Annotated in this window: 55 protein-coding genes and 4 tRNA genes (1 of these 59 running past the window's edge); 35 read left to right on the top strand and 24 right to left on the bottom strand. The window is 32.7% G+C overall.

Going from position 1 to position 57,671, the window contains the following annotated elements; genetic code table 11:
• Positions 1-627, top strand: partial view of a mechanosensitive ion channel gene (locus N4A31_07245; GenBank protein ID MCT4636010.1) — the 3' portion only. 264 nt of this gene lie to the left of the window's left edge; only the last 627 of its 891 coding nucleotides appear in the window; the start codon falls outside the window, past its left edge; its stop codon occupies positions 625-627.
• 40 nt (positions 628-667) lie between these two features.
• On the opposite strand, the gene infB is transcribed toward N4A31_07245, so the two are convergent.
• From infB to N4A31_07195, 10 genes are all read right to left on the bottom strand, one after another.
• Positions 668-3,124, bottom strand: coding sequence for a translation initiation factor IF-2 (gene infB / locus N4A31_07240; protein MCT4636009.1), 2,457 nt, complete (start codon positions 3,122-3,124; stop codon positions 668-670).
• Between the two features lie 19 nt (positions 3,125-3,143).
• Positions 3,144-4,661, bottom strand: a complete 1,518-nt coding sequence (nusA, locus tag N4A31_07235) for a transcription termination factor NusA (protein MCT4636008.1) — start codon at positions 4,659-4,661, stop codon at positions 3,144-3,146.
• A gap of 25 nt (positions 4,662-4,686) precedes the next feature.
• Entirely contained in the window at positions 4,687-5,157 is a 471-nt protein-coding gene (locus N4A31_07230; protein ID MCT4636007.1) for a ribosome maturation factor RimP, read from the bottom strand.
• A 309-nt stretch (positions 5,158-5,466) separates the two neighbouring features.
• Positions 5,467-5,802 carry a cation:proton antiporter subunit C gene (locus N4A31_07225; GenBank protein MCT4636006.1) on the bottom strand — a complete coding sequence of 112 codons (336 nt, stop codon included), beginning with the start codon at positions 5,800-5,802 and terminating at the stop codon, positions 5,467-5,469.
• A complete protein-coding gene (locus N4A31_07220) occupies positions 5,777-6,745 on the bottom strand; it encodes a Na(+)/H(+) antiporter subunit B (protein ID MCT4636005.1) in 969 nt (322 codons plus the stop codon). Before N4A31_07220 ends, N4A31_07225 begins: the two co-directional genes overlap by 26 nt.
• Positions 6,738-7,049: a monovalent cation/H(+) antiporter subunit G gene (gene mnhG / locus N4A31_07215; protein ID MCT4636004.1), complete on the bottom strand. Its 312-nt coding sequence runs from the start codon at positions 7,047-7,049 to the stop codon at positions 6,738-6,740. The genes N4A31_07220 and mnhG overlap by 8 nt, the downstream gene beginning before the upstream one ends.
• Positions 7,046-7,294 (bottom strand): monovalent cation/H+ antiporter complex subunit F, encoded by a 249-nt coding sequence (locus tag N4A31_07210; protein MCT4636003.1) that lies wholly within the window; start codon positions 7,292-7,294, stop codon positions 7,046-7,048. Before N4A31_07210 ends, mnhG begins: the two co-directional genes overlap by 4 nt.
• Positions 7,291-7,719, bottom strand: coding sequence for a Na+/H+ antiporter subunit E (locus N4A31_07205; GenBank protein MCT4636002.1), 429 nt, complete (start codon positions 7,717-7,719; stop codon positions 7,291-7,293). Before N4A31_07205 ends, N4A31_07210 begins: the two co-directional genes overlap by 4 nt.
• On the bottom strand, positions 7,716-8,639 hold the full coding sequence (locus N4A31_07200) for an RluA family pseudouridine synthase (GenBank protein ID MCT4636001.1): 924 nt from the start codon (positions 8,637-8,639) through the stop codon (positions 7,716-7,718). Before N4A31_07200 ends, N4A31_07205 begins: the two co-directional genes overlap by 4 nt.
• A 12-nt stretch (positions 8,640-8,651) precedes the next feature.
• Positions 8,652-9,326 carry a hypothetical protein gene (locus N4A31_07195; protein MCT4636000.1) on the bottom strand — a complete coding sequence of 225 codons (675 nt, stop codon included), beginning with the start codon at positions 9,324-9,326 and terminating at the stop codon, positions 8,652-8,654.
• 499 nt (positions 9,327-9,825) lie between these two features.
• On the opposite strand from N4A31_07195, the gene N4A31_07190 reads away from it, so the two are divergent.
• The 21 genes from N4A31_07190 (at position 9,826) to ndk (ending at position 29,455) form a co-directional block, all read left to right on the top strand.
• Entirely contained in the window at positions 9,826-10,014 is a 189-nt protein-coding gene (locus N4A31_07190; protein MCT4635999.1) for a hypothetical protein, read from the top strand.
• 12 nt (positions 10,015-10,026) lie between these two features.
• Positions 10,027-10,152 carry a hypothetical protein gene (locus N4A31_07185; GenBank protein ID MCT4635998.1) on the top strand — a complete coding sequence of 42 codons (126 nt, stop codon included), beginning with the start codon at positions 10,027-10,029 and terminating at the stop codon, positions 10,150-10,152.
• Between the two features lie 251 nt (positions 10,153-10,403).
• Complete coding sequence (locus tag N4A31_07180; protein ID MCT4635997.1) at positions 10,404-11,696, top strand: S41 family peptidase; 1,293 nt, start codon at positions 10,404-10,406, stop codon at positions 11,694-11,696.
• Complete coding sequence (locus tag N4A31_07175) at positions 11,690-12,571, top strand: divergent polysaccharide deacetylase family protein (GenBank protein MCT4635996.1); 882 nt, start codon at positions 11,690-11,692, stop codon at positions 12,569-12,571. The genes N4A31_07180 and N4A31_07175 overlap by 7 nt, the downstream gene beginning before the upstream one ends.
• Positions 12,572-12,588: 17 nt before the next feature.
• On the top strand, positions 12,589-13,095 hold the full coding sequence (locus tag N4A31_07170; protein MCT4635995.1) for an RNA pyrophosphohydrolase: 507 nt from the start codon (positions 12,589-12,591) through the stop codon (positions 13,093-13,095).
• 8 nt (positions 13,096-13,103) lie between these two features.
• Positions 13,104-13,580, top strand: coding sequence for a DUF721 domain-containing protein (locus N4A31_07165; GenBank protein MCT4635994.1), 477 nt, complete (start codon positions 13,104-13,106; stop codon positions 13,578-13,580).
• A 76-nt stretch (positions 13,581-13,656) separates the two neighbouring features.
• Positions 13,657-13,733: transfer RNA gene (locus tag N4A31_07160), tRNA-Arg, on the top strand.
• Between the two features lie 112 nt (positions 13,734-13,845).
• On the top strand, positions 13,846-14,460 hold the full coding sequence (locus tag N4A31_07155) for an NADH-quinone oxidoreductase subunit J (protein ID MCT4635993.1): 615 nt from the start codon (positions 13,846-13,848) through the stop codon (positions 14,458-14,460).
• Positions 14,460-14,777 (top strand): NADH-quinone oxidoreductase subunit NuoK, encoded by a 318-nt coding sequence (gene nuoK, locus N4A31_07150; protein MCT4635992.1) that lies wholly within the window; start codon positions 14,460-14,462, stop codon positions 14,775-14,777. The genes N4A31_07155 and nuoK overlap by 1 nt, the downstream gene beginning before the upstream one ends.
• Before the next feature lie 3 nt (positions 14,778-14,780).
• On the top strand, positions 14,781-16,664 hold the full coding sequence (gene nuoL, locus N4A31_07145) for an NADH-quinone oxidoreductase subunit L (protein ID MCT4635991.1): 1,884 nt from the start codon (positions 14,781-14,783) through the stop codon (positions 16,662-16,664).
• Positions 16,665-16,766: 102 nt separating this feature from the next.
• On the top strand, positions 16,767-18,761 hold the full coding sequence (locus tag N4A31_07140) for a hypothetical protein (GenBank protein MCT4635990.1): 1,995 nt from the start codon (positions 16,767-16,769) through the stop codon (positions 18,759-18,761).
• Positions 18,762-18,843: 82 nt separating this feature from the next.
• Entirely contained in the window at positions 18,844-19,581 is a 738-nt protein-coding gene (gene truA / locus N4A31_07135) for a tRNA pseudouridine(38-40) synthase TruA (protein MCT4635989.1), read from the top strand.
• Positions 19,582-19,788: 207 nt separating this feature from the next.
• A complete protein-coding gene (locus N4A31_07130; protein ID MCT4635988.1) occupies positions 19,789-21,585 on the top strand; it encodes a hypothetical protein in 1,797 nt (598 codons plus the stop codon).
• 129 nt (positions 21,586-21,714) lie between these two features.
• Complete coding sequence (gene metG / locus N4A31_07125) at positions 21,715-23,223, top strand: methionine--tRNA ligase (protein MCT4635987.1); 1,509 nt, start codon at positions 21,715-21,717, stop codon at positions 23,221-23,223.
• A 97-nt stretch (positions 23,224-23,320) separates the two neighbouring features.
• Positions 23,321-23,719 (top strand): hypothetical protein, encoded by a 399-nt coding sequence (locus N4A31_07120; protein MCT4635986.1) that lies wholly within the window; start codon positions 23,321-23,323, stop codon positions 23,717-23,719.
• 204 nt (positions 23,720-23,923) lie between these two features.
• Positions 23,924-24,409 carry a transcription elongation factor GreA gene (gene greA, locus N4A31_07115; protein ID MCT4635985.1) on the top strand — a complete coding sequence of 162 codons (486 nt, stop codon included), beginning with the start codon at positions 23,924-23,926 and terminating at the stop codon, positions 24,407-24,409.
• Positions 24,410-24,423: 14 nt separating this feature from the next.
• Complete coding sequence (locus N4A31_07110) at positions 24,424-24,942, top strand: DUF3576 domain-containing protein (protein MCT4635984.1); 519 nt, start codon at positions 24,424-24,426, stop codon at positions 24,940-24,942.
• 11 nt (positions 24,943-24,953) lie between these two features.
• Positions 24,954-27,455, top strand: a complete 2,502-nt coding sequence (gene leuS, locus N4A31_07105) for a leucine--tRNA ligase (GenBank protein MCT4635983.1) — start codon at positions 24,954-24,956, stop codon at positions 27,453-27,455.
• Positions 27,456-27,458: 3 nt separating this feature from the next.
• Positions 27,459-27,944: a hypothetical protein gene (locus N4A31_07100; GenBank protein ID MCT4635982.1), complete on the top strand. Its 486-nt coding sequence runs from the start codon at positions 27,459-27,461 to the stop codon at positions 27,942-27,944.
• Positions 27,945-28,937: a hypothetical protein gene (locus tag N4A31_07095; GenBank protein MCT4635981.1), complete on the top strand. Its 993-nt coding sequence runs from the start codon at positions 27,945-27,947 to the stop codon at positions 28,935-28,937. It abuts the gene before it with no gap.
• A 101-nt stretch (positions 28,938-29,038) separates the two neighbouring features.
• Positions 29,039-29,455: a nucleoside-diphosphate kinase gene (ndk, locus tag N4A31_07090; GenBank protein MCT4635980.1), complete on the top strand. Its 417-nt coding sequence runs from the start codon at positions 29,039-29,041 to the stop codon at positions 29,453-29,455.
• Positions 29,456-29,586: 131 nt separating this feature from the next.
• Here the strand turns inward: ndk and N4A31_07085 are convergent, their stop codons facing one another.
• The 3 genes from N4A31_07085 to N4A31_07075 all read right to left on the bottom strand — a co-directional run bounded on the left by N4A31_07085 (position 29,587) and on the right by N4A31_07075 (position 34,658).
• Positions 29,587-31,320, bottom strand: a complete 1,734-nt coding sequence (locus N4A31_07085) for a 30S ribosomal protein S1 (protein MCT4635979.1) — start codon at positions 31,318-31,320, stop codon at positions 29,587-29,589.
• 178 nt (positions 31,321-31,498) lie between these two features.
• Positions 31,499-33,025 (bottom strand): YifB family Mg chelatase-like AAA ATPase, encoded by a 1,527-nt coding sequence (locus N4A31_07080; protein ID MCT4635978.1) that lies wholly within the window; start codon positions 33,023-33,025, stop codon positions 31,499-31,501.
• 106 nt (positions 33,026-33,131) lie between these two features.
• Positions 33,132-34,658 carry a hypothetical protein gene (locus tag N4A31_07075; protein ID MCT4635977.1) on the bottom strand — a complete coding sequence of 509 codons (1,527 nt, stop codon included), beginning with the start codon at positions 34,656-34,658 and terminating at the stop codon, positions 33,132-33,134.
• Positions 34,659-34,834: 176 nt separating this feature from the next.
• On the opposite strand from N4A31_07075, the gene hemF reads away from it, so the two are divergent.
• Entirely contained in the window at positions 34,835-35,641 is an 807-nt protein-coding gene (gene hemF / locus N4A31_07070; GenBank protein MCT4635976.1) for an oxygen-dependent coproporphyrinogen oxidase, read from the top strand.
• Between the two features lie 2 nt (positions 35,642-35,643).
• Here the strand turns inward: hemF and N4A31_07065 are convergent, their stop codons facing one another.
• The 6 genes from N4A31_07065 to N4A31_07040 all read right to left on the bottom strand — a co-directional run bounded on the left by N4A31_07065 (position 35,644) and on the right by N4A31_07040 (position 39,231).
• On the bottom strand, positions 35,644-37,551 hold the full coding sequence (locus N4A31_07065) for a ComEC family competence protein (GenBank protein ID MCT4635975.1): 1,908 nt from the start codon (positions 37,549-37,551) through the stop codon (positions 35,644-35,646).
• A gap of 40 nt (positions 37,552-37,591) precedes the next feature.
• Positions 37,592-37,668, bottom strand: a tRNA-Met gene (locus N4A31_07060).
• Between the two features lie 356 nt (positions 37,669-38,024).
• Complete coding sequence (locus N4A31_07055; GenBank protein ID MCT4635974.1) at positions 38,025-38,279, bottom strand: hypothetical protein; 255 nt, start codon at positions 38,277-38,279, stop codon at positions 38,025-38,027.
• A gap of 62 nt (positions 38,280-38,341) precedes the next feature.
• Complete coding sequence (locus N4A31_07050) at positions 38,342-38,635, bottom strand: type II toxin-antitoxin system RelE/ParE family toxin (GenBank protein ID MCT4635973.1); 294 nt, start codon at positions 38,633-38,635, stop codon at positions 38,342-38,344.
• Positions 38,625-38,873 (bottom strand): type II toxin-antitoxin system Phd/YefM family antitoxin, encoded by a 249-nt coding sequence (locus tag N4A31_07045; protein ID MCT4635972.1) that lies wholly within the window; start codon positions 38,871-38,873, stop codon positions 38,625-38,627. Before N4A31_07045 ends, N4A31_07050 begins: the two co-directional genes overlap by 11 nt.
• 268 nt (positions 38,874-39,141) lie before the next feature.
• Positions 39,142-39,231 (bottom strand) — tRNA-Ser (locus tag N4A31_07040).
• A gap of 163 nt (positions 39,232-39,394) precedes the next feature.
• Between N4A31_07040 and radA the strand changes: the two genes are divergently transcribed.
• From radA to dacB, 6 genes are read left to right on the top strand one after another with little or no spacing between them, the layout of a single operon-like run.
• On the top strand, positions 39,395-40,756 hold the full coding sequence (gene radA, locus N4A31_07035; GenBank protein MCT4635971.1) for a DNA repair protein RadA: 1,362 nt from the start codon (positions 39,395-39,397) through the stop codon (positions 40,754-40,756).
• Between the two features lie 3 nt (positions 40,757-40,759).
• The gene (locus tag N4A31_07030; protein MCT4635970.1) at positions 40,760-42,673 is read left to right on the top strand and encodes an LTA synthase family protein; all 1,914 of its coding nucleotides are present in this window, start codon (positions 40,760-40,762) and stop codon (positions 42,671-42,673) included.
• On the top strand, positions 42,648-43,523 hold the full coding sequence (gene ubiA, locus N4A31_07025) for a 4-hydroxybenzoate octaprenyltransferase (GenBank protein ID MCT4635969.1): 876 nt from the start codon (positions 42,648-42,650) through the stop codon (positions 43,521-43,523). Before N4A31_07030 ends, ubiA begins: the two co-directional genes overlap by 26 nt.
• On the top strand, positions 43,517-44,836 hold the full coding sequence (locus tag N4A31_07020; GenBank protein MCT4635968.1) for a M48 family metalloprotease: 1,320 nt from the start codon (positions 43,517-43,519) through the stop codon (positions 44,834-44,836). The genes ubiA and N4A31_07020 overlap by 7 nt, the downstream gene beginning before the upstream one ends.
• 23 nt (positions 44,837-44,859) lie before the next feature.
• Positions 44,860-45,453: a YqgE/AlgH family protein gene (locus N4A31_07015; GenBank protein MCT4635967.1), complete on the top strand. Its 594-nt coding sequence runs from the start codon at positions 44,860-44,862 to the stop codon at positions 45,451-45,453.
• Positions 45,450-46,829, top strand: coding sequence for a D-alanyl-D-alanine carboxypeptidase/D-alanyl-D-alanine-endopeptidase (gene dacB / locus N4A31_07010; protein MCT4635966.1), 1,380 nt, complete (start codon positions 45,450-45,452; stop codon positions 46,827-46,829). The genes N4A31_07015 and dacB overlap by 4 nt, the downstream gene beginning before the upstream one ends.
• 1 nt (position 46,830) lies before the next feature.
• Here the strand turns inward: dacB and N4A31_07005 are convergent, their stop codons facing one another.
• A complete protein-coding gene (locus tag N4A31_07005; protein ID MCT4635965.1) occupies positions 46,831-47,700 on the bottom strand; it encodes a F0F1 ATP synthase subunit delta in 870 nt (289 codons plus the stop codon).
• Positions 47,701-47,943: 243 nt separating this feature from the next.
• Here N4A31_07005 and N4A31_07000 point away from each other — a divergent pair.
• Positions 47,944-48,020: transfer RNA gene (locus N4A31_07000), tRNA-Ile, on the top strand.
• 12 nt (positions 48,021-48,032) lie between these two features.
• Here the strand turns inward: N4A31_07000 and N4A31_06995 are convergent.
• The 3 genes from N4A31_06995 to N4A31_06985 all read right to left on the bottom strand — a co-directional run bounded on the left by N4A31_06995 (position 48,033) and on the right by N4A31_06985 (position 51,004).
• Positions 48,033-48,515: a TlpA family protein disulfide reductase gene (locus tag N4A31_06995; protein ID MCT4635964.1), complete on the bottom strand. Its 483-nt coding sequence runs from the start codon at positions 48,513-48,515 to the stop codon at positions 48,033-48,035.
• Positions 48,502-50,466 carry a heme lyase CcmF/NrfE family subunit gene (locus N4A31_06990; GenBank protein ID MCT4635963.1) on the bottom strand — a complete coding sequence of 655 codons (1,965 nt, stop codon included), beginning with the start codon at positions 50,464-50,466 and terminating at the stop codon, positions 48,502-48,504. Before N4A31_06990 ends, N4A31_06995 begins: the two co-directional genes overlap by 14 nt.
• 67 nt (positions 50,467-50,533) lie before the next feature.
• On the bottom strand, positions 50,534-51,004 hold the full coding sequence (locus tag N4A31_06985) for a hypothetical protein (protein ID MCT4635962.1): 471 nt from the start codon (positions 51,002-51,004) through the stop codon (positions 50,534-50,536).
• Between the two features lie 713 nt (positions 51,005-51,717).
• Between N4A31_06985 and N4A31_06980 the strand changes: the two genes are divergently transcribed.
• From N4A31_06980 to N4A31_06970, 3 genes are read left to right on the top strand one after another with little or no spacing between them, the layout of a single operon-like run.
• A complete protein-coding gene (locus N4A31_06980) occupies positions 51,718-52,863 on the top strand; it encodes a hypothetical protein (protein MCT4635961.1) in 1,146 nt (381 codons plus the stop codon).
• Positions 52,864-52,873: 10 nt separating this feature from the next.
• A complete protein-coding gene (locus tag N4A31_06975; GenBank protein ID MCT4635960.1) occupies positions 52,874-53,935 on the top strand; it encodes an AI-2E family transporter in 1,062 nt (353 codons plus the stop codon).
• 2 nt (positions 53,936-53,937) lie between these two features.
• On the top strand, positions 53,938-54,588 hold the full coding sequence (locus N4A31_06970; protein ID MCT4635959.1) for a DnaA/Hda family protein: 651 nt from the start codon (positions 53,938-53,940) through the stop codon (positions 54,586-54,588).
• A gap of 3 nt (positions 54,589-54,591) precedes the next feature.
• Here the strand turns inward: N4A31_06970 and N4A31_06965 are convergent, their stop codons facing one another.
• The gene (locus N4A31_06965; protein ID MCT4635958.1) at positions 54,592-56,493 is read right to left on the bottom strand and encodes a SurA N-terminal domain-containing protein; all 1,902 of its coding nucleotides are present in this window, start codon (positions 56,491-56,493) and stop codon (positions 54,592-54,594) included.
• Between the two features lie 164 nt (positions 56,494-56,657).
• On the opposite strand from N4A31_06965, the gene tpiA reads away from it, so the two are divergent.
• Together tpiA and secG are read left to right on the top strand one after the other, a co-directional pair.
• Positions 56,658-57,422 carry a triose-phosphate isomerase gene (tpiA, locus tag N4A31_06960; GenBank protein MCT4635957.1) on the top strand — a complete coding sequence of 255 codons (765 nt, stop codon included), beginning with the start codon at positions 56,658-56,660 and terminating at the stop codon, positions 57,420-57,422.
• Positions 57,423-57,437: 15 nt separating this feature from the next.
• On the top strand, positions 57,438-57,671 hold a 234-nt coding region (gene secG, locus N4A31_06955; protein MCT4635956.1), incomplete at its 3' end, for a preprotein translocase subunit SecG.

The raw sequence follows: 57,671 nt of genomic DNA, 5'->3' as shown, positions 1-57,671 counted from the left end.
AGTACGGCATATTCATTAGCTAGGGTATCTTACTATATTATGATAATGCTTGTTCTAATATTTATATTAGATATTGCTAATGTGCCAGTAACAGTATTTGCTGTAATTGGAACAACGTTTGCTTTAGGTTTTGGGTTAGGAGCGCAGCATATAGTTGGTAATTTCTTTAGTGGGTTACTGATAATGGCGGAGAATTCCATTAGAATAGGTGATATTATAGAAGTAAAAGATAAAATAGGGGAGGTTACAGATCTTGGTACAAGATGTATTACAATCAAAACTAGCGATGATATAGAGATGATAATACCAAATAGTAGTCTTATTCAAGAAGTTATAATTAACCACAGTAATCATAGCTATAAATTAAGGCACTCGTTGTCCTTTAAAATAGAAAGTGGGATTAAAATTGCTAAAATAGATAAGTTAATTCTTGACGTTCTTAATAATTATCCTGCTATACAAACAGATCCTTTGCCAAGGGTGTTATATAAGTCTATATGTCAGAAATACTATGAAATAGAGGTGGAGTTTTATTTTAATCCAGCTGTATATAGCAAGCATATGTATATTACTGACGCTATTAATAGAGCTCTTTCAGAGGTGCTAAAGAAATATAATGTATCTTAGATAATTATAGTAGGCGCCTAAATTGTTAGGCGCCACTTATTTATAGAGTTCTTACTTCTTCAACTAGTTTAAATACTTCTACTTTGTCGCCTTCTCTTATATCTTCATAATTTTCGAAAGCAATACCACATTCAAAGTTTTCTCGAACTTCTTTTACATCATCTTTGAAGCGACGAAGAGTCTTTAGTTTTCCCTCGTGAATAACGATATCATCTCTTAATAGACGCACTCCTGCTCCACGGGAGATGTAACCATCTAATACATAAGATCCAGCAATTTTACCAGCTTTAGTAATATTATATACTTTACGAATTTCTGCATGTCCTATATATTCTTCACGAATAATTGGTGATAACATTCCAGATAGAATAGCTTTAATATCATCAATCAAATTATAAATTATTGAGTAGTATCGGATGTCAATTCCTTCGCTTATAGCTTGTTGGTTAGCTTGTTGGTTAGCGCGTACATTAAATCCAATAATAATAGCTTTTGAAGCGTTGGCTAAAGCTATATCAGATTCATTAATTCCACCCACCGCAGCGTGAAGGATTTTAACTTTTACTTCTTCTCCATTAAATTTATTTAAGCTACCAGATATTGCTTCAATTGACCCCTGTACATCAGCTTTAATGATAATAGGTAAATCTTTAATGGCAGTTTTTCCTGATCGTAGGAACAATTCTTCAAGAGATCCTCGTTTATTTAAAGAGTTTTTTAATATTAGTTTCTGTTGATGTCTATATTCAGTAATCTCTCTGGCTTGTTTCTCTTGTTCTACAACATTAAATTTATCTCCTGCGTCGGCTGCATTATCTAATCCCAATACTTCAACAGGCATGGATGGTGTTGCTTCTTTAATAGAACGCCCTTTGTCATCATTAATAAGTCTAATTTTACCATAGCTTCCACCAGCTACTATAATGTCACCAATTCTTAATGTACCACGTTGTACTAGAAGGGTGGTTATTACACCTTTAGTCTTATTGACTTTAGATTCAATTACCATACCTGAAGCCTCTGCTTGGTAATTAGCAGTAAGATTTAACATTTCTGCTTGGAGAAGAATCATCTCTTCAAGTTTATCTAAATTTAGTTTTTGTTTTGCAGATACTTCAACCACTATGGTATCACCACCCAAATCTTCAGAAATTAAATTGTGTTGAAGAAGCTCTTGTTTAACTCTTGATGGATCTGCTCCAGGTTTGTCAATTTTATTAATTGCCACAATAATAGGAACTTCGGCCGCTTTAGCATGGTTAATTGCTTCAATGGTTTGTGCCATTATGCCATCATCTGCAGCCACAACTAGGATTACAATATCAGTTGCTTTAGCTCCTCTGGAGCGCATAGCAGTAAATGCTTCATGTCCTGGTGTATCAATGAAGGTTATATGAGATTTATTTGCAAGAGTTATTTGGTAAGCTCCGATATGTTGGGTGATTCCACCTGCTTCCCCTAAAGCAATATCCGATGAACGCAATGAGTCTAGCAAAGAAGTTTTTCCGTGATCTACATGTCCCATAATAGTTACTACAGGGGAGCGATGTTCTAGCTGATGTTGCTCATCTTTGAATTTAAGAATATTTTCGACATCTCCTTCAGTTACTCTCTTCATTGTATGACCAAAGGTGGCTATCAATAATTCTGCTGTGTCAGCATCAATAATCTGATTTCCTGTTACTAGCATGCCAAGTTTCATAAGCTCTTTAGTAACATCTGCGACACGTTCAGACATCCTATTTGCTAATTCCTGGACAGTGATCGCTTCTGGCAAGATAACTTCTTTGGTAATTTTTTCTGTTGGCTTAGCTCCTGACATGTGATCACGTTTGTTTTTTTCTCTTTGGCGCTTTATTGAAGCCATGCTTCTGTGGCGAGTTAAGTCTATGTCATCATCTTCTGCACCTATAGCATTAAGTTTACTTGCTAATTTTTTGGAGTCGTCATATTTTGATTTAACAGAAGTTTTTGCTTTTATATCAAGTTTTGTGGTTTTTGATTCAGTATCTTCATGGTGTTTATGGACTGTTTTTTTATGTCCATGTTTATGAGAATCATGAGTTGATTCCTTCTTCGGTATGTCAATAGGGGAAACAATCTCTAGAGGATCTGGTTTAGCGGGATTAAGATTTTCAGTTTTATTTTGCTTGCTTTCTTGTTCTTGTGCTTCCTGTAGTTTCAGTAATTCCTCTTGACGTAGTTTTTCTTTTTCTAGTCTTAAAGCTTCTGAATGAGAAGCATTCTTAATGGCTTGGATACGAGATGTAATTAATTCATCTGGTTCATTAGATTTTGATTGATTACTGTCCGTATCTTTAATAGTTGAATCTTTTGTTCCAAAGCGTTTTTTCTTAACTTCAACGGTGACTGTTTTGGATCTTTGGTTGAAATTATGTTTAATTTGACTACTGTCAAAAGATTTTTTGAGCTTCAAAACAGATTTCTGTACTCCAAGCTTAGGTTCTTTTTTTGTGTTGTCTTGTTCTTCACTCATACATTAACCCTATTCTGTTTTAAATCTCATTAGTTTGTTCATTTAAGCATTTTTTAGCATGATCAATTAAATCGTTTATTTTATCATTGCTAAAATTACTATCCGGCAATATTTGTATAAACTCTTTTAGCTTCAGGTCAGCTAGGTCTTCAATTGTTTTAATTCCTTGCTCAGCTAATTTAATAACTTTTTCATGCGGTAATTCTAGAATATCTATTAGTTCTTGATCTATGCCTAAAGCTTTAACTTTTTTAGCGAATTCCTTATTTTGTTTATCTAAATATTTATTTGCTCTTTCTTTTAGAGCCTCAGATAAACCATCATCAAAACCTTCTATTGATGCAAGTTCACTATCACTAATTAGTGTTAAATCTTCAATAGAGGTAAATCCTTCTGATGCAAGTAATTGAGCTAACATCTCTTCAACATCAAGAGCTTTTATAAATAGTTCTGTTGTATTATTAAACTCTTCAATTCTACGTTTTGACTCTTCATCTTCAGTTAAAATATCAATATGCCATCCGGTTAACTTAGATGCTAATCGAACATTTTGCCCTCTTCTACCAATTGCCAAGCTTAGTTGTTCGGTTGGTACTACAACCTCTATTCTACGAGTATCTTCATCAATAACCACTTTGCTAACTTCAGCGGGAGTTAATGCATTTACTAAGAAAGTTGCAGGATTTGCAGACCAAGCGATAATGTCTATTTTTTCACCTTGGAGTTCATGAATTACAGCTTGCACTCTGCTTCCTCTAATACCAACGCAAGAACCAATAGGATCAATTGATGAGTCACTACAATATACTGCAATTTTAGCTCTAGATCCAGGCTCGCGCGCAACTGATTTGATCTCAATAACACCATCGTAAATCTCTGGCACTTCTTGAGCAAAAAGTTTGGCTAAGAATTGATCATGAGTTCTAGATAAAAATATTTGTGGGCCTTTTACTACTCTACGTACGTCCTCTACATAAACACGAATTTTATCATTTGGTCTAAAAATTTCGCCTTGAATAATAGATTCTTTCTTTAAAATTGCCTCATCACGTCCAATGTCAATAATTACATCACCAAATTCTAAACGCTTTACGACACCATTCATGATATCACCAATACGATGTTTAAATGCATCAAATTGACGATCGCGCTCTGCATCACGAACTTTCTGTATAATAATTTGTTTTGCAGATTGTGCCGCTACTCTTCCCAAGTCTATAGGAGGTAGTAATTCAGATATAAACCCACCAATTTCTATTTCTGGATTGGTTAATTTAGCATCTTCTAGAGATATTTCTGTATAACTATTTTCTACGAAATCAACAACCTCAAATATTCTAAACAAGTTTACTTTACCAGTTTTTTGATCAATTTCTGCTTTAATATTATGCTTATGTCCATATTTGCGTTTTCCTGCAACTTCTATAGCATGTTCCATAGCTTCAATAACAGAATCTCTATTTATTCCTTTCTCTCTTGCTACTGCATCTGCTACTTGTATAATTTCGCTATTTCCAAAACCCGTTGAACTCTGCATAATTAGATCCTTTTGTAGTGTTGTTTTATTTTTTGTTATTTTTCATTACGTAATGTAAATTTGCAGATTGAACTTGATCAAGGTCAATCTGAACAATTTTATTATCACAGTTTATTTTAATTGTATTGTTTTCTTTATTAAAGTCTGCAAGTTTTCCTGTAAATCTTTTTTGTCCATTAATTAATACTTGAGAAGTGAGTTTAATATTTTTCCCAACAAACTTTGAGTAATGCTCAGCTTTGATTAAAGGACGCTCTATTCCGGGAGAGCTTATTTCTAAACTATATTGTTCGTTTAATTCTGCCACCTGTAAAATACGATTGATTAGCTTCGTTGCTTTTGTACAGTCTTCGATAGTCACTCCATTGTCATCATTAAGAGTGTCGATCATTATTTGCATTGTATCTTTATCTAATTGTTTAACTCTTACTAACTCATAACCTAAGTCATTTAGAGGCGGTTCTATAAGACTAATAATTTTTGCTTCAATTGCCATATACAATATATTTATATAAATTACCTAATAAAAAAAGGCGGGTTATTATGTTACAACCCACCTCCTAACAAAAAAATCTTCTATAGAGTAGTTTATACCAAAACTTAGCTAAGTTAGCAAGAAGTTTTTTAGTTATAGTCTGCCTCACCAAATGATTATATATAGAAAGTTGGATTTATTATCTTGTTTGAAGCTTAGTATCAATTCGAGCATTCATTCTAATGTGTTTATTGCCCTATAGTTAAATAATTATTGGTTGTATAGGTTGGTTGCTATTGCATGATGCTAAGTTTTTAATTAAATCTTTTCTTAAAGAGAGGGGGGTAAAGGTGGTTGTTCTTCTTTGTTTATTCTAGTAATTAATGCAACCCCTAATGCAAGAATAGCTACCCCAACAACAATAGCGGTTAGCATTAAGACATGTGGTAAGGGGTTAGAGTATATCCCAGAACATTCAGGTTCAGAGCAAATTGGAGGCTGGGCTCCATATATTTTTCCTAACCCTATATAGAACCATAATACTGAGGTTTGAAATAGACTTAATCCAAGTAGTCTTTTTATTAAATTTTGACTTGCTAATACTACGTATAATCCTAAGCAAAATAATAAAATAGAGAAGCTATAATTTAGGCTGATTAGATGCATGATTACTTAACGCTAAACAAAAATATATTAATAACATAGTCGCAGAAACAGTGATTCCAACGCCTAACTCAATGATAACAATGCCAATTTTTTGGGATAATTCTTTGTTGCTTGAAAAAGCATTATAGTTTAAAAACTCTAATCCACTTAATATCCCATATAATCCTGTGATAAAATATATACCTACTCCAGAAACAGCAATGTTTTTTAATTTTTTTAGAGATATTATTCTTAATAGTGCTTTGTCGCCAAAGGCCATCGCATATAAAATAAATGCCATAGCTATAATGGCTCCAGCTTGGAACCCTCCTCCGGGAGAGATTTCTCCATGGACCTGAAGGTATAAAGCAAAGATAATAATAACGGGGAATATAAATCTAGTTAGTTTTGTTATCAATAAATCAGTATTTTCTTGAGTTGGCGAAGATTGTTCAGTTATTAAGAGAACTGATAGCCCACCGATTAATACTACCAGAGTTTCAAGTAAGGTATCATACGCGCGGTAGCTAGCAAGAATTGCTGCTACAATGGATGGAATATTTATTTCAGAAGGAGTGTTTTCTATGTAATAATTAGCGGTTTTTTGTTGTGAGATTGCGAATGGACTACCAAATTTAGGTAAATCAAGGCTAGCATAAATAAGTAAGGCTGCAAATAAGAGCAAGACAACAAATAACAATGGATTAAATGATTCAGTAAATTCGTAAGGTGCAGTATAAATAGCTCTAATGGCGTAAATAGAAAAGATAGAGACGAGAACTCCTATTGCTGCTTCGGTCATAGCAACATCTGGAGCGTCTAAAACTAAATACATGATTACTGTAAATAGACTAAAAGTGCTACTGAGTAGAGTGACAACTAGCGAATTATTTGACTTAATGAAATAAACTACTATTACAAAGCTTATAACAATAATGAAGGATATTATTTCAGGTTCAAACATCTTGATCATCTTTTTTCAATTCTGGTTTTAATCCTTGCCGCAAAGCAATCTGGTTCAGAATATAGCTAGCAGTTGGGTTAACTATTAGCAGGATTATAGCAAGCAAAGATATTTTCCCAGCCAGAACTAAATTATTGCTTTGTAGTGCTAAACCTAACATTACCAGAGGGCAGCCAATTACGTCTCCCACAGTAGCAGAGTGCATTTTTGTAAAGTAATCAGGTAGTCTATGGCAGCCAATTACTGCTGAAAGAATCATCAATAGTCCTAATGAGATTAGAATGTAGCTTAAAATATCAATCATTTTTGTTGCCTTTCTTTTAGTTTACTAATGCCTAGGTTGACAGCAAAACCAAGAAGTCCGTAAATGTAAGCAATATCAACAAAGCTTTCTCTTCCAGTAAATAGACTTAAAAAACATAGTAACACAATTACATAATTAGTTAAACAACACAAGGACATAATTTTTTCAGGCAACGTTTTACCAATAAATATTCCGGTTAACATAAGCAATATAAATATAAGAAGTGCAACGAGAGTGAAAGTCATACTTTGTCCTCCGGAATAACGTAAATATCTTGAATTGCTTCATCGCTTATAGCATGTATTGATATTTTATTATTATGTATATTCATAGACATAGTTCCAGGGGTGAGGGTGATGCAATTTGTTTGCATTACTTGGGTGATGGTGTTTTTTGATTGCGCGGGTAGTAGCGCATGAACTGGTTTTACTTCTCTGGGGTTTCTCCAAATAGTTTTGAGCACCATATAGGTAGAGATAGACATTGCTTTTATTAAGTGTCCTGCAAATATAAACCACCTCCAATTAAATCTTAAAAATAGAGGAGATATGGTGAATAATTTTTTATCAATAAATATTGTGATCATCACAGATAAGCAAGCTGCAATAACAAAAAAAGCAGATATTTTACCCGATAGTATTATCCATATCAATAATAGAAAAATAATCATATTAGAAAGGTCTCCTTGAGTGATTTTTTAAAATAACTTGGAATTTCTGCGCTAAGTTTTAATATATTTCCGTTGTGAGGAATAGAAATTTCTGCGGCATGTAAGTGTAGTTTTGTACTCTTTGTACTTAAGTTAGAGTCATATTTATTGTCTCCCAGGATAGGATATCCTAGCTCCAATGCGTGTAATCGTAGTTGGTGAGTTTTTCCAGTTATGGGGCGAAACTCTACGTAGCTCGATTTTGATTTTTTTGCTATAACTTTGTAATTTGTAATTGCGTTTTCTTCTTCTGGTGTTTTATTGAATTCTTTCTTTATAGTACTGGATATTTGGCCGTTATTTACTTTTATGCATCCAGTTAAAATAGCTAGGTATTTTTTTTCTATTAAATGATGTTTAAAAGCGTGAGCTAGTTCTTTTGCTGTTTTATTATTTAAAGCGATTAATAAAACTCCACTAGTTTCTTTATCTAGTCGATGTACTAATTTATGAATGGGTTTTCCTGAGCGCCAAGTATCGTCTTGTTCAAGCATTTTTGGCATGATGTCGTCAATAGATGTTTTAATTTTACTTCCGCCTTGGACAGCGAGTCCAGCTGGTTTGTTAATTGCAATTAAATCAGCGTCGCGATAAATAATATTGTCTGTTATTATCTTTATTTGCTCAGGCGATATTTGTTTTTTAGGTTTGTAATTAGAATAGTTATCCTTAATTAGGTTGCTAGATACTTGTAAGTAGTCACCTAAATTAAGGCGATACTTGGCAACTGCTTTTTGTTGATTTACTAGAATTAATTTTTTTCTAAGAGATTTTTCTATTATACCTTGAGTAAGGTACGGGTGTTTTTTATGGATAACTCTATCTAATCTTGAGCCATCTTCATCTTGTGTAACTGGAATAACTTTATATTTCTGAGTCATGATTTAATCTAATTATACATTATAGTCTTGATTGTTTTTTATATTATTTACTAATGAGGGAATTTGGTTTAATGCATAAGATAAAGCTATTTTTAATTGATTTACTATTTTTTCTTGTACCAAAGGTACTATCTTTTCTTGGAATCTATAATAACGCGTATAAAGATATGAGTTTGCTACGGAAGAAATAACCTTTTTATCATCGCCTTTGCCATTTATAATTTTAGTTCTGATGTCAACCATGCTAAGGTTAGTATGCGCTATTCTAGCATCAATAATCATTTGCATTAATTCTGTGTTAAAATATTTTATAAGTTGGCCTAATTCATCTATTGTAAAATATTCATTATATTGCATCATAAGATAGCTTTTTATGTAAATTTTTTCTTTTAGCATTTGTTCCACAACTATGTTTTGTAATAAGAGAGAAAGTTTCTTTTTTTGATCTAGAGTGAGGCCTTGCAAATCTGGTCCATCAAGGTTGCTAAGAAGATAGGTAACATCTCTTTCGCGCTCTGCTTTGTATAACTCATCCCATTTTAGAACCTCTAATAATCTTTCAGACTCGCTTAGAGGGCCTTTGTTTAATTTTTCATTGGCATAAATATTGTTACTAAAAATTAAACACAATAAGAAGGGCAATATTATACAAACTTGATATGTTTCTTTTTCCTTTATACTGAACATTAAATTATTCTTTTTAAGTAAAGTAGTTATATTAAAGATAGTGTTATAAGTAATTAAATGCAATAATTAACTATTATGTTAGCTACTAATATAGATATAAATAAGTGAATAGAGGGGCTATTGTCAAAACTTCAGAAAAATTGAAAATTACTTTGTCATTGGCGAAGGAGTTTATTGAAAAGCAGTTTCCATAAAAAAACTATCAATTAGGCCTGTAACAAAAGATGGGTTAGACAATGTAACTTTTAGTTTTGGTGAGGATATGTTAGATTAGTTTGCCTACTGCAGAAGCTTATGCCTTAAAAGTTTCGAAGGAGCAAAATAGTTGACAATTCTTGCACAACAATTGTCAATTCGTATTCCTGAGCCCATAGCGCTGGGGAGCCTTCACAGAATTATCTTTAGGATTGGTCAATTTATAAGTGGATTGAAGGAAGAAGTGTAAATCTAGTAGTCATTAGAGGATTCATTTTTGTAGAAAGTAGCTTTAGATTTAGCTATGCTTCTAAAGGAAGTGCATAAGATTGATATTGAAGGGGAGTTTTTACCAGGAGTTCATAATTTTTATAGAGGTGTTCATCCACCGTTTTATGGTGCGGCAACAAAATTAGCGATTAGTGAACTAGAGGGCTTAATTGATCCAGATAGAGCAATATCGGTATGGGAAAAGGCAATGAGTTTAAAATAGGGTAATGATTCGGTGTGGATTCATGGTAATTTTGCTAGTGGGAATATAATTATAAAAGAAAAACATTTGGCTGCTATAATAAATTTCGGAGGAATGGCTATTATTGGTGATCAGGTTTGTGATTTAGTAATAGCATAGACTTTTTAAAAGGAGAGAATAGGAATATATTTAAGAATTATATTGAGTTGGATGGTGAAACTTGAGCTAGGGCATGTGGATGAGCTCTATAGAAAACCCTAATTACAATTGAGTCAGTAAAAGATGAATCTAGTGAAGCTGTGATGGAGCAGGTGCACATTATTCATGAGATTATTGATGAACATGAGCTTGAAAAACAATCATTATCAAGCTAGACTGTATTTTTAATAATTAACTAGAAGAATAAAATAATGAAATTGAAAAAGAAATACCTAATAATTATACCAATATTACTAATTCCATTTAGCTGGTTATTTGCTGAAAACATTAATGATAAGATAATGCTTTATAGTGTGTTAGAGCTGATCAAACGTGAATATGTAAAAGATGTTAGTGATAAAGAGTTATCTGAATCAGCGATTGCTGGAATGATGTCAGGTTTGGATCCTCACTCTAGATTCTTGACAGAGAAAGAATTTGCAGAGATGAAAGTAAATACTAAAGGAGAATTTGGTGGGATAGGTATTGAGTTGTTGGTTGAGCCCCAGGGGTTGCGAGTGATTAGCCCAATAGATGATACCCCAGCTTATAAAGCCAATCTCCAGCCTGGTGATCTTATATTTTCTATAAATGATGAATTAATAGCTAATATGACCCCATCTGAGGCTATAGATAAAATGCGTGGGGCTAAGGGCACTAAAGTAAAAATAGGTATCATACGTACTGGAGATGCTGAACCAATAGAGAAAACTTTAACCAGAGAAGTAATAAAAGCTAATCCAGTTAAATATCATTTATATGATGATATCGGTTATATTAGAATTGGATCATTTTCTGACAAAGCTTCAGATGAGGTAACAAAAGCTATTAAAGATATTAATAAAAAGCAGAAAAATTTAAAAGGATATGTGCTTGATTTACGCAATAACCCAGGCGGTTTGCTTGAGCAGGCAGTATATGTGTCTGATTTATTTCTTGATAAAGGAGTGATTGTAAGCGCTAAGGGTAGGGGTGAAAAAGAGTTGTTGGTATTTGAGGCGGAAAAAGGAGATATTACAAATAATCTTCCGTTAGTTGTTATGATAAATAATGGAACTGCTTCTGCTCCTGAGATTGTATCTGGGGCTCTGCAAGATAATAAAAGAGCTTTAATATTGGGTACTGAGTCTTTTGGTAAGGGGTCAATACAGAGTGTTATTCCGGTTCCAAGTTATGGTGCTATAAGTTTAACTACAGCTTTGTATTATACTCCCTCAGGAAAATCCATCCAAGCTGAAGGTATTATTCCAGATATTAAGGTTGAGCCAGCAAAAATTGAATTGCTTAGCAAAGCAAATGATACGAAGTTTCAGTTTAGCGAGTCTAGACTAAGAAATCATCTTTCTAACGCTCAAGTTGAAAACGGAAAAGATTCTTCAAAAAAGAAAGATAAAGATTTGATATTTAACAAGGAAAAAGCTTGGTCTGATTTATATGAGAAAGACTATCAGTTAGCTAGGGCTATCGATGTATTGAAAACTATTCAGGTGTTGCAAAAATGGTAAAGCAAAATAAATTATCAGCAGTTATAATTATTTTGTCGATATGTTTGTTGTTGATATTGGGTTATATTTCTTTCTTTAAAGAAGGTTATGATAACGAATTTGTAGTATTAAATGATCGGCGGGCATCATTTATTATAGAGGGCGTTGGAAATGAGGTTGATTTAAGTGTTGAAGATGATGGTGGGCCTATAATCGCTGTGGTAGTAGACGGGGTTGGTCTGCTTGACCCTAATGTTAAATTAGATCTTCCAAGTCAAATTTCATTAGGTATGCCATCCTATGTGCCATATAAAGAATATGCTAATAATAAATATATTATGAAGCATAATATATTGCTCAATATACCTTTAGAGCCTTTGAATTACCCAGAAAATGATGCAGATCCTAATGCTTTGTTGATTAAAAACAGTAATAAAGAAAATTTAGATAATCTTAATTTGATCTTGGATAGGTCAACTAATTACAATGCTTTGTATACTTCTTATGATGATAGGTATACAGATTCGTATGAGTTATCTAAAGATCTTCTTAGTCGTCTAAAGAATGGAAAAGTTATTTACTTATCTGGACTTACTGATAAAAATGCATTAATTTATCAAGTAGCAGAGAAGATGAATTTTTATATTTTGGAAAATGATATTGTTTTAGATTCGGTATTATCGAAGGAAGATATTAATACACAATTATTGGAGTTAGAGCGCATTGCTCAAAATTCAGGTTCTGCCATTGCAATTGGTGGTTCATATCCTCTTACTATGGAGTTGTTAAATGATTGGGTACCAAGTTTAGCATCTAAAGGAATAAAAATTGTACCAATTCAAGATTTTTATAAAATTATTTCAAAACGTAAAGCTTTGCTTTCAAACTCTAAATAAAAGGATTATTCATTAAAATGAATGAGGTTGATCAAGAGATATATTTAAAAAAACTACCTTATCGTCCTGGTGTGGGGATAATGATTATCAATGATAAATTTGAAGTTTTTGTTGGTAAGAGAATAGATTCTAAAACAGAAGCCTGGCAGATGCCTCAGGGAGGTATAGATGATGGAGAGGTTCCAAGGGGGGCTGTTTTGCGCGAAATGAAGGAGGAGATAGGTACAGATAATGCTGAGATATTAGCCGAAACAAAGCAATGGTACCATTATGATTTGCCTTTTTATTTAATTAGCAAATTATGGAATGGTCGCTACAGAGGCCAAAGGCAAAAGTGGTTTTTATTAAAATATTTAGGGAAGGATAAAGATATCAAAATTGATAATGAACATCCAGAATTTGCATCTTGGAAGTGGGTTAAAATGGAGGAGTTACCACAAATCATTGTTCCTTTTAAAAAAAAATTATATATTTCAGTGATTGAAGAATTTCGTGATACAATTATATCTTTAAAAGAAAGTTAGATTTCATAATGAAGTATCAAGGTGTTCATCAACTTCATGACTTAATCTTTAGTATAAATAAACCTCTAATTGGTAAAAAAGGAGTGTATTACCAAAAGCTTCTTAAAGACTGGTCTAGGATTGTAGGAGAAGACCTAGCACGTGATACTATTCCCACTAAAATATCTTCTGTGAAACGTAAAAAAAATGTAGAAAATACTTTGTATTTAGCTACTAATAATGCGGCTTCTTCTGCGGAGTTAGTCTATCATATTGGGATTATAAAAGAGCAGATCAACAATTATTTTGGTTATGAATACATTAGGCAAATAAAGTTAACGCAAGCTATATTCAAAACTCAGCCTATACATGATATTCACTCTAGGAGATTGTCTTCTGATGAACTTATCAAGTTAAATGATCTTATGACTGGATACAATCAAGATGATGAAATAAAAGAGTCTTTAAAAAATCTTGCTACATCCATATTATCTAGTAAATTATAAAAAACTATAGAAAATGCTTGTATTTTTATTAAATTTCTTTACTTTGATAAAAGTACTAAGTTCAGTATATCTTAAAGCGTCCTTAGCTCAGCAGGATAGAGCAACAGATTTCTAATCTGTGGGTCAGGAGTTCGAATCTCTTAGGACGCGCCACAATTATCACTATATCTAAACTTCTAATGGTGATTTAGTTATAATCCTTACTTGTTTTATGTCACCAATTTGGTATATTTTATCAGTAGTAGAAGAAATTGGGTTCTAAAGTATGCTGATTTATAGCTTGTTTTTTTATGTGTTTGCCGCTCTTTTGGTTGTATCTTCTTTTGTGGTTATTCTGGTGAAAAATCCTGTTCATTCGATATTATGGTTGATCTTTGCTTTTTTTAATGCAGCAGGGTTATTTGTTTTGTTGGGGGCAGAGTTCCTTGCAGCAGTGTTGGTAATTGTTTATGTTGGGGCTGTGGCGGTTTTATTCCTATTTGTGGTGATGATGCTCAATGTAAATTTCACTAAGCTTAAGGAAGGTTTTCATAAATATGTTCCAATATGTTCTTTAATAGCTTTGGTTTTATTTGTTGATTTGTTTTTGGTGGTTACTAACTCTACAGATGCAGCACACAATACTGCGCTTAGTTTGCCTTTTGTCTATTTTTCTGGATTAACTAATACACATGCTATTGGCTCCGTCTTATACACCAGATTCATGCCAGTTTTCTTGATTGCTGGATTGATTCTATTAGTAGCAATGATAAGTGCTATTGTTTTAGCTTATCGTAGAAGAGAAAATGTTAAATCTCAAGATGCTAAAGAGCAGGTTTATAGAAGTGTAAAGGATTCTATAGAAGTCGTTAAAGTAGAGATTAGGAGAGGGGTTAGGTGATGGAACAGTTTTCTGTGGGGATCAATCATTATTTGGTTTTATCAGCAATAATCTTTATTATTGGAATTTGTGGAATTTTTCTTAATCGTAAAAACGTAATTATTATTCTTATGTCAATTGAATTAATGTTGCTTGCTGTGAATATAAATATGGTGGCGTTTTCGGTGTACTTAAGAGATTTAGGTGGACAAATTTTCACAATGTTTACGCTCACTGTGGCGGCAGCTGAAGCAGCAATAGGTTTAGCTATATTAGTGGTTTTTTATCGTAAAAAGAATTCTATAGAAATAGATGATATTAGTGAGTTAAAGGGATAATTTATGGATCTGATGGAGCATCTAGTATTTAATATAATTTTTATGCCATTGCTTGGTGCTTTTGCTAGCTATTTTGGTGGAAAGAAATTGGGAGATAGGTTTTCTCAAGTTATTTCATCTGTTTTTATGGTTAGTAGTGCTATTTTTTCTGTAGTAGTTTTTCAAGATGTAGTTTTTGAGAAAGCGATTTATCAAATACATTTATTAGATTGGATTCAAATAGGTGATCTTAAAAGCAATTGGAGTTTGTATGTTGATTCGGTAACTGCGGTTATGTTATTGGTGGTGACCAGTGTATCAGCAGTGGTACATTTATATTCTATTGGGTATATGATGGATGATAATTCAATTCCAAGATTTATGTCTTATTTATCATTATTTACTTTCTTTATGTTGATGTTAGTCACTTCTGATAATATTTTGCAATTATTTTTTGGTTGGGAAGGTGTAGGGCTTTGTTCTTATCTATTGATTGGTTTTTGGCATCATAAGCCTTCTGCAAATGCAGCGGCAATTAAAGCTTTTATAGTTAATAGAGTGGGTGATTTTGCATTTATGCTGGGGATTGCTACTTTATTTATGACTTTTGATACAATTCATTTTAAAGATATTTTTACCAAAGCTTCTCAAGGTGGTGTTAATGTTGATCTAATCTGCTTGTTGTTATTTATTGGTGCGATGGGCAAATCTGCTCAAATTGGATTGCATACATGGCTTGCTGATGCAATGGAGGGGCCAACCCCGGTTTCAGCATTAATTCATGCGGCTACTATGGTAACAGCTGGAGTATTTTTAGTAATTAGATTTTCTCCTCTTTTTGAATTATCTCCATCTGTATTAACGTTTATAACCTATATTGGTGCAATCACCGCTGCTTTTGCAGCTTCCATTGCCTTAGTACAAAATGATATTAAGAAAATTATTGCTTATTCAACTTGCAGCCAATTGGGATATATGTTCTTCGCTTGTGGAGTTGGAGCATATCCGGTTGCTTTGTTTCACCTTATGACTCATGCTTTTTTTAAGGCTTTATTATTTTTAGGAGCAGGAAATGTAATCCACTCTATGCATCATGAGCAAGATATAAGGAAAATGGGTGGATTATGGAATAAGGTTCCAGTTACCTATGGATTAATGTTAATAGGCTCTTTAGCCTTAGCAGGTATTTATCCTTTTGCAGGATATTTTTCTAAAGATCTGATTATAGAAGTGGCATATGCAAAAAATAGTAATGCAGGACTTATGGCATTTACTCTAGGATTGGTTGGAGCGGTTTTTACAGCTTTCTATTCTTGGAGATTGTTATTCTTAACCTTCCATGGAAAATGTCAATACAAAGACGCGCATGAAGCGCCTAGAATTATGATTTATCCCTTGTTTATTTTAGCTTTTGGAGCAATATTCTCTGGTGTGTTAGCAGTTAAAATGGGAATATTAACTTCTAAGTTCTGGGGAAGTTCTTTAGTTGTGTTGCCTATCATTGAGCAAACTGAGTCTATATCAGAGTTTGTAAAATTAATGCCATTGTTTTTGAGTGGTTTTGGAATATTAATGGCTTATTTATTCTATATAAAGCTATCTGAAATGGCTAAAATTTTTGCTCATTCATTCTCTGGTTTATATTTGGTATTGCAAAATAAATATTATATTGATGAGATATATAATTTTATATTTATACGTCCGTTTAAATATGTTTCAAATGCTCTATGGAAAATATGCGATGGAATGATTATTGATGACTTAGGACCTAATGGCGTAGCAAATATTTCAAATAAAATATCTGGAGTGATTGCCAAGGCCCAGTCCGGTTATATCTATCATTATATATTAGTGATGATTATAGGTTTGGTTTCTATAATTACTTATTATATAATTTTTTCCTCATAAATTTTTTCCTCATAAATTTTTTATTTTTAACTTCTTAGTAAAGAATTAATATTTTTTTCGGTATTCTTATTTGTTATTAAAATATCAATAGGAGAGAAAGATATGGTATTAACAAAAACACAATTAGCAGAGGCTAATCAAAAGGCAGCTGAAATAAATAAAAATTTAGCTCATCTTCCTGACAATATTAGAGCCTTTAGAATATTGGAAGCATATAAAGGTGCTTCTCCTGAGCAATTATCAGAATTAGGACTTTCGCAAACTAGCACTCCTCAAGCTCCTACTCCCATTGCTTCTAAAAAAATCGTGGAGAAGTTAACTGCAAAAGATTTTGCAAAACCAGTTAATGATATTAAAGGAGGAATACGTAGCCTTGCACCTCAGGGTATTATTGAGGGAAATTTTCTTAGCCTAGCCGCTAATGAAGGTAATCCAGAGGCGGTTACAAAATTATTGCAACAATTTATACAGCCCCCCGAAGGTGCTCTCACTTTATCTGAAGATCAAAAGCAGAAGGCGTTGGAAGTTGGATTTCTAGAGTTATTAAAATCTGCACATTCTATACGTACAAAATACTCTTCCCAATTGGAAGTGGCTAGAGAAAAGAAGAACGCAATTGAGGCGGAGAATTCTAGAATTGATGTTTTAGAGACAATAGAGGGCATAAATGATAAAATTGTTGAGCTTAAATTAGATAGGCAAGAGTTAGATGAAAAGATTAAGGAGATAGGACAGAGAAGGCTTCTGGGAGGACAAAAAAGAAAATTAATAAAAGAAGAATCTATTAAATTTATAAAGAATTCTAGAGAAGAAATTACTACAGAGGCAGAGCAAGAATATTTAAGATTAGAGCGGCTTAATATAAAGGCTCATAAAAATTTAGGCGATGCGATAGGAAAATATGGAACGGTTGGAGTTAATTTTGAAAGTACCAATATAATAGAGGCCTTGAATGAACAAACAGGAGTTTTGAAGGGTGGGTTAGCTAAAAAAATAGACACACGACGAGCAGTAAAAAAATTTATTACTTCTGCAAAAGATTTACAAAAGACTTTTGCTTCAAAATCAAATTCTTCTACAAAAAAAATTGAGAAAACAACAATCTTATCGGATTTATCTCCTGAATTAAGTGATGACCTAAAAAAATCAGTAGAAAATTATACTAACGCTACAAAAGAAAATAAAGAAATAAAAAAAACAGCAATGAAGCAGGTCCTGCTTTTTGAATTGGGATATAGGTCAGCAAGACTGCAGTTACTAAAGGATAAGCTTCCTGAAGGAGTTTTAAAAGATAATATGGATTCTTATATTAAAGAAGCAAATGAATATCAGATATATAAGGCGCTTGGGCTAAAAGAAGACGAAAATCCACCAATGACCATGGAGATGGATAAGCGTCTTATTACTGAAGAGTTAAAGCAGTTAGTAAATGAAGAGATACCACTAGTTGAGGCGAGAGATATTTCTCAAGCAGAAGCAGAAAATGAAGTAAAAGATATTCTTCAAGAAATAGGAGTGTCTTCAAATGTAACGGGTCTTGCAGACAAAGTTCAAGGTGAAGAAATAGATCGTAAATCGGCTTTAGATATTGCGAATAAAGATAAGTCTATAAATCAGGCTGAGACGTCTCAAACGCAACCTGCTCATGAAGAAGGGGATAAGTTATTTTCTGCCTTAAAGAATTTTATGCTGAATGTTGACGCAGAGAGAAAAAACAATTCTAAATTTTTAGAAGAACAGTCTCCAGATTCAGAAAAGAAAGGAAAGTTAGATAGTATGATGTTGAAATTTAAAACAGAAAGCGGGCTAGAAGATAAGCAAATGCAAAAAACTCGACCAATGTTAATTGAGGCTGCTAAAAAAATACCTCAAGCTGGTTTTAAAGCATGGTTAACTGAGCTTGAAAACAAGATAAGAAAGAGCTTGGGAATGGAACTGAAAGAAGTTAAGTCTCAGGACAAAAGAATAGAACAATATGTAGAAAAAAAACTTGTTGAGAATTTAAGAAAGGCATTAAATCCTGATGATTTTTTTGAAAAAAATAACTCATCTAGTATAAAGAAAATTATGAGTAAAAACAAAGGAAGAAGTCAGTAATTATATTATAAAATATTTTAGACATTTATTAATCTTTATGATAGTTCTTATTTAATAAAATTTACTAAGATTAAAATTAAAAATGCCTAAATATAAAATTACTATTGAATATGATGGTACAGGAATTTATGGCTGGCAGCGCCAAGCTGAAGGTCCTTCTGTGCAGCAATTCATAGAAGAGGCCATAGAAAAATTCTCAAAAGAAAAGGTTAATATTTATGTGGCTGGTAGAACAGATGCAGGGGTGCACGCTTTGGGCCAAGTTGCCCATTTTGAGCTTAAAGATGAATATCCAGAATATGTAGTGCAAAGATCAATAAATCATTTTCTAAAGCCTAATAGAATCATAATACTTGACTGTCAAAAAGTTGATAATGAATTTCATGCTAGGTTTTCCGCCAAGAAACGTAATTACCAATATATAATTATTAATAGGTCTGTGCCTAGTGTATTAGATGTTAATAGAGCTTGGCATATACGTTCTAAGTTAGATGTAGAGAAAATGCAGGAAGCGGCTAATCATTTGGTTGGAATGCATGATTTTACAAGTTTTAGAGCTGCAAATTGTCAAGCCAAATCTCCAGTGAAGCAAATTGATGAAATAAAAATATATAGAGAGGGAGAGAGAATTATTTTTAACCTTAGGGCGTCTTCTTTTCTTTATCATATGGTACGTAATATAGTGGGGAGTTTGCAGATGGTTGGATTAGGTCAATGGAATGTGGATGATATTAAGTTAGTTCTTGAATTAAAGGATCGTTCTAAAGCTGGAGTTACTGCCCCTCCTCATGGACTGTATTTTACTAAAGTAGAATACTAATGTGATATATTATAAATGATTTTACTTCTAATTGTTAAATAAAACTCTGAAATATCCCTCTGATTATAAAATATCATAGTTATTCTATTGTTTTGTAATAAAAGTTAATCTTTATTTAACTTATGTCGTTTAAATTTATATGCAAATTCGGTTAAGTGTAATAACTAATTGTAAGTCGCTTTACAATAGAAAAAGGAGAGATAGCGCGTGCCCAAAAGTAATACATCAGAAATGTTAGTTCTAGCAGTAGATAGTGGTTCAGGCAGTGTGAAATTTGGAGAGGCTATTATTGACAGAAAAACAGGAGAGACTAAATCTGTTGATTATTATGGAGCTTCTATGCCTCTTGCAAAAGACTTGACAGAAAATGGATTAATGCATGAAATAGAAAAAAATGGTGTTATTCAAAATGCTTATGATGAAAAGGGTAACCTTCTTCATATGTCTGAACTTTTTTATGCATCTCCATATTCTGAAGAAGCGGTGCAAAAGCGAAATCAATCCTCTAAGGAGATATATGATAAATATGGAAATAAGTTTTCGGAGGAAATCAAAGAGCATTATCTTAATACAATGATAGATGCTATAAAAAAAATTAAAGAAGCTAATCCATCAAAAAAAATAGGCTTTAGATTGATTGGTACCGCAGCTTTAAGAAAAGCAGATAATGCACCAGAGCTATTGGGTGAATTAGCTCAAAGGCTTGAAGAGCAGGGAGTTGCTGATATTGATTTAAAAGTTATTTCTCAAAAAGAAGAGGGGATATATGCTTTTAAAAGCGCAAAAGAACAAGTATCACATGAAAAAGTAGTGGTATTAGATGCTGGAGGTGGAAGTAGACAATTTACTAGAGAGAATGATACTAAGAAAACTTTTGACGTGGTTGGGGATGCATTTTCTTCTGCTGCTGCAAGAGATACTGTTGCAGGTTTAGTAAAATTGTCAGAAGGACAGTCTATTTATCCATTCACTGGTGATACGAGAGCATCTATAGATGCTCTCAAAGGTAATTTTAACTTGAGGGAATCTGAATGGATTGATCAAGAAATAAATTCAGGAGCAAAGGTAGTAGGTGCTGGAAATATATATAACTCTGTATTATCTTTACTGCATCACAATAATCTAAAATCACCTGAAGATAAGAGTTATACAAAGCAAAATGTTGAGCAATTGATTGGTTTATTGAGTAACAAGTCTTTAGATGAAGTTAAGAAATTGGTTCCTAGTGGAGATCACGCGTTTATAGAGAATATACTCACAAATTTAATGTTGGTGACAGCAACTATGGAAACACATAACATTCCTAAAATTGATGTTGTGAAAGTTTCAAATTCTCAGGCATTAGTTTCAGAAGTTGCAAAAAAATCTGCAGAAGAATATAAAGGTAATGAATCTAAAAAAAATAGAGCAAAAGCAGATTTTAGAGCGGCGCAAAGGGCGAAACAAAAGATTCGAACAGTGAATGCTTTTAAATCAGAAGGTAAAGCCCCTCCAACTGTTGGATTAGAAGGGGTAACACCTCAAGCTTTCTCTTCTCAATTTGAAATAGCAGAAGGATCTAAGGCACCTCAAGTAATGATCTCAGGAGATTATATATCTGAAGGGAATAAACAAGCCCCTAATTATGAAGTAACAAGTGGTGCATTACCACTATTACAAGCGATAAATCATTATACAGGAAATTGGTTTGGTAAGATTGCTGGAGCAATAGGTTTTACGGTAGGTTCAGGTGGGGGTGCCACAGTGATTCCAGAGAGGGGAAGTGAGGCAAATACTGTGTTTCCTCCAGAGGAGAGTTCTAAGGAAAATTTTTTTCCTACTGCTCATCTTGATGAGGTTACTAGGAGCACAGAACAATGGAATAAGAGCAAAATAGAATCTGAGTCCGTATTATTCAAGCTAAAGTCAGGTGTGTTTGCTAAAGAAAATCCTGTTAATAGAAAAGAAAGAAGAGAAGTAAATAAGATAGCACAAAGAAGAAATAAGGCGCGTCTTTCTAGATAATAACAAATCTTGCTGCGTAACTTGGAGTTCATCATCTTAGAAAAGCTCTTTATTGTTTGAATTAAATAGACTTGGTTGAGTTTTTTAGTATAATCCTTATTTAAAGAACTCTTTTTAGAAAGGCGTATTGTGTCTAAAAATTATTATATAACTTCTGCCATTTATTACGTTAATGATGCACCGCATATTGGTCATGCATACACGAGTTTAGCTTGTGATGTTATGGCAAGATTCATGCGTATGTCTGGGGTTAAAGTACATTTTTTAACGGGTGCTGATGAGCATGGACAGAAGGTGGAGAAGTCTGCTAAAATAAAAGGTGTTGATCCGCAGAAATTTACTGATGAAGTTTCGCAGAGGTTTAGAGATTTATCGTCGTTATTAAATTTATCTAATGATGATTTTATTCGCACTACTGAAGGGAGGCATAAAGAAGGAGCTAAGGCTTTATGGAGTAAATTAGTAGAGAATGGTTATATTTATTTAGATAAATATGCTGGCTGGTATGCAATGCGTGATGAGGCATTTTATACGGAGTCTGAGTTGGTTGATGGTAAAGCTCCAACAGGCGCAGAAGTAGAATGGATAGAAGAGCCTAGCTATTTTTTTGCTCTGTCAAAATTTCAAGATAAGTTACTTAAGTTTTACGAAAATAATCCTAATTTTATTGAGCCAGTATCGCGTCGCAATGAGGTGATCAATTTTGTAAAAAGTGGCTTATTTGATTTGTCGGTATCGCGCACTAGTTTTAAATGGGGAATAAAAGTTCCAGGAGATTCAGATCACGTGATGTATGTATGGTTAGATGCTCTTGTTAATTATATTTCTGCTTTAGGCTATCCAAACAACACAGAGTTATATAATGATTTCTGGCCAGCTGATCTACATATTATAGGTAAGGATATTTTAAGGTTTCACGCTATATATTGGCCAGCTTTTCTAATGGCTGCAGATGTTCCCTTGCCTAAAAAAATTCTTGCTCATGGGTGGTGGACTAATGAAGGACAGAAAATTTCTAAATCTCTTGGTAATGTTATCGATCCTGTGGATTTAGTTGAAGAATTTGGGCTGGATCAAACCAGATATTTTTTAATGCGTGAGGTTCCATTTGGTCAGGATGGAAATTTTTCTAAACTTAATATGCAAAATAGAGTGAATAGTGAACTTGCTAATAATATAGGGAATCTTGCTCAACGAACTCTAGCTTTTATTAATAAAAATGCTGATGCAAGAATTCCTGATGTAAATATAGATAAAATGTATCAGAATCCATTGCTTAATGGTTTAAAAGATAAAGTTAGTGCTTATCAAGAATTTATGTTGTCTCAAAAATTCAGTCATGCTTTAGATGTTGTTATTGGTATAGCTAGCGATGCTAATTTATTCATTGATGATCAGGCTCCTTGGGCTTTGCGTAAGACAGATCATGGCAAAATGTTAGAGGTGTTATATATATTAGTAGAAATGATTCGCTATATAGGATTGCTTTTGTTGCCTTTCATACCTGATTCCATGGAAAAGCTTCTTACTCAATTAGGAGTGGAGGATAAGTCTTTTGAAAGTGTAAGCATAGAACATGCATTGAAGCCAGGAAGCGAGCTTCCTGTTCCGCAAGGAATTTTCCCAAGAATTGTATAGTATTATATTTATCATTATTGTAGTCTTGTAGTAGGGGGATTAATCATTTGATGTTCCTAAGTTTTTCTTTTATAATATCTTTTTTAAGGTAGGTTTTATGATTATGAGAAATGGATTAAAAGGTTACGTTAGGTTTATAGGTTTAGTGTTTTTTGCTGCTATATTTCAAGTTAACGCTTTGGCTGAGATTCCACCTAGAGCTAGGGCTGTAAAGCTTAGGTCGGTAGAGAGTTTAGTTCCTAGTTCTTTGTTTAAGTCTTCAAGAAGAATGGAGTTTTTTTCAAATATTAGGAATAGAGGGAATGATCAATTTAAGAATAATATCGATGTTAGATTTAAAAAGGTTATGATTATTGATCCTAAGAAGAAAGAAAAAAGACCGGCTTTTAATGATAACCCAGTTTCTTTGCAAGAGATAGAAAATGTATCTAGGGAATTTGTATCAGATTTAGAGAATCGAGAAAATGAGTTGAAAAAGCGTGAAAAAGCAGCTTAAGCTTTTCTAGAATAGTTCTAAAAGCATTGAAATTTCTTTCCTCTAAAAGAAATAGTTGAATATTTATATTATTATAAATATTATTTGTGAGTGTTTTAGTAAGTTAATTTAAGTTCTTTCTCTTTCATATTTTACATTTACATAAAATAGTGTTAAAACAAGGGTTGCTTTTCTGTTCAATTGCTAAATTAAAGGAATTATTATATGGAAAGATTTCCAATTACATTAAAAAGTCATCAAAAATTAATTGAAGAAATAAAAACTCTTAAATCTATTGAGCGGCCTGCGGTAATTCAAGCTATTGCAGAGGCTAGGGAATTAGGGGATTTGTCAGAGAATGCTGAATATCATGCAGCTAGAGAAAAGCAAGGATTTATTGAAGGCAGGATAATGGATTTAGAAAGCAAAAGCTCTAGAGCTGAGGTGATTGATATTTCTAAAATGTCTGGACCTACTGTGAAATTTGGTGCTACTGTAAAATTAATTGACGAAGATACTGAAGAATCTTTTTCTTATACTATAGTTGGTGAATATGAAGCTGACTTAACTAAAAATAGACTTTCTATTTTTTCACCTATTGCTAGAGCTTTAATTGGAAAAAACGAGGGAGATTCTGTTGATGTAGTCACTCCTAAAGGAATTCGTACATATGAAATAGAAAAAGTAGAATACGTAGAGCTAGATGACTAGAGTTGGAGAATAAAATGATTAGAGTACTAAGTATTATATTATTAGGGGTTGTTGTAGCTTGTAGCCCTACTATAGAAAGGGGAGACGCAGAATACAAACCTCAAACCCCAGAAGATCGTCGTGAAAATGATATGAAAAGCTTAGTTACTAAAAGTGATGATCCAATAGTCATTTATGGTGGCAAGAAGAGTTCAGATCCGGGTGGTGGAACAGGATTTTCTGGTGGCTATTTATGGAGAGCAGCTCTTGATAGTATTTCTTTTATGCCTCTTATTTCTGTAGATGCAAATAGTGGTGTTATTCTAACGGATTGGTACGCGTCTCCTCAGACTCCGAATGAAAAGTTTAAGTTTAACATTTTGGTTTTAAGTTCAGAGTTGCAAATTAACTCAATAAAAGTTAGTGCCTTTAGGAAAGTTCAGACTGTTTCCGGGCAGTGGAAATCAGCTGAGGTCAGCAAAGAATTAGTTCGCACTGTTGAAGATAATATCTTAAAAAGAGCTATTGCTTTGAAAGCAAAAGCAAGTAATTAATTAGGTGCTATATGTCTAATTATGATCATAAAGTTATAGAGAAAAAGTGGCAAAATTATTGGCAGGAAAAGCAGTTATATTCGGCCAATATAGATAAAAACAAGCCAAAGTGTTATATACTAGAAATGCTTCCATACCCTTCTGGAAAGTTACATATGGGGCATGTTAGGAACTATACTATAGGTGATGTTTTTGCTCGATTTAAAAGATCTAACGGATTTAATGTGCTTCACCCCATAGGGTGGGATTCTTTTGGATTGCCTGCTGAGAATGCGGCTATTGAGAATAAATGTCATCCTCATGATTGGACCATTGATAATATTTCTCAGATGAGAGAAGGTTTTAAGTCGATTGGATTTTCTTATGATTGGAATCGGGAAATTAGCACTTGTTTTTCTAGTTATTACAAGCATGAACAGGAGATCTTTATTGATTTCTTTCAAAATAAAATAGCTTATCAAAAAGAATCTTTTGTTAATTGGGATCCAGTTGACAATACGGTGCTTGCTAATGAGCAAGTTGTAGATGGAAAAGGGTGGCGTTCTGGTGCAGTTGTTGAGAAAAAGAAATTACGTCAATGGTTTCTTCGTACTAGCGATTATGTTGAAGAGTTATTACCAAGTAACAGCAAATTAGAGAATTGGCCAGATTCAGTGAAGTCCATTCAGGAAAAATGGATTGGGAAATCTCAAGGAGCTTTAATTAATTTTAAAATTGAAAATAGGTCAGATGCTATTGAGGTTTTTACTACTAGGGCTGACACTTTGTATGGAGCTAGTTTTATTGTTTTATCGCCTCACCATCCTTTACTAGATGAGTTACCTAATAAAACCACAGAGTTAAAAGATTTTATTAGTGAATGCGATAAAATTGGGACTGCAGAAGATGTAATTGAGAAAGTAGAAAAAAGAGGTGTTTCTCTTAATTTAAATGTTGTTCACCCATTTACTAAGAAATTACTTCCTATTTATGTAGCTAATTATGTCTTAATGGAGTATGGAACTGGGGCTGTTTTTGGCTGCCCTGCGCATGATTCTCGTGATCATGAGTTTGCCTTGAAATATAAATTACCTATCTTGCCTGTAGTAAAAGCTGAAGAAAACTGGAATTATAATCTAAAGCCCTATATTGGTGATGGTATTATTTTTAATTCTGATTTTCTAAATAATCTTACAATTGGAAAAGCAAAAAAAGCTTCTATTTCTAGATTAGTTGAACTTGATGCCGGTAAGAAAGTTATTAGTTACCGTATGAGAGATTGGGGAGTCTCTAGGCAAAGATATTGGGGGTGCCCAATTCCTATGATTCACTGCGATTATTGTGGAGTTGTCCCAGTTCCTAAGGCTGATTTGCCGGTAAAGTTACCAGAAGATGTTGAGTTTTTAGGAACTGGGAATTCTCTAGATAGTCATCCAAGTTGGAAATATGTTAAATGCCCAGAATGTAATGCTGATGCTTTAAGAGAAACAGATACTTTTGATACTTTTTTTGAATCATCTTGGTATTTTCTTCGTTATTGTTCGCCTCACTTATCAGAGCGATTTGCATCTGAGGAAGATATAAATTATTGGATGCCTGTTGATCAATATATTGGTGGAATTGAGCATGCTGCAATGCATCTTCTTTATGCAAGATTTTTTATGAAGGCTATGAAATCATGCGGTTTAATTGAAATTGAAGAGCCATTTACTTCATTACTTACGCAAGGAATGGTGTTGCATGTTACCTATAAAAATAAGGAGGGTAGGTGGATATACCCTGAAGAAGCTGCGTTATGTGATGGTGTAACCGTTGGGCGTAGTGAAAAGATGAGTAAGTCTAAAAAAAATATAGTTAGTCCTACAGAAATTATAGCTAAGTATGGTGCTGATACTGCTAGGCTATTTATGATTTCAGATAGTCCGCCAGAAAAAGATTTAGAATGGAGTGATAGTGGAGTAGAAGGTGCATATAAATATTTGGCCAGGTTGTGGCGTTTTGTTGATGAGATACAAGAAATAGAAAAAGCATCTAATGATATTGGTCAAGAGCAACAAAAGACCAGAGAAAAAATTCATAAGTTACTTAAACACATTAGTGATAATTATCAATCTCTATCTCTTAATGTTGTAGTAGCAGGCATTAGGGAGTTATCCAACATTATTTTTACAATTCCTAAAATAAAGGATAATCAAAAGATTATATCTGAGGGGATAACGATCTTATTAAAAGTATTATTTCCAATTACTCCTCATATTGCTGAAGAATTATGGCAGAAAATGGGAGGAGAAGATTCTTTGGATAAAGTTTCTTGGCCTAAAGCTGATCCTAGCTTATTGGAAAGTAGTCTAGTAACAATTGCAGTTCAGGTGAACGGAAAATTGCGCTCTACTCTAGAAGTATCTCCTGAAGCAACAAAAGAGCAAATACAAGACTTAGCTTTAGCCATACCAAATGTTAAGAAATTTATAGTAGGGGATGAGATAAAAAAGGTAATTCTCGTTCCAAATAAGATTCTTAATATAGTGGTGTAAGTTATGCAAATAATTAGATATGTGGCAATACTATTTTTTGTTGTTTCTTGTGGGTTTAAGCCAATGTTAGCTAAAAATTCTGGAGGAGAACAGGATCTTGAGTTAATAAAATTATTTAAAGTAGAAGGGCCAAATCAACCCAAGATACAAAGATTAATTTCAGAAGGTTTAGGTGAAGATTTTGGAACTTCTCCTATTTATAATCTTACTATAAATGTAAGTAATGAACTTATTGCTGTAGGTACGCTTAAGGATAGTATATCTACTCGTTATAAGGTTAAGGTTAATTTTCAATATCAATTAACTGAAATAGATACTCAAGAAACCATTGATGAAGGAAGCATATATTTATACAGTAGTTATGATGTAGGTGAATCAGAATTTGCTAACTATATAGCAGAGCGTTATACTAATGATAATATTATAAAAGAATTATGTGAAGAGTTAAAAAGTCGTTTAATATTAGTGTTATCAGCAAGGAGTGAGTAGTTGAAAATCCCTCCTAAGGACATAGATAAATTTATTCTAAATGTTCCAAAATCAACAAAAGCAGTTTTGCTATATGGTCCTGATAATGGTTTGGTTAGGATGAGAATGGATTTACTTAGAAAAGCCAGGAATCTTATTCAGAAATTTAATTATGATCAAATTAAAAATAACCCAATAATTCTACTAGATCATTTGAGCTCTCAAAGCTTGTTTCTAAAAGATTCATCTAAGGAGAAAATGATTTCTATTGAATGTAACGGTGCTGGTTTCACAGAGAGTTGTAGAGACTTGTTAAAAGGTAAAACATATCAAGGATTATTAGTATTTTATGCTGGTGATTTGGGAACTGATTCTGCTTTAAGAAAGTTTTTTGAATCTAATAATAATGTTGCTGCAGTAGCTTGCTACAGAGACGATGCTGTGTCAATTACTGTTCTTATTCAACAGATATTTAAGAAAAAGCAAATAAATATTGAACGTTCTGCTATTCAGTTGCTAGTAAATTCTATTACTACTGGTGATAGGATGTTAATTATAAATGAAATTGAAAAAATTTGTTTGTTTCTAGGTGATAAAAAGAGTGTTGTAGAAGAAGATCTGCAAGGATATTTGGATTCACAAGGTGAGGTTACGCTTGATAAACTATGTTATAAAATATCTTTGAAAGAACAACAAGACCTTGAATCTTTATTAATTAAATTACAAAACTCAGGATATAATTTAGTTTCAATAATTAGAGTTATTATTCGTCATTTTTATCGATTATATCAAGTTAAGCATTTGATAACGCAAGGTAAAACAGATCAGCAAGCAATGTCCAGTTTATTCCCGCCAGTATTTTTTAAGCAAGTGAATGATTTTAATAGAAGTTTAAGGCTGTGGGATGATAAGCAATTGCTTACTAGACTCAATGACTTAACAGAATTAGAAATGCTAGCAAAAAAAGATATATTAACAGCAGAGTTGATGTTTAAAAATATAGTTCTTAACTAACTGTCTAAGCTTAGTCTTTCTTGACATTTTCTTTTATATCTTTATGTTATTAACTGTCTATAATCAATTTTAATAACATTTTAAAAATTTTTAGGAGTTTTATGACTAGAACATTGTCTATTATTAAACCTGATGCTACAGAACGTAATATCACAGGAAAAGTAAATACTATTATTGAAGCTGCAGGGTTTCGTATCATTGCTCAAAAAAGAGTTTTGCTAAGCAAGGCTCAAGCTGAAGAGTTTTATGAGGTTCATAAAGAGCGTCCTTTTTTCAATGATTTAGTTAGTTTTATGACTTCTGGTCCCGTTGTAGTTCAGGTATTAGAAGCAGAAAATGCAGTGCCTCTATATCGTCAAGTAATGGGAGCAACTAACCCTAAAGATGCTGAAGCTGGTACTATTCGTAAAGAACTAGCGGTGGATATAGAAAGAAACACTGTTCACGGCTCAGATAGTGATGAAAATGCAGCTATTGAGATTAATTTCTTCTTTGACCCAAACGAGATCGTTGGTTAATTAAATCCCTATCATCCTCGAACGTTCTTGTTCGGGGATATATTCTTCTTATATATAATATAATTTTTAAGAGTAATAGGTTATGTTGTTATCCCTAAAAATTAGAGATAACAACACTTTATTGCTTGATGCTATTTTTTATTAAGAGCTTGTCCTAAAATATCGCCCAAGCTTGCTCCGGTACTTCCAGAGTCAGATCCAGAATACTCAGCGATAGCTTTTTTATGTTCATCGTCTTCTAAAGCTTTAATAGATAAAGAAACTACTTTTGTAGTTGAGTTAAAGCTTTTTACTTTTCCTTCCACTTCATCGCCAATACTGAATAAATCACATTTTTGATTATCTTTATTTGAGGATAAGTCGATCTTTTTAACTAACCCAGAAATTTCTTCGGTAATTTCTAAGATTATAGAATCATCTTTAACTTCAGTAACTTTACCTTTGACTATTTGCCCTTTTTTATATTCAGAGCTTGCTTTAGAAGCTGCTGATTCTTCAGTAAGCTGTTTAATACCAAGACTAATTCTTTCTTTTTCAACATCAATTGCTAAAACTTTCACATCAATCATTTGTTCTTTTTGATATTGTTTTAACTTATCGATATTGTCTTCTTCCCATGAAAGGTCCGATAAATGAACTAATCCATCAATATCATTGTTAAATCCAACGAATAAACCAAAATCAACAATGTTTTTTACTTCGCCTTGTAATACTGTTCCAACAGGGTGTTTTTCAGCAAATGACGCCCAAGGATTATCAATGCATTGTTTCATGCCTAAAGAAATACGATGTTTTGTCGCATCGATATCAAGAATGATGAATTCAACTTCCTGACCAAGGTTTACCATTTTCTTAGGATGGATATTGTTTTTAGTCCAGCTAACTTCCGATACATGAACTAAACCTTCAATACCTGGTTCAAGTTCAATAAACACACCATAGTCTGTAATGTTAGTAACTTTCCCGCTCATTCTTGAGCCTTTAGGATATTTACTTTCAATGCTTTGCCATGGATTGTTTTCTAATTGTTTCATGCCTAGAGAGATGCGTTTGCTTTCTTCGTTAAATTTAATAACTTTAACATTAACCACTTGTCCTAAAGTTAAAACTTCAGAAGGATGGTTGATTCTACCCCAAGAAATATCAGTAACATGTAATAATCCATCAACGCTACCTAAGTCAATAAATGCACCATAATCTGTGATGTTTTTAACAACACCTTCAAGAACTTGATTTTCTTTTATGTTAGCAAGTAATTCATGACGAGCTTCTTCTCTTGAACCTTCTAGAATTGCTCTACGAGAAACAACAACATTTCCTTGTTCGCGGTCAATTTTTAGAATCATAAAGGGTTGCGTAATCCCCATTAGAGGAGTGATATCTTTTATCGGTCTGATATCAACCTGACTTCCAGGTAAGAAAGCAACAATACCGTTAAGGTCAACAGTGTAACCCCCTGTACCCTTTCCAAAGATGGTAGCAGTTACTGTTTCTCCTTTTTCTAAAGCTCCTTCAAGCACTGCCCAGTATTTTTCACGAATAGCTTTTTCTCTACTTAAGATGGTTTTACCACCTCTGCTTTCCATTTTATCTACATATACTTCGACTTTATCGCCTATATTTAATTCTGGCATTTCTCCGTCGAACATGAATTCTTTTAAAGGCACTTGACCTTCATTTTTTGCGCCAACATCCACTGTTGCGCACTCATTATCTAAACGAATAATTTCACCGAAAACTAAGCTACCTTCTTTTATGTTATGATGTACTGCGTTTGCGAGTAAATCAGCGAAGACTTCGTTTGTTTTAAAATTTTCAATGATATCGGTATTTTCTCTGAATCTTTCCTTCGATAATTTGGCCATATATTTAATGTACCTTTACATAAAGAACTTGGGAGTTCTTTTTACTAGATGTTAATAAAGAACTTGATATCCTTGGGTGGATTCAAGCAGTAATTTTCTTATAGCTTCTAAGATGAAAGCGTTAAGATGATGAAGTATAATATTTATTACTTAATTAGTCAAAGAAAATACTTGAATTTTATAATAGATTCTGTTTGTAGTGTTGTTTTCTATAGTTAAGTGCTTCTGATATATGTGCTTTGTTGATGTCTACTTCGCCAGCTAAGTCTGCTATTGATCTAGCAAGTTTTAAGATTCTATTATATCCACGCATTGATAGTTTCAATTTATCTGCTGCATTATTGAGGAGCGTTTTTGCTTCTGCCGTAGGTTCAGCAAATTCTTTGATTAGATTGCCATGTAACTCTGAATTATTTTTTATTCCATAATTTTTATACCTAGCTTCTTGTAGATCTCTAGACATTTGCACACGCTTTGCAATATTTTGAGAGCTTTCTGCCTCTTTACTATGGAGGATATCATCGATGGAGCTAGTATTAACCTCTAGATAAATATCAATGCGATCAAAAAATGGGCCTGATATTTTGCTTTGGTAATCTGTTCCACAACGTGGAGCTTTGTTGCATTCTCTTTCTCCATCTCCTAAAAATCCACAACGACATGGATTCATAGCAGCAATGAGCTGAAATTTAGCTGGGTAAGTTACATGATAATTAGCGCGTGAAATATTCACTTTTCCTTCTTCCAAAGGTTGACGAAGAGAATCTACCACTGCTCTTGGGAATTCAGGCAGTTCATCTAAGAATAATACTCCATTATGAGCAAGAGATATTTCACCAGGCATAACTCTTTTGTTTGCTCCTCCCCCCACCATGGCAGGCATAGAACAAGAATGATGTGGTGCTCTAAAAGGACGGGTGGTTTTTAAGTTACCATCGTTAATATCTCCAGCAATGCTGGAGATCATACTGCATTCTAATATTTCACCGGGTGTCATAGCTGGCAAAATACTTGGCATTCTTGCAGCGAGCATTGACTTTCCTGCTCCAGGCGCTCCGGCCATTAGCATATTATGTCCACCGCTGGCTGCAATCTCTAAAGCTCTTTTTGCAGTTTCTTGTCCTTTAACATCTTTTAAATCTAGCATATGTGAGAAAGGGGTTTTATTTTCAGTTATTTTTGGCTGAGCGATGCATTGCCTTTCTTTTAAATGATTAATCAATTGGATAATATTTGCAGCGGCAATTATATTGTTATTACCAGACCAGGCTGCTTCTTGGCCATTGGCTTCGGGGCATATTATTCCACAATTACGTTGATTAGCCCCGATAGCTGCGGGCAAAATTCCATTTACTGGAATTAATCCTCCATCTAATGCTAATTCTCCTAAGATAAGATAATCTTTCACTTCTTCAGATTTAATAACTCCCATATTGATGAGCAATCCAAGAGCAATTGGTAAATCGAAATGACTGCCTTCTTTTACTAAATCAGCAGGAGAGAGATTCACAATGATTCTTTGAGCCGGTAGCATTAATCCAATGGAATGAAGAGCGGCACGAATACGCTCTTTAGATTCAGCAATAGTTTTATCTGGAAGACCAACTAAAGAAAAAGCTGGCATGCCTGGAGAGAAATGAACTTGAACATTAACATCTACTGCTTCAATTCCATGAAAAGTAACTGTGTTTATATGCGCTACCATTGTTAGCATCCTTGCTATAGTATTTGTAGTAACCTCAAAATAGCTAGGCAATTTCTATTTGTAAATTATTATTATAGGTTTTGATAAATAAAGTTATTTGTGGTTGTTAAGAGCTATGGGAAGTTACTTCTGCAGAAATTTCGCCCAGGACTATAACAAGATGTCCTTCAGAATTGATATATGAGTGAATTTTAATTCCATCTATGGTAGTTAAATGACTTGGGTGTTGCCCTCTAACTAATCCATTCAGTCCTCTATGTTTACTGCTGGCTTCATCTCTAGAGGTGGTGTGGAAGTTAATATCAAAACTCCCCCCTTCAATATTAGTTGAGCCATTCAGGTTTTGATATGCTAAAATATTTCCTCTTTCTGTGTTCGTGCCAATGTCACGTGTGTCTGGGCCAAGAGCATCAATAATCATTTCTCCAATGCTAAGATTATTATCATCTTCTTCTGATAGTCCTCCGTATATTGCGGGAAATTCACTAAAGAGTTGAGATACCCAATGTTCAGGAATTTCCTGTTGATCTTCATTTTGTTGTGCTTGTTGCTGATTATATTCATCCAGCTCTTCTGGAGACATTTTACCTCCACCATCATCTTGATTATCTACTTCCTTCTTGTTCTCATCATTGCCGGTAAAGAATTTTTGTACATTTTTTCCAAAATGTTCAAAACCACCTTCTACATTATGGGCTGCATCTTTTATGGTTTTTCCTATACCCTCTATTCCATCTTGTATTCTTTCAGGAATATTCCTAGGGGCAACTCCATGAATGGGGTGTTCAGGATCAGCAATTCCTGTAGATCTTAAAATTCTTGCTATAGGGGGAGTGTCAACAATGTGTTCTAAGAACCAAGCAAGGTCATCCGTATAAGTAACAAAGAAGGTTTCGGCAAGATCTGCGGTTCTATAAATTCCAGCAAGCACATATAATCTATTTTGAGGGGTAAGAGAAATCCTAGTCATTCCCATATTCATAGCGGCGAATATTCCATGAGTTAGAAATTCTATAGTCCCTACAATAAAATTTTCTGTAAGCATTGCTACATATTCTATTCTTCTCATATTCCCAGTGTTTGGCATAGGGCATCTATCCATCGCATGATCATAAAGTTCATCGGCAGTGGTGACGGCTCTTGCAGCCACATCAGCAGCTACAAATCCTCTATTAACAAAGCGGTTTATTGCTGTTGCTCTTTGTCCTAGAATGGTTGTTGAGGTGAGTCTAATAATAGTACTAAATACTGCTAAAGTAGGAGCTACAGCATCTCCAATATTTTCAGCTATTTGATGTGATACTGGGTTATGACGACCATCAAAATCTGGTCTTCTTCCAAATATGGCATTGCAGAGAAAAGTTACCATACAAAATGCACTAAGCATTAAAACAGGAAACATAGTTGCATAATATAAATAATCAGTGCCTTCCTCCTCTGTTGGATAAGGATCAGAACTGGAGGATGCTACGCTTGCGCTATTAGAGCTTATGGGGAGATATCTTAGGGTTATAACAAGCGGCACAAAGGATATCATGCTAGGTAGATAGTCAGAAACTACTGAAGATGAAGGACGTTCACCTGGTTCTTCTTTTTCATCATCTTTTGCATTGTCTCCACCTTTCTCTTTCATACCCAACCTCTTTAATTGGAGTTTATATCTATCACTATAGGGTTAGTATTAAATCAGATAAGTTAATTAAAGATTAAGAAAAATGCTTGATAGGCGATTATGTTCTGTAAATTTTATTTAAACTCATATATTTTGAGGGCGTAATATTTAAAACCCCTAAACATAGGAGATACATTATGAATAAAAAAGAAAGATCAGAAGAATGGTTTACTTTTTTAAGAGATAGAATATGTACTAAGTTTGAAGAGATAGATGGAGAAGGAAAATTTGTTCAGAAGGTGTGGAAACGTGATGGCGGTGGCGGTGGCGTTATGTCTGTGATGAAGGGTAAAGTTTTTGAAAAAGTTGGGGTTAATGTTTCTACTGTGCATGGAGAATTTTCTCCCGAGTTTCGTAAAAACATTCCAGGGGCAGAAGAAGACCCAAGGTTTTTTGCTACAGGAATTTCGTTAGTTGCTCATATGCGTTCTCCATTAGTTCCCGCAGTGCATATGAATACTCGTTATATTGAGACCAGTAAAACTTGGTTTGGTGGTGGTGCTGATTTAAATCCCATGATTGAGAATGATGAAGATACTCGTAAGTTTCACCAGGAGTTTAAACAGGCTTGCGCTAAGCATAATCCTGAATATTATGAGAAATTTAAAAAATGGGCTGATGAATATTTCTTTATCAAGCATCGTAATGAAGCCAGAGGAGTTGGTGGAATTTTTTATGATTATATAAATAGCGGAAGTTTTGCAGCAGATTTTGCATTCACTAAAGATGTGGGGGAAGCATTCTTAAAGGTTTATCCTGAGATTGTACTAACACATAAAAATAAGCCATGGACAGAAGAGCAAAGAGAAATTCAACTTCGTAAAAGAGGAAGATATGCAGAGTTTAATCTTGTCTATGACAGAGGTACAAAATTTGGCTTTATGACAGGAGGAAACATTGAGGCAATTTTAATGTCTCTTCCTCCTGTAGCCAAGTGGGATTAATCTCATTTTAGATAAATGAATTCAGTACCTTGAGTTTTATGAATAACTGATTGTTCTTCGCCATCTTTAGTTGTTTTTATAGTCATAGTGCTGATATCTATATCTAGCTTATATGGATCTTTAACAAATACACAATTATTTTTTTGGCAATAAAGATTATTAGATTCTCCTTTTGGATAGCGCATAGCTTCTGCAGTGCCTAATTGGTTCATTAGTAATTTCTTTTTAAATTTGGCTAGTTGTTTTGTTAGAAATATTAAACGATTCTTGTCGTCTAAAACTGCAATTTTTTTGCTTTCCCAATCAACAAAAACATCTGGTTTGGTAACAAAAGATTGAAGCAAAATTCCTAAAGCTATAATCAATATTCCAAACATTCTAATTTTAGTTTTCCAAATACAAAACCATAATATACCAAGGGTTATAATAAGAATATTTGAATCAGTAAGTTTAGAAAAGACGCTAACCGAATGGGGCAAATTGGCAACATAATCAGCAATATTTAGCATTAACGTGATACCATATTGCATTGGGTATAAACTTAAAAACTCAAGATGGAATGGATAGAGCAAGAAGCTTAAAACAACGCAGGGCATTAACCAGAATGAAGTTATAGGCACGGCCAGTAAATTAGCTAAAATACTATAGTTAGATGATTGGCTAAAATGATATAAGGCAAATGGGGTGGTGGCAAGACCTGCAACTAGCGATGAAAAGCTGAGGCTTAAAAGGTAAAATAAAATCTTTTGAATAAAATTGAATTCAGAGAAATTGAATTTTAGTTTAGTAAAAAATTCATAGCAAGCAATTAAAGCCAGTACGGCTCCAAAGGACATTTGAAAACTAGGATGAATTATGTTTTCTGGGGAAATAATTAGAATAACCGTGGCAGCTAATGCTATGGCACGCATAGGATTTGAGGTTCTATCAAGTATTATTGAAATTATAATCATGCTGGTCATTATAAAAGACCTAACCGCCGCCACCTCCATTCCTGAAATAAGTAAATAAGCTAAGCTTCCAAATAAAGAGATGGTTGCGGCAATTTTTTTACAGTGAACTCTTAAAGCAATAGGTTCAAAGCAGTTTAATAACAGCCTGGAGCTAAAAAAGAAAATAGCTGCCACTAAGCTTAAATGCATCCCAGATACTGATAAGATATGGGCAAGGCCTGTAGCTCTTAAGTTTTGTAATACTTTTTTATCTATATTGCTATATTCATTAAGCATTAGAGCTGTAGCAATACTACCATTGTAACTGCCAATAGCTTCATTAACTCTGATCTGAATGTTATTTCTTAGAGTGTTTAATTTTCCTAAAATGGATTTTTTGTCTTCAGAAATTATCGTGAATGCGGATACACTATGACCAACAGCGCCAATTTTTTTAAAATAAGCATCTCTGGCAAAATTATAACTATTAGGTAAATAAGGCTGTCTAGGTTTACTAAGAATTGCCATTACTTTTGCTCTATCACCAATTTTTGCATTGTTTAATGGGGTGCGGAAGGTTAAACGAATTCTTTCAGGAGTTTTTTCTTTTTCTAAATTTCTTATTTTTAAATTACTCATTAAAACACGATGGCCATGATCAAGAGGGGTAATATTATCAATTCTTCCTCTTACAATGGAGAATTGATCATCAAATGGAACAATGGGTGAGTTAACCATTTTAAGCCTTAGAGTTATAGCTAATAAACCAATTAATATTGATAAAAAAGCAATTAAAATTATTCTAAGAATTAAAATAGGACAGAAGAATGCAGCTATGAGCAGAGAACAAAGTGGTAAACAAAGATAGAGAAGATTTATTGGAGTGGTGCTGAATCCTATTAAGATTCCTATTGCTATAAATATAGGAATCCAGCAGGGTAATTGTATTCTTTCTTCACTTAAAAAATTAGCTAACAATTACATCTCCAAGAGTTGAATCATTTGCTCCTTTTTATAGTGGTGGGCCCGGTAGGACTTGAACCTACGACTCCACCGTTATGAGCGGTGTGTTCTAACCAACTGAACTACAGGCCCTTTAGATTCAGTACAGATTTTATATAACCATAAGGAATATTTGTCTAGCAAAAAATGAACTAGAGTGTTATTTATTTTGTTTGGTTTATAAACTATAAGGAACATAGGGATCAGGGAGTGGCACTAAATAAAAGACAAGAAGATGGCGGAGTGTATGGCACTAAAAATAAATTTTCTTCACTTTAAAACATGAGGTTTTCTGAAGGGTGCGGAGCAGGTGGCTAGTTTGTAATGTAGTAGATCGTTAAGTGAATGTATACGCTTACAAACTCTAAAATTTCTCAATACTTGGTTATTTCACTCCAAGAATCAATTAGTTTAAGATTTTTATCCGCATACAAAGTAATTTTATACAGCTAAAACGGATGCAAAGAAAGATATGGTCGATAATAGCAATATATTGCGAATTGGGCTCCTTCAGGCATATGACCAGTAAGATCATTTTTAATTTTAATCCTACAGCTAGCTTTAGAATCCTGGAGAATATCTACCGCTTTATCTAAATCACTACCATTAACAAAAATATCTCTAATAACTACTTCGAATTTTTGTCCAGTATTATATGATTCGAATATGATTGGTCTCTTATCAAATATAGGTTGCGCAACCATTTTTATTACAATAAAACTATAATGATAAAAATAATATTTTTAATTTTCATTATTTTCTTTGTTTATATATTATCAATTCGTTTTCTTGCTAAATCATACACCAAGCTTTTATCTCTTTTAGCAACAGCAACGACTTGAACTGTGATTTTATCTTTTATTACCTTGTAAACTAATCGATAACCAGCATTTCTAAGTTTGATTTTATAACAATCATTCAAGCCAGACAACTTATCTTTTGAAATTACAGGATTTTCAAGGCGCTCTGCTAGTTTTTTCTTGAATTGCGCTTTAATTTGATGATCTAGATTTTCCCATTCTTTTAGAGCACTTTTAAGAAATGTAAGTTTATAAGTCATTTATATCAACTTCTATTTCTTGCTCTCCCGATCTTGTTTGAATTAATCTAATCAATTCTTCATCTTCAATTTTTTCTATTAAGGCTTCAAACATCGCTGGAGAAATACAGTAAAACGCAGGCTTATTTCGATTAAGAATAGCAAGCGGTTTACCTTGTGCTTGACTAACCACCTGCATGGGATGTTTTTTTAATTCTGATACACTAGCTATTAAATCTGATAGAACAACACTACTCATAATATTTTCTCATTTGATCTATTTTATAGCCTAAGAATAGCTCATTTAATTAGTTTTTTCAAGATGCATTTTCTAAAAAAGGTTTGCCTGATTTGGAGATTGGAGACTAAAAATGCCTTAAAATAGCGATGAGAATCAGTTAAACATAGGAGAAAAATAAGGTTTTATAGCAAAAACAGAAAAGTCAAAAGTTTAGCAATTCAGCGGGGTTGAGGCGGTTGAGCTTGCTAATAGTTAAGTTGCGGAGGCGTATATCAACTGTTAGTAGTGGCGGATAGAGTGGGATTCGAACCCACGGTACGCGTGAACGTACGCCGGTTTTCAAGACCGGATCCTTAAACCGCTCGGACATCTATCCGAGATTATGTTTACCATACTCATAAAAAAGGTCAAGATAATTTTTTATAAATGTTGTTATTTTATATGATTAACTAAACTATCTTGTAAAGTTCAATTGACTAGATTTATACATTTATCTACAATGCTTGTTAATTTATACTGCGTATATTTAAATTAATTTTATGAGTAAAATTAAAACCTGTTATATTTGTCAAAGCTGTGGAGCAGTTCATAATAAATGGGCTGGTAGATGTGAAGATTGTGGAGACTGGAACAGTTTGCAAGAAGAGGTCGTAAATAAGTTTAACAAAAAATCTCAAGCTTCTAATCCAGATAGTCAATTGTCATTTCAAGCGTTGTCTGCTGATGTTAATGAATATAGCCGCATTCCAACTGCGTTGTCTGAGTTAGATAGAGTTCTTGGTGGAGGCTTGGTAAAAGGTTCAGCTATTTTAATAGGTGGCGACCCGGGTATTGGAAAATCTACATTATTACTGCAATTAGTTTCTCAATTGGGAAAAAATAATTTAAACTGCGCTTATGTTTCAGGGGAAGAGTCGAGTGAACAAATTAAGTTAAGAGCCAGGCGTTTAGGGCTTTCTGAGTCTCCAGTAAAACTATTGTCAGCCACTAATGTTCATGATGTTTTAGGGTTAATTAACCAAGATGATAAATTAGACTTGGTAGTGATTGATTCAATACAAACTATGTATGCTAATGAATTTAATTCAGCTCCAGGTACAGTTTCTCAGGTGAAAGCTTGTTCTCATGAGTTGGTAAATTTTGCTAAATCAAAAGGTGTTATTGTTCTAATAGTTGGTCATGTTACCAAAGATGGTCAACTTGCTGGACCAAAAGTTTTAGAGCATATGGTGGATACGGTGCTTTATTTTGAAGGAGAGAGAGGACATCATTTTAGAATACTTAGAGCTGTAAAAAATCGCTTTGGTGGTATCAATGAAATTGGTGTTTTTGAAATGCAGGAATCAGGACTCAAAGAAGTTCTTAACCCTTCAGAACTGTTTTTATCTCCGTCAGATAGAAAAGCTAGTGGTTCTAGTGTTTTGGCCGGTATCGAAGGAACTAGACCAATGTTGGTTGAGGTGCAGGCTCTTATAGCTCCGTCATATATTCCAACTCCTAGAAGATCGGTAGTTGGTTGGGATTTAAATAGATTATCAATGATTATTGCTGTTCTTAGTGTTCGATATGGGTTGAACTTATATGATAAAGAAGTATATCTAAATATTGTTGGTGGACTTAGAATTAATGAGCCCGCAGCGGATCTTGCTGTTGCTTGTGCATTGCTTTCTTCTTCACTTAATGTGCCTAATCCTAATAATTCAATAATTTTTGGTGAGATCGGTTTGTCAGGAGAGATTCGTAAAGTTAGTCATGCTGAAACCAGACTAAAAGAAGCTGTTAAATTGGGTTTTACTTCTGCCATAGTGCCGTTTGGTACTAAGTTTAAACATAGTAAAATGCAGCTGCATGAAATAGGTCACATTAAACAATTGGCCGATTTTTACTCAAAGAGACAATAAAATATGTTAAAAATTTTAAATAGCCTTGCTAATTCAACAATTTTAATTCTATTTTTGGCTTTTAATGCATTAAGTAGGTTGGTTTTATTATCATTTGCCCTTTATGAAGGTCAGGTAGATTTTAATATTTTAGACTTCTTGCAAGTGATGGGGTTGGGAGTAATTAATGATCTTGTGGCTGCTTTTTATATCTTAGCTCCGTTAGCTTTTTTGGCTTTGTTGGTTCCTAAGAATAAGAGCAAGATACTTAAATCAATTACATATTGTTTTTATTTTTTTGTAGTCTTAGCGTTAGGATTCCTAATTATATCTGAATTTACTTTTTGGCTTGAGTTCAGCACTAGATTTAATTTTATAGCTGTTGATTACTTAGTTTATACGCATGAAGTAATTGGTAATATTACTCAATCATATCCAGTGCCATTAATATTGTCTTTGTTGTTCTTTAGCGCAGTGATTATTTATTATAACCTTCATTCTAGAATAAGATCTGACTTAGAAGCTCTACTTAGTTTTAGAGAAAAACTTGTTTTATTAGTGAGTCTTTCTTGTATAGTTACTTTAAGTTTTTCTTTCTATAACCCTAAGATTACAGATGTTAAAGAGAATAACTACTTAAATGAATTGAGTAAAAACGGTTTGTATAATTTATTTTCAGCCTTTAGAAATAATTCTATAGATTATTTGAGTTTCTATTCAACTCGCGATCAAGACTTAGCTTTTAAAGAGTTATCTAATTATATTACCTTGAAGGATCAAGAGCTTATAGAACCTAAGTTATTAGAAAGACATATTGAAGCTAAGGGGCCACAGAAAAACTATAATGTGGTATTAATTACTATTGAGAGCTTAAGCTCTGAATTTTTAACTAACTTAGTTAATGATAAGTCTATCACCCCAGTTATAAATGACTTGATAGAAAAGTCTCTTTATTTTGATCGTTTCTATGCTACTGGTACTAGGACAATTAGAGGGTTGGAAGCAATTACTTTATCCATACCTCCTATGCCTGGGCAGTCTATGGTTAGACGTCCTAATAATGAGAATTTATTTTCTATAGCAACTGTGCTAAATAAAGAAAATTATGCACTTAAATTTATTTATGGGGGATATGGATATTTTGATAATATGAACCAATTTTTTTCTAAGAATGGTTTTAAGATTTGGGATAGAAGTAATATTCCTTCAGAGGAAATTAGTTTTGAGAATATTTGGGGAATCTCGGATGAGGACCTTTATTTACAAGTTATAAAACAAGCGGACCAATCATATTTAAATAAGGAGAAGTTTTTCTCACTTGTTATGACCACTTCAAATCATCGCCCTTATACTTATCCTGAAGGAAAAATTGATATACCATCTAAAACTGGTAGGCATGGTGGAGTTAAATACACAGATTATGCATTAGGAGAATTTTTTAAGATTGCCAAAGGCAAGCCTTGGTTTGATAGTACTATATTTGTGGTTGTTGCTGATCATTGTGCCGGGAGTGCTGGAAAAACGGCTCTTCCTCCAGAGAAGTATAGAATTCCCTTGTTTATTTATGCGCCTAAAATAATCTCTCCTGGGGTTGTATCAAAAGTTGCCGGTCAAATTGATATTGCTCCAACTATTTTAGCTTTGTTGAATATTGAATATGATAGTAGGTTTTTTGGTAATGATATTTTAAGTAAAACTTATCAAAATTCTTTTATTTCTACTTTTCAGAAGTTAGGATATATTGAAAACAATAAATTAGTTGTTTTATCTCCTGGAAAGATTGAAAACACTTATAAATTATTAGATAATGATAGGATAGAAGCGACTAGTCCAGATAAAGCGTTAATAAATCGGGCGATAAATTACTATCAATCTGCTTATTATTTATATCAGAATGGGATGTTGAAACAGGATGTTAAAATCAATAAGGACGATTAAACCATATTTAGAATTGATGAGATTGCATCAACCTGTTGGTATTCTATTGCTTTTATGGCCTTGCTTGATTAGTTTAAGCTTAGCTACAGACGGTCACATTAATAACTATCCAGAATTAATTATTATTTTTGTTGTTGGTAGTATTATTATGCGTTCTGCGGGATGTATTTTTAATGATCTTGTTGATCGTAATTTTGATAGAGAAGTGTTAAGGACTAAAAATAGACCTATAACTAGTGGTACAATTAGCTCCAAGAACGCTATAAAACTATTAGCTGCTTTATTGACTTTAGCTTTAGTGCTTTTGTTATTTTTAAATGGTCTTGCTGTAATGATTGGTTTTTTATCAGTTCCATTAATTGCATTATATCCTTTTTGTAAAAGATTTACTTATTGGCCTCAGTTATGTTTGGGGATCACTTTTAATTTAGGCGTTCTAATGGCTTGGGCTTCTGTGAAGGAAAGTATTAGTTTCTCTGCTGTTTTATTATATATAGGATTTATTTTTTGGACATTAGGATACGATACTATTTATGCACATCAAGATAAAGATGATGACTTAAAACTTGGTCTTAAGTCTAGTGCTATCAAGTTAGGAAAGAAAACAACTAAGTATTTGAATTTCTTTTATACCATTTTTATAACTTTAGCTATATTTGCTTTTGGAATATTAGGTGTAAAAACGTATTTTTATGTGTTTATGACTTTTCCTGTTATACTTTTATTTTGGCAAGTTAATACTATTGATGTTGACGATAGAGAAAATTGTGCTAGAAGGTTTAAGATCAATGTTATTGTAGGTGGCTTAATATTTCTTGCTTCTACGACAATTGGAGTTAATTGGTGGTAAGGAATTTTTTATTATCAATAGTATTATTCTTTTCTAGTTTTGCGTTTGCAGGCAATAATAATATACAAATAATAAGTGATGCAGAGATAGAAAATAATCTTAAGTCTTTTATGGAGCCATTAGTTAGAGCTGCTAAATTAAACCCAAAAAAGATTAATATTCATATCGTTGCGGATCCAACACTTAATGCTTTTGTTACTAATGGCACAGAAATGTTTATTAATTCTGGCTTAATTATTAAGTTTGCTTATGACCCGAATGTACTTTATGGAGTAATGGCGCATGAGATAGCTCATATCTACGCTGGTCATCTTGTTAGGATGCGTGGTGATTATGAAAATATGTCTAAAATTGCTATGGGTGGAGCTGCACTAGGTTTAGCTTTGGCACTTGCTGGTGCTCCTGAGGCAGGAACCACTATGAGTTTGGGTACTATGCAGGCTGCGGAGAGAGGGATGCTTTCTTATTCACGTGAACATGAAACAGAAGCAGATAAAATAGCTATAGATCTTCTTTATAAGACTCATAATAATGGTGAGGGTTTAATTGAGTTTTTTCAATATATGAACCAAAGAGAAAGATCTATTAGCCCTGATCCGTATGCTAGAACGCATCCTTTGAATAATGATAGAATAGCTAGTATTAACAACTCAATTAAATCAAAACTAGGTAAGTTTGGAGATAATATTACTCCTGATATAAGGTTTAAGTTTAAACGTATGGCAGTTAAGCTGAATGCTTTTTTATCTAGCCCTAGTGAAGTGATAAACAAATATAAGCATAATAAATATGGTTTATCTATCGGGTATTTTCGTTTAGGAAAATTTAAAGAAGCTATTAATTTATTAGATCAAGTTATTAAATTAGAGCCTAATGATCCATACCTTTGGGAATTGAAGGGGCAATTTTATTTTGAAAATGGCAAATTCGATGATGCTGTTAAATATTATCAGAAAGCATTAAATGCTCTACCAAACGATAACTTGATAAGAATAGAAACAGCGACAGCTAAAATAAACTTAGCTAAGGGGCCTAAAGATTATCAGTTGCTAAATTCTTCAACCAAGTTGTTAAAGCAGGTGCTTATAGATAAACCAAGAGATTTAGCAGCTCATTTTATGCTTTCTAGAGCATATGGAGAGTTAGGAGATAAAACAAAAGCAATATCTGCTTTAGCAGATTATTATTTTTATCAGGGAGCTTACCAAAAAAGTCAGACTCTAGCTAATAAGGTAATTAAAATGAGCTCTCCAACAAGTAGAGAATATATAAGAGCTAGTGATATTATTGAATATACAAAGAATATACAGTGAGATGTTTTTTAAGGAGCATAAAATTGTCAGAATATCAAATAATTGAACCAGGTGATATCATCATTAGTAGTCCTTATGCGGATACTGGAATAATATTTAGTAAGTCGGTTATTTACATTGTTTCGCATGATCACACAGGCACTTCTGGAGTTATTATTAATAAGGTTTTAAATAAAGTAGATAGCCAAACCATAACAAAGGTTCTTAATTTAGAAAACCAAGATCATAAAATTATTGGTAGTTTGCCCGTGTATTTTGGAGGTCCTGTGGAACAAGAGAAGGGAATTTTGTTACATAGCTCTGACTATAATAAAAACTCTTTGAAATGTGGGGATGAAGAAATTCTAATTAATATTGATACAGAAGTTTTTCAAGATATTGTATCGGGTGTGGGGCCCCTTCATAACATGTTTGTTTTAGGACATACTTCTTGGGCTCCTAACCAGTTATTAGCTGAAATAAAACGAGATGATTGGCTTTTGCCAGTAAATAATCTTAGTAAAAGAGAGATTTATGAACTAGTTTTCCTGGAGGAATATCATTCTAGATGGAGTAAGGCTCTAGGGATGACAGGAATAACTCTGAGTAATTATAGTAATTTAGCGGGAAATGCATGATAAGAATATTAAAATATATTTTTATTTTATTGCCCTTTTTTTCTCAGGCAGAAAGTAAGATAGATAAAGTTTTAGAGAAAAATAAAGATTTTATTCGTAAGATAAGTCTTACTATGCAAATAAAAGATCTGCAAACAGAGGAAGAAATATATTCTATAAGTCCTGATCGTTTAATGATTCCTGCTAGTACTACAAAATCATTTACTTCTTATGCAGCCTTAGAATATTTAGGCCCCGAATTTAAGTATAGTACTCAAATTTTATTTGATAAATCTAAAGTAGACTCTAAAGGGGTATTATCTGATGATTTATATATTAGGTTTTTAGGTGATCCTAGTCTTACAAAAAAAGAGTTTTTTAAGTTAATGGATGGATTGAAGAAGCATAATATTAAAGTTATACAGGGCAATCTAATAATAGATGATTATATATTTGACCAAGAATACCAGGCAGAAGGTTGGCCTTGGGATGACAGTAAGTTTTGTTTTGCAGCTCCTACAAGTGCTATTACTATCAATGGTAATTGTTTTTTTCTTAATCTTTCTCCTTCCAAGAATATTGATGGAATTGCTAAGTTAACCGGTTCATCATTTGCCAAAACTGTAAATAATAAGATTGTAACGAAAAAGGATAGAAGTTGTAGTCCCGAATTATTTGTGCATCCAGATAATAGTTATGATCTCACTGGTTGTATAGATTATGGATCAGAATATATTCCTTTAAGGATAGCTTATCAGGATCCCCGTTTAATGATAAAAAGAATGATAAAGCAAGGTGTAAAAGATCAAAATATTATAGTTAAGGGAGGAATTGTTTTTAAAATTACTCCTTCTAAATATAAGCCAGTTTTAGAAGATACATCAGTTAATATGTCAGAACTTTTAAAGACAGTTATGAAAGATTCTAATAATGTATATACTGATAATATTGCAAAAACTATAGGGGCTAAATATTATAACACTCAAGGTAATTTTTCTAATGCTACTAAGGCAATATCCAAATTAACTGATAACAAAGAAATAGTTATAAAAGATGGTTCAGGAGGTTCGAGGTATAACCTAATATCTTCTAATCATTTGGTGGATTTATTTGTTAAGGCCCATAGAAACAAAAAAGTTTGGCCATATTTTTATGAATCTCTGGCTATATCTGGGCTTGATGGTTCTTTAAAGGAAAGATTTATTGATACTCCAGCTTTAATTGGAAAGATTAGAGCGAAGACAGGATATATGGGAGGAGTAACAGCTTTAGCTGGATATCTAGAAAAAGATAATGGCCAGATATTGGTGTTTTCTATAATGATTAATGGTTCTACTGATAGAAAAAGAGGTGATAAAATTATGGAAGAAATTTTATATTCAATTGATTCTAACTAATTCATCTTCCTCTACCATTAAGTTGGATGTTTACATTATGTTTTATTCTGGGTGGTGCACCTCTACCAAGGTTGTGATTATTAATTAATCTTTCAAGCTCATTATGAGGTGATTTGTTAAAAATATTTATCATTTCTTGTGCTCGGATTTTAGGGTCATTTAGTTTTCTTTTATAATCCTCTTTTTGTACTCTATCTAGGATTACAGCTGCTTCAACAAGTTTCTTTGTGTGGAGGAAATATTTTCTTACAGCAGTGAAAGCTAGGCGTGCATAAGCTCTTGCTATCTTATTTTTAGAAGATCTTTTATCTGCTAATACTTTAACAAAATTCTTTCCTGCTCTACTATTAATTGCTTCAAAAGCAGCGCCGATTAATTTACGATTTGTAAATATTTTTACTACTTTCCTATTTTCCTTTTTAAGAAATGTTTTTAGTTCTGAGTTAAGGTTCTCTAATGAGTTAGGGTCTTTGCTTAAGTGATCCTTCAAGGATGCCTTTAAACCTTCAGGAGTTTCTGGAGAAGTTATATTGTTTATTAATTCTTGGAATTCTTTGTGTTCTTTTTTGTCTCTTCTAACACTAGGGGTCATTTGTTCTAGTTTTTCAAAAACTCCAGCTTCTTTTAGTTTTTGTATACTCTTAAATAAATCATCTATGTTTGTTTTTTCTATTGCATATAACAAATTTGATTTGTTTCGTCGTAATTCTTTAAATAAGTTTCTAGTGGTTTTTGCAAGACATGTTGCTCCCTCTTTTATAAGTTCGAGGTCTTCTTTTGTAAATTTTAAGAATTTTGTTGCCGCCTCTCTAGCAATGTTGAGTCTATCGGTGTCCATGTTTTGGACCTCTTCTTTTATAGATTTTTTCATTGAACTAGGGTCTTGTGCTAATTTTATGAATCTAGTATTAATATTCTCATCTTTCATGGCAATAATTAGTTTTATTATTTATTATATTATTAAATAATAGTTGAGTTTTGTTTGGATATCTAGTTAAATTCTTCTTGTTCAACAATAACTAAGGAAAATTGCCTTGCAATCTTATTAAGAATTGTAATGAATAAAGCTTGACAAAGGTGGTTCAATCTAATAAATTTCAATTTCCCAGATTATGGGTCTGTAGCTCAGGTGGTTAGAGCGCACGCCTGATAAGCGTGAGGTCGATGGTTCAACTCCATCCAGACCCACCAGTCTTTAGTCTTCTAAAGCTTCATATTTGGTATTACATTATCTTCAACTTCTTGTTTCTCTAAGATGTCTGTGTAATGAAATACCACCACTCCTTCAGGATTAATTATTATGGTTTCAGGAATATTTCGTATTTTGAGCATTCTAGTGATAATGTGGTCTTTATCTATAGCGATATAATCATATAGAGGATTACTTTTTGGTTTCTTATTTCCAATAGTTACACTAATAAGAACTGCTTCAGTATTTTCTTTTATTTTATTTAATAATGGATAGTCATTTTGGCAGGATTCACACCAAGGGGCAACAAGGTGAAGTAGACAAAATTTTCCTTTTAAATCTTTTAAGTCTAATTTTTGACCTGAATTTAGGGTAAGTTCTAGTTGAGATAACTTATAAACATAATCTTTAGAATTATATGATAACTTTATACTATAGCATAAAGTTAAGAAAACAATTATGAATCCTAGTAATGGAATATAATTAATTAGGCGCATTTTTTTTGCTTTTTTGAGTTGATAATAGTGACATTCCACAAATAAATAAAACACCAAAAATCATCCACATCCAGGATATTATAGGTTTGAAGTATAGTTTAATTATAACATCTGCATCTTTGGTAACTTCACTTATTACAGCATATAAATCATAAAAGAAAGTATGGTAAATACTAGCTTCTGAGGTTTGAGTTTTTTCAACAGGGTAATAGCGTATTTCAGGTTTTAAAGTTATTATTTTTTTGCTATGTTTTTCTACATCTAAAACAACTCTGCCTGCTAAATAATTATTTACGGCAATGTTTTCTTTTTTATTGTAATGAATATCAAAATTAACAAATTGAGTTTGTTCGCTCTCTTTCATATTTATCAATTTTTCTAGAGAATTAGTTTCAATGAATGATATGTTCATCGCCAGTAGCCCGGTTGCTAAATGAATTCCCCATATTAAATAAAATTTTAAAGTTATTGGCGAAGCGAGCCTTTGATAAAACCAGAATCCCATTCTAGTAACTACTAATGCTCCACTAAAAAAGGCTATAGTGGAAATTATGCTGGGAGTGTTAATGGAGTAGTAATAGAAACATACTGATATTAAAGCGGCTGGCCCCAAAGAATAAGTAAAATGAAGATAATGTATAGGTAATATTTTTTGCCAAGAACTAGGGAGAGTTAAGGCTAGTAATAATATAATAGGTATTAAAAGAGGAATGAATGATTTTTCAAAGAAGCTACGATCAATGCTAATTTTTTCTCCAGTGTAAACTTCTATAAGTAGTGGATATATTAGAGATAGCACAATAACACATGTTGCGATAACCCAAAAGATATTTGCTAGATTGATTCCTCCAAAACGAGATAACCAGTTATGGTTTTTATAAGAATTAAAGTGCTGTCCATAAATTGCAAATAATCCTAGTGAGAATACAGAATAACAAAATAATAATCCTAAAATAAAGACTCCACGATTGGTATCATTAGCGAAGGAATGGACTGAAGTCACAATGCCTGAGCGAACTAGAAATGTTGTTAATACTGTTAGAAGAAAAGTAAAAATTGATAGAAGAATTGTCCATTTATAATTTGTATCTAGTTTTCTAGAGGCATATATAGAGTGAATTAATGCTGTTGAAGTGAGCCATGGTAAAATCGAAGCATTTTCTACTGGATCCCAGAACCAATATCCTCCCCAGCCTAATTCTCTATATGCCCACCATCCTCCTAAGGTCACCCCAAGAGTTAAAAAACACCAGGATATTAAGGTCCATTTTTGCATTATTTCTAACATAGGAGATGATAATTTTTTTTGAATTAAAGCAGCAATAACAATTGTAAAAGCGATTATAGTGGTTACATAGCCTATGTATAAAATAGGGGGATGTATTGCTAAACCAATGTCTTGAAGCAAGGGATTAAAGCCAGCTCCTTGTTCTGGAATTGGGGTTATTTTCACAAAAGGGTTGGATTTTAGTATAGTATAAGCTAGTAAACTACTGGTTATAATAATTTGAATTGAAGAAATCCAGATCTTGTTTTTATCTGATAGTTTATGTTGAGTGGAAATAAAATTTACTAAGCTTAATAGAAATATCCATAAAATCATTGAGCCTTCATGATTGCTCCATACTCCAGAAAATTTGTAAATAAGAGGAATTGCTTGATGAGAATTACGAAAGACATTATATAGTGAGAAGTCTGAGTTTACATAGGCGTAGATTAAGGATATAAACGCAAAGGTGATTAATATAAACTGAATAAGAATTACATTATCTAGAAGTTTTCTAAATTTGGACTCTCCTAGGGGTTTTATCCATATTAATCCAAGAGGAACTAATGCTCCCAATAAAATGGACAATACAACGCCTAATTGTGCTAAATTGCTATACATGTTTTTAGTTTTAAGGCTTTTTAATATATAACGAAGATTAGCAGCTAAGCTCTGTTTTAACAAGATGAATTTAAAATGGCCTTAAGAAGGATTGGTTTGTTAAGGCCATTTATATAAATAAGAAAAAAAATTATTCTTCGACGCAAATTGGGTCACCCCAATCTCCGCTAAATTCGGAGATCCGGTCTCCACTATCATTATTATTCATTGCACGTTCAAGCAAATAGTTTCCAACGGCTACGAAGGATTCAGCCGGGATTTTGTCTGCTATGATATCTTTATCATCGTTGTCATCTTGGTTATAGCTTGCTGCTATTGCAGTTGCCCCCAAAAATCCTTTAACATAAGAATGTGCGGTTTTAGTTGCAGCCGCTACAATTGTAGATAAGCCAGAAATTGGGTTAGGAGTGCCACTGTCATCGTGAGTATAAAATTTATATGATCTATAGTATGTTGCTCCAAGTATAATAAAGCTTGCAGCTGCGTAGATATATGGAGAATAATTATGTTGATAGATATTATTGAATGTGAGTTTTGGTAGATCAGGTGTTGGTGATGTCATTGTTTGATCTCCAGGATAAGACTCTTGCGTATTCTCCATAACATCATTATACCCTGTATCATCAGATGTGTCTGTAGTGGAGTTTCTTTCTCGATTTTCTGTTAATAACTGTATTATTTCTGAATTTCCACTAGTTTCTGCCCAAAATAAAGCGGGGACCCCAGCAATTTTGGTGCTTGTATCAAGATTTTTTCATCCAATAAGAATAGCACAGTATCAACTTGATTATTTAAAACAGTTTCTCTCAATATCATTGCTTGCTGTTTTTCTGTGGTAGGGATTTTATTCCATAAGAAATCTAAAATATGGTTGTTACCAAATTCAGCTGCTTTTTCTAAGAAGCTTAACCCATTTTTGCTGTGAAAAAGATTCTCAGGAGTTACTCGATTAATTTCGTGTTGTTCTGTTCGATAGCAATAGTAATTTCTTCGTACAATATTTCAAGGGTATTCAATTTGTTTTTTACCATTTATAGCTCCTTTGAGTAATTAAAACCAAACAAAATATCTAAATATAGATTGTGTTGATCTAATAAAGATCAGGATGCCAATATATATTTACTGTTATATCAACTATCAATTAACAAATTAACTGAAAAGTGACTGTTGTTGTGTTTTAAGAAACTTCGTAACTTAAATACTTCTGTATAAATAAAATGAGCTATTTTTAGATTAGTCGATCTTTGAAAAATCTTGCCTTGGCGATGTGCTTCTTTTATAATCAAATGGTTAATAATTTTTTAAGTAAAATAAATGATCATACGATTTATCTTAGGTTTAGTTTTGTTTGCTAGTGTTCACGCTGGAGCAAATGAAGTTTATGTTATTAAAAATATCAAAATATCTTCAAGTAATAAAAGTGCTAGCATCGCCCGTAATCAGGCTATAGAAGGTGGCCAAATGAAAGCTTTTAGAAGTTTAGTTAAATTGCATTACCCTGAGGCAGAAGATAAAATAAGTACAATGGACAGGGATGATATTTTTAGTTTAGTTAAAAGTTATGAATTATCTGATGAGAAACGCTCTGCTACTAATTATTATGCAAGGCTTAAAGTAATATTTAGTCGTCCCCATGTTGACAAGTTTATGAAGAGTTTAGGTGTTAGTTTTTTAGGGAATTTATCAAATAATAAATCATCTTATAAAAATGAGGGTGTTAATTCATCTCCAGTGATAACCACTAAATCACTGTCTCCTACTTTGACCACTCTTGTGATTCCTGTGTTTGTTCAGGGAGATAAAGATTATTGGCTTGAAGATGATAATCCGTGGTTAGATATCTGGCGAGAGCATGAATTAAATAGCAAGTTTGTATTGCCTTTAGTAGATATTGAAGATCTTAGAATTATTAATAAAAATATTTTAGGCAAAAATTTAATTGATTTGTCTCCTCTCCTTGAAAAATATAATGTTAATAATATAGCTCTATATAATTTAGAGGATATACAGGATGGGCAAAGTCATCGAATTTCTTTTAAAGTAAATTATATAAATAAATATCACTATTCATGGCAAACCCATTACTTTACTGATGATTCGGGATCTAATATATCTCAGTTGATCAATACTGCTTATGATAGGGCCCAGAAGTTTAATTTTGACGATAAGAAGGTTTCTAATAATTTTATACTTGTGCCTCCACAAGTTATAACGGTGGATTTTCCAGTTGATAGGATTGATGATTGGATTAATTTGCAAAATATCTTAAAAACAATAACTTATATTAGCGATGTTAAGCTAGAAAAAATGAATATTCAGAATTATCATTTCTCCTTTACCTCTAAAGTGTCGGTAGATGATTTAAAAATTTTGTTTGAAAGACATGGATTTAGTCTTATAGATAAAAGTAAGGATAGTTTTATCTTAACTAAATCTTCATTTGGTGGATATACTTATTAGGTAGGAGGGTATGAAAGATAATATAAAGCTTGTTTCATTCATAATGCTTATTGGTTTAGTGTTATTCTTCTTTTTTTCTATTGGAGCCATTCTCGCTCCTTTTATTATTAGTATAATCATTGCATATTTACTTGATCCATTAACTAAAAAACTTGAGAAAAGGGGATTAAAAAGAAAATGGACAGTTTCTATAATAGTTGGAGTTTTCTCCATTGTTATGATAGTAGGAATTGTTCAATTAGTGCCAATTTTGTTTAAGCAAATTCATCAATTTATTATTGCAATTCCGAAATATGAAGAATATATGTCTAATAATGTTTTGAGTGTGGTTGCAGAATTTTTAGAAGGCATAGACCCAGATTTAAGTGGGCGTTTCCAAGAACAATTAAATAGTTTGTCTAGCAGGTTTTTTGAATATGTTGTAGTGGTAATTCGAAATATACTGAATTCCAGTATGGCAATATTGAATATTATTATTCTAGCATTATGTACTCCTGTTTTAGTATTTTATTTATTGCGCGATTGGCCTTCGTTTGTTAAATCAACTCATAGTCTGCTTCCTCTTTTATATAAAAAAAGTATTATTATTCAGTTAAAACAAATGGATAAAGTGTTGTCTGCGTATGTTAGAGGGCAAATAAATGTGTGTTTGATATTATCTTTATTTTATATCATTGGTTTAAGTATAGTGGGTTTAGATTATGCTTTATTAATAGGAATCATTATCGGAACATTAACTATTATTCCTTATTTGGGGGTGGCTTTAGGGTTTATTATATGTATCATGGTTGCATTATTGCAGTTTTCTGATATGTTCTACGTTTTTCTAACTATGATAATCTTTGTAGTAGGGCATATACTTGAGAGTTCTATTATTACTCCTAGGCTTATTGGTAGCAAAGTTGGTTTGCACCCAGTATGGATAATTTTTGCTTTAATGTCTGGCGGAGTTTTGTTTGGTTTCTGGGGGATGTTTTTTGCTATTCCAGTGGCCGCTGTGTTAGGAGTATTACTAAAAGGTTTATTAAAATTTTATTTTGCTAGTAATTTATATAGACAGAAAGGCGAATAATTGTGAAGCAGTTATGTTTAGACTTTCCTATAAATGCCAGATATTTTACAGAAGATTTTTTCATTAGCAAGGCTAATAAAAAAGCTTTTGAAATGTTACAACAATGGCCTAATTGGGGAAATGGTGTTTATGCTAATATAATTCTTGTTTATGGAGAGCATGGCAGTGGAAAAACTCACCTTTCTTATATATGGCAAAAATCTTCTGGAGCAAAGAGATTAAGTAAAAATGATTTACATAATTTTTACTTTGATAATGAATCTTTAATCCTAGAAGATATAGAAAATATAAACCAAGAGTCTTTATTGCATTTAATTAACGTAGTTCGAGAGAATCGACAATATCTTCTGCTTAACTCTAGTATCCCTCCAGCTAGTCTTAATATAACTTTAGCTGATTTACGTTCTAGGCTTTTATCTATCCCTTCGGTTTCAATAGAGTCGCCAGATACAGAGCTATTAAAAGCAGTACTTCTAAAACATTTATCTGATCGTAATTTGCAGATTAATTCTGTTGCGGTGGATTATATAATTCCTCGTATTGAAAGATCTTTTACTAAACTAATAAGTTTAATAAATAAATTAGAGTCTTTTAGTAGAATTAGTAAAAGACCTGTTACTATTCCTTTGATTAAAGAGGCTTTAATTAATTAGTTCTTATTGTGAATCATAACTATTAATAATATCAAAATAAATTCTTACATTATATTTTTTCTTTAGATAATTCATGTATTGATCATAAATTTCATTTTTATAGTTAACCTCGCTTATGTTTCCAATTTGACCATAAATATTTTGATCTAACTTATTAGAAGTGATGTTCTCAACTGATGCTATGGCGTATTTAGCATTATCTATTTTTTCTGGAAGAGATGGCTTTTTCAGCTCTAGTTGGAATAATTTATTTACAAAATCTTCTGGAAGGTTGTTGGTTCCAATCGAAGGTCGTACTAATTCTTCTGTTTTTAAAGTAATTACAGCTTCATCAATAAAATCTATTTCATATTTATTGTAGATTGGCTTTAATAACTCTTGAACTAGTTTATTATCTAGCTGGTATTTATTGTTTTTTTCTAATATTATTGAGTTAAAGTTCTCAGATAATTTGGTACTTATTTCTAAGGTTATTTCGTCTTTTAACTGAGAAAGATATCTAGTTTTTGCTTGTTCCCTTGCTTCTTCAAAATTTTGTGTTCTTTCGGGAAAAATTTTAGTAACTTTTACAACTGCATATCCTGAAGGATCAAGCATAGTTACCTCCGATTCTTCCATTTCAGGGGTATTGAATGCTAGACTTAATATAGCAGAGTTAATGTTGCTAATAGAGTCCTTTTCATCAAGGGAGATTTCTTCCACTTCTCCTGCCTGAATATTATTTGTTTGAGCAATGTCTTTAAAGTTAGCACCTGAAGCTATATCATCTTCAACAGTTTTTACTAAGTCATTCATTTCTATTTCAGCAAGTTTATATAAAAGATTTTCTCTAAGTTCATTTTTTGCTTCATCAAAGCTTTTATATTGTTTATGGTTGATTTTTAGAATTTTAAAAACATGCCATCCAAGTTCTGATTTTATAGGGGGGGTGCTATCGTTTTCTCCTAAGTTAAATAGAGATAAGTCTAAGCTACTTAAAAAACTCTGCGCTGGTTGGTTGCTGAAGGTTTCGGCTATAACTTTTTTTCCAATAAAATTCTTTGCAACTGTCTCAGGGGAGGTTCCCGACTTTATTTCTTTTGAGATCTGATTTGCAATTTCTTGAGAGGGGGCTAAGAAGTGATAAAAATCTCTGGTTTCAGCTAAGCTATATTCTTCTTTATTTTCTTCATATTCTTTTAGTAACTCATCTTCGCTAATTTTAAATTCTTTCTTTATATATTGAGGATCTATTAGTAAATAGCTAAAGCTACGAAGTTCCTTTGTTTTAAATGAGTTTTTATTATTTTGATAATAATTATCTAAGTTTTGTTCGGAAAAATGTTTTATGTTCTTTCTGGACATATCAACAGTAAGCAAAGAAATAGTTCTTTTTTCTGATAGGTAATTAGTTAAGTAATCACTTAAAGTAGCTTTGAGAGGAAGGTTAACTATTAATGAGTCTAGTAAAAATCTAGACGCAATTTGATTTGATACTATACTTAATAACTTGTCTTCAGATATATTATTGTATTCTAGAGTTTTTTTGTAGTTTTCTAAATCAAAAATACCGTTATTATAAAAGTTACTATCCTCTTCAATGTATTTAACGATTATTTCTGGTGCTATTTTAATCCCCATTTTTTCATATTCTTGTTTTATCAAGTTTTGGGTAATTAATTTCATCATAACACTATAATTTATTAGTTCTTTCTGGCTTTTTGTAGTGTCGGATAAGTTACCATTTGTTTGTTGTCTAGATTGTAAAAAATCGCTAAGAAAAATTTTGTTATTTCCAACTGTAGCAACGGTACTAGCATTATTTCGTGAAAAGTCTCCTAGTCCTATTGCAAAAATAAAGGCAAGCAATACGAATAAGATCTTAAATACATAACTGTGAGCCGATTTACGAATTTTTTTTAGCATAGCAACCTAAATTTAGTATCAATAAATATTTGAAATGAGCGTAATAATTGTTTATACATAAATAGGTTATACCTAACTAACTTAGTGATGTCAATTTTTGCAGGTGAAAAAATAGATATAGTGTTATATGATCGGAAATATAAAACTAAGCGAATGGAATTGATATGAAAAATAATAATAAGCCGTTAATAGTTGCTAATTGGAAAATGAATAAAATCAGTTCTTCAGCGGAAGAATTCTTAAGAGATTTTCTATCACATGGTATTTCCTATAATCAACTTGTTATTTGCCCTCCTTTTACTTTACTAGGAATTTTAAGTAAAAAATTAAGAGCTAGCTTAATTCAACTTGGTGCACAAGATTGTTCAAGTTTCTCTTCTGAGGGTGGAGCTTTTACAGGAGATGTAAGTTCTAGTATGCTTATTGATAGTGGGTGCAGTTATGTGATTGTCGGGCATTCAGAAAGACGTAAACAGCATTTAGAAACCAATCAAATTATAAAGCAGAAAATTTATAATGCTCATAAGGTGGGGTTAAAGGCTATTTTATGTGTAGGAGAAAGTTTGGAATTAAGGGAATCTGGGGATTATAAGCAAGACATAGGTGAAACTTTAGAGGAGTGTTTGCCTGATTCTATTACAACACAAAATACAATTATTGCTTATGAACCAATATGGGCCATAGGTACTGGGAAAACTGCCAGTGTTGAGCAAATAAAGGAGATGCATGAGTTTTTGAGCTTAAAGAGTAAAGAAATTTTTATAAAGTCTTCACAAACATTTGAACAAAATGTAAAAATAATATATGGTGGTTCAGTGAATGAAGAAAATTCTGCGTCTATATTGTCAATACCTTGTGTATCGGGATTGTTGATTGGTGGTGCAAGTTTGAGTTCAGAAAAACTCTATAAAATTATCCAAAATATATAATAATAAAGGATGAATATGCAATTAATATTTTTAGTGATTCAAGTTATTTTAGCTGTGGCTATTATTGGAGCAATTCTTTTGCAGAAAAATGGTGGAGATGGTCTAGGTAGTTTAGGTGGTGGAAGTGGAATTAGTGGACATAGCATCATTAGCGGGCGTACTTCAGCTAACTTTCTTACTAAGGCAACTGCTTTTCTTATGGGGTGTTTTAAGATTAATTGTCTGATTTTAGGAAATATGGCTGTTCGT

This window comes from Rickettsiales bacterium, from assembly GCA_025210695.1.
Lineage (GTDB): Bacteria > Pseudomonadota > Alphaproteobacteria > Rickettsiales > CANDYO01 > CANDYO01.
The sequence above is the reverse complement of the archived record's forward strand: the minus strand, read 5'-3'. Positions and strand labels throughout refer to the sequence as shown.

What these genes read in the sequence shown, in the direction of transcription:
- infB (MCT4636009.1), bottom strand. Translation starts at nt 3,124, where the DNA reads ATGAGTGAAGAACAAGACAACACAAAAAAAGAACCTAAGCTTGGAGTA.
- nusA (MCT4636008.1), bottom strand. Translation starts at nt 4,661, where the DNA reads ATGCAGAGTTCAACGGGTTTTGGAAATAGCGAAATTATACAAGTAGCA.
- N4A31_07230 (MCT4636007.1), bottom strand. Translation starts at nt 5,157, where the DNA reads ATGGCAATTGAAGCAAAAATTATTAGTCTTATAGAACCGCCTCTAAAT.
- N4A31_07225 (MCT4636006.1), bottom strand. Translation starts at nt 5,802, where the DNA reads ATGCATCTAATCAGCCTAAATTATAGCTTCTCTATTTTATTATTTTGC.
- N4A31_07220 (MCT4636005.1), bottom strand. Translation starts at nt 6,745, where the DNA reads ATGTTTGAACCTGAAATAATATCCTTCATTATTGTTATAAGCTTTGTA.
- mnhG (MCT4636004.1), bottom strand. Translation starts at nt 7,049, where the DNA reads ATGATTGATATTTTAAGCTACATTCTAATCTCATTAGGACTATTGATG.
- N4A31_07210 (MCT4636003.1), bottom strand. Translation starts at nt 7,294, where the DNA reads ATGACTTTCACTCTCGTTGCACTTCTTATATTTATATTGCTTATGTTA.
- N4A31_07205 (MCT4636002.1), bottom strand. Translation starts at nt 7,719, where the DNA reads ATGATTATTTTTCTATTATTGATATGGATAATACTATCGGGTAAAATA.
- N4A31_07200 (MCT4636001.1), bottom strand. Translation starts at nt 8,639, where the DNA reads ATGACTCAGAAATATAAAGTTATTCCAGTTACACAAGATGAAGATGGC.
- N4A31_07195 (MCT4636000.1), bottom strand. Translation starts at nt 9,326, where the DNA reads ATGTTCAGTATAAAGGAAAAAGAAACATATCAAGTTTGTATAATATTG.
- N4A31_07190 (MCT4635999.1), top strand. Translation starts at nt 9,826, where the DNA reads ATGCTTCTAAAGGAAGTGCATAAGATTGATATTGAAGGGGAGTTTTTA.
- N4A31_07180 (MCT4635997.1), top strand. Translation starts at nt 10,404, where the DNA reads ATGAAATTGAAAAAGAAATACCTAATAATTATACCAATATTACTAATT.
- N4A31_07175 (MCT4635996.1), top strand. Translation starts at nt 11,690, where the DNA reads ATGGTAAAGCAAAATAAATTATCAGCAGTTATAATTATTTTGTCGATA.
- N4A31_07170 (MCT4635995.1), top strand. Translation starts at nt 12,589, where the DNA reads ATGAATGAGGTTGATCAAGAGATATATTTAAAAAAACTACCTTATCGT.
- N4A31_07165 (MCT4635994.1), top strand. Translation starts at nt 13,104, where the DNA reads ATGAAGTATCAAGGTGTTCATCAACTTCATGACTTAATCTTTAGTATA.
- N4A31_07155 (MCT4635993.1), top strand. Translation starts at nt 13,846, where the DNA reads ATGCTGATTTATAGCTTGTTTTTTTATGTGTTTGCCGCTCTTTTGGTT.
- nuoK (MCT4635992.1), top strand. Translation starts at nt 14,460, where the DNA reads ATGGAACAGTTTTCTGTGGGGATCAATCATTATTTGGTTTTATCAGCA.
- nuoL (MCT4635991.1), top strand. Translation starts at nt 14,781, where the DNA reads ATGGATCTGATGGAGCATCTAGTATTTAATATAATTTTTATGCCATTG.
- N4A31_07140 (MCT4635990.1), top strand. Translation starts at nt 16,767, where the DNA reads ATGGTATTAACAAAAACACAATTAGCAGAGGCTAATCAAAAGGCAGCT.
- truA (MCT4635989.1), top strand. Translation starts at nt 18,844, where the DNA reads ATGCCTAAATATAAAATTACTATTGAATATGATGGTACAGGAATTTAT.
- N4A31_07120 (MCT4635986.1), top strand. Translation starts at nt 23,321, where the DNA reads ATGATTATGAGAAATGGATTAAAAGGTTACGTTAGGTTTATAGGTTTA.
- greA (MCT4635985.1), top strand. Translation starts at nt 23,924, where the DNA reads ATGGAAAGATTTCCAATTACATTAAAAAGTCATCAAAAATTAATTGAA.
- N4A31_07110 (MCT4635984.1), top strand. Translation starts at nt 24,424, where the DNA reads ATGATTAGAGTACTAAGTATTATATTATTAGGGGTTGTTGTAGCTTGT.
- leuS (MCT4635983.1), top strand. Translation starts at nt 24,954, where the DNA reads ATGTCTAATTATGATCATAAAGTTATAGAGAAAAAGTGGCAAAATTAT.
- N4A31_07100 (MCT4635982.1), top strand. Translation starts at nt 27,459, where the DNA reads ATGCAAATAATTAGATATGTGGCAATACTATTTTTTGTTGTTTCTTGT.
- ndk (MCT4635980.1), top strand. Translation starts at nt 29,039, where the DNA reads ATGACTAGAACATTGTCTATTATTAAACCTGATGCTACAGAACGTAAT.
- N4A31_07085 (MCT4635979.1), bottom strand. Translation starts at nt 31,320, where the DNA reads ATGGCCAAATTATCGAAGGAAAGATTCAGAGAAAATACCGATATCATT.
- N4A31_07080 (MCT4635978.1), bottom strand. Translation starts at nt 33,025, where the DNA reads ATGGTAGCGCATATAAACACAGTTACTTTTCATGGAATTGAAGCAGTA.
- N4A31_07075 (MCT4635977.1), bottom strand. Translation starts at nt 34,658, where the DNA reads ATGAAAGAGAAAGGTGGAGACAATGCAAAAGATGATGAAAAAGAAGAA.
- hemF (MCT4635976.1), top strand. Translation starts at nt 34,835, where the DNA reads ATGAATAAAAAAGAAAGATCAGAAGAATGGTTTACTTTTTTAAGAGAT.
- N4A31_07055 (MCT4635974.1), bottom strand. Translation starts at nt 38,279, where the DNA reads ATGGTTGCGCAACCTATATTTGATAAGAGACCAATCATATTCGAATCA.
- N4A31_07050 (MCT4635973.1), bottom strand. Translation starts at nt 38,635, where the DNA reads ATGACTTATAAACTTACATTTCTTAAAAGTGCTCTAAAAGAATGGGAA.
- N4A31_07045 (MCT4635972.1), bottom strand. Translation starts at nt 38,873, where the DNA reads ATGAGTAGTGTTGTTCTATCAGATTTAATAGCTAGTGTATCAGAATTA.
- radA (MCT4635971.1), top strand. Translation starts at nt 39,395, where the DNA reads ATGAGTAAAATTAAAACCTGTTATATTTGTCAAAGCTGTGGAGCAGTT.
- N4A31_07030 (MCT4635970.1), top strand. Translation starts at nt 40,760, where the DNA reads ATGTTAAAAATTTTAAATAGCCTTGCTAATTCAACAATTTTAATTCTA.
- ubiA (MCT4635969.1), top strand. Translation starts at nt 42,648, where the DNA reads ATGTTAAAATCAATAAGGACGATTAAACCATATTTAGAATTGATGAGA.
- dacB (MCT4635966.1), top strand. Translation starts at nt 45,450, where the DNA reads ATGATAAGAATATTAAAATATATTTTTATTTTATTGCCCTTTTTTTCT.
- N4A31_07005 (MCT4635965.1), bottom strand. Translation starts at nt 47,700, where the DNA reads ATGAAAAAATCTATAAAAGAAGAGGTCCAAAACATGGACACCGATAGA.
- N4A31_06995 (MCT4635964.1), bottom strand. Translation starts at nt 48,515, where the DNA reads ATGCGCCTAATTAATTATATTCCATTACTAGGATTCATAATTGTTTTC.
- N4A31_06985 (MCT4635962.1), bottom strand. Translation starts at nt 51,004, where the DNA reads ATGGAGAATACGCAAGAGTCTTATCCTGGAGATCAAACAATGACATCA.
- N4A31_06980 (MCT4635961.1), top strand. Translation starts at nt 51,718, where the DNA reads ATGATCATACGATTTATCTTAGGTTTAGTTTTGTTTGCTAGTGTTCAC.
- N4A31_06975 (MCT4635960.1), top strand. Translation starts at nt 52,874, where the DNA reads ATGAAAGATAATATAAAGCTTGTTTCATTCATAATGCTTATTGGTTTA.
- N4A31_06965 (MCT4635958.1), bottom strand. Translation starts at nt 56,493, where the DNA reads ATGCTAAAAAAAATTCGTAAATCGGCTCACAGTTATGTATTTAAGATC.
- tpiA (MCT4635957.1), top strand. Translation starts at nt 56,658, where the DNA reads ATGAAAAATAATAATAAGCCGTTAATAGTTGCTAATTGGAAAATGAAT.